Origin of the sequence: Mycobacterium bulgaricum, from assembly GCF_041287165.2 — a bacterium.
In the GTDB taxonomy this organism is placed as follows: Bacteria; Actinomycetota; Actinomycetes; order Mycobacteriales; family Mycobacteriaceae; genus Mycobacterium; species Mycobacterium bulgaricum.
Genome location: NZ_JBGGKV020000017.1, coordinates 1 through 57,019, shown reverse-complemented (window position 1 = coordinate 57,019; position 57,019 = coordinate 1). Strand labels below are relative to the sequence as shown.

The window sequence follows — 57,019 nt, the reverse complement described above, 5'->3', positions numbered from 1 at the left end:
TCGGTACAGGGCACTGGTATGTCAATCCCGGATCGCATCACGTAAATAGTTACGCTGAGCTAGGCTCGACATCTGATGATTCCGAAGCAGACGGTCAACATGACCGATGTCGCCCGGCACTCGGGGGTGTCGATCGCCTCGGTGTCTCGGGCCCTGCGCGGCGAACCCGGGGTCTCCCCGACGACACGCGACCGGATCATGACCGCCGCTCGGGAGCTGTCCTATGTCGTCTCACCGGAGGCGTCCCGACTCGCGGGCGGAGCCACCGGCCGCGTCGGCGTCGTGGTTCCGCGGATCGATGCGTGGTTCTACTCCACGGTCCTGGCCGGTATCGCCGACGAATTCGACACCGTCGGCACGGATCTGGTGTTGTGCACACTGCCGGATTCGGCTGCGCGACACCGGTTCTTCGAGGCACTTCCGTTGCGCCGCAAGGTCGATGCCGTGGTGGTGGTCTCGCTGCCGCTGTCCGCGCGCGAACGTACCCGCATCGATCAGCTCGGCGTGCCGAGTGTTTTCGTCGGAGGCCATCACCCCGGCGGCAACCGGTCGTGGATCGGCATAGACGACGAGCTCGCCGCCCGTCAGGCCGTCGGCCACCTCATCCACATCGGGCACCGCGACATCGCGATGATCCAGGCGGCCGACGACACCGACATTCCCTGGGCGACCGATCAAGCGCGGATCAGCGGCTTCCACCGGCAGATCCGCGAGGCCGGACTCGGCGATCCCACCGTGGTGACAGTGAAGTGGAGCATCGAGGGCGGATCGCGTGGCATGGAGATGCTACTGAGCGGACCGCGGCTGCCCACTGCGGTGTTCTGCCACTCCGACGAGATCGCCCTTGGCGCACTTCGCACTCTTCGGCGCGCCGGAGTCTCTGTCCCACAGCAGATCTCGATCATCGGCGTGGACGACCACCCTTCTGCCGACCTGAACGACCTGACGACTGTCGCACAGCCGGTGCGCGATCAAGGTCAGATCGCCGCGCGTGAAGTTCTTCGCCACCTGGTCGGCGAAGCCGCACCGGTGAGCGCCCCGAACACCGACGCGCTGACGACCCTGCCCACCCGCCTGGTGATTCGCGGGTCTACCGCCTCGCCGCACTGACACCGCTGCCCCACCCGACCTGTGAGGTGTGACACACTCAGACCGTAGGTGAATGTGCTGCAGGTGGCCCTCTTCGGAGACCACAACTTCCTTACACGAAGGCAAACTTCATAGACGAGGACGTGATGAAACGAAATCAGTTCGCCCGCGGGCGACGACGTCGCGCAATCGCGCTGGCCAGTGCGCCTCTGGTCGCCGCGTCGCTGTTGTCCGGTTGCGGTAGCGAGAGTGGACCTCCGACGCTGACCTGGTACATCCTTCCCGACAACGGCGGCTCCGTCGCACGCGCCGAGCAGTGCGCGGAGGCTTCCGACGGCGCCTATCAGGTACGCATCGAATCACTTCCGAGCACCGCCACCGCCCAGCGCGAGCAGATGGTCCGCCGCCTCGCCGCGGGCGACTCGTCGATCGATCTGGTCAGCATGGACGTGGTCTTCACCGCCGAATTCGCCAACGCAGGGTTCCTGCGCCCCTACACCGACGAGGAGTCCCGCCGCCTCACGGCCGGGATGCTCCCGGCGCCCATCGAGACGGGGATGTGGGAAGACACGCTCTACGGCGCGCCCTACAAATCCAACGCCCAGCTGCTCTGGTACCGCAAGTCGGCTGCCGCCGCGGCCGGGGTCGACCCCGCCTCGCCGACGTTCACGTGGGACGAGATGCTCAAAGCTGCTGTGGGCCAACAGAAGAAGATCGCCGTGCAGGCGCAGCGCTACGAGGGCTACACGGTGCTGATCAACGCACTCGTACTCTCGGCGGGCGGCGCGCTGCTGGAGGACGTCGAGGCCGGCCGCAACGCCAAGCCGTCGCTGGCCACCCCGCCCGGAGAGAAGGCCGCCGAGATCGTCGGCAACCTGGGCCGGTCCCCCGCGGCTCCCACCGACATGTCCAACGCGTCGGAGGAGCAGGCCCGCGCCAACTTCCAGTCCGAGCAGGGCATGTTCATGGTCAACTGGCCGTACGTGCTGGCCGCGGCCCGTAGCGCGGCCGAGGAGGGCACGCTCCCGCAGGAGGTGGTGGACGACATCGGCTGGGCCCGCTACCCCAGGGTGTCCGCCGATCGTCCCAGCGCGCCGCCACTGGGTGGGGCGAACCTCGGCATCGGCGCCTACACCAAGTATCCGGACCAGGCGATCGCGCTCGTCGAGTGCATCAACGCCGAACCGAAAGCCACGCAGTACATGCTCGACGAGAGCGAACCGTCGCCCTACGCCGCCTCCTACGACGACCCCGAGATCAGGGAGACCTACGAGAACGCCGACCTGATCCGCGAATCCATCGGCGACGGCGGCCCGCGGCCACCCACGCCCTTCTACACCGACATCTCGGGCGCGATTCAGCAGACGTGGCATCCGCCCGCCTCGGTGAATGCCGAAACACCGGAAAGGACAGACCAGTTCATGGCTGACGTGCTGGCGGGGAGGCGGCTGCTGTGACCGCGATCGCCGACGCTCCCATCCAGAAGGATCCCGGTAAACCCTCGGTCAGCGAGCGCGCCAAGGGCGAACGCAGGCTCGGGCTCTACCTCACCCTGCCGTCGTACGTGGTGATGCTTCTCGTCACCGCCTACCCGCTCGGCTACGCACTGGTGTTGTCGCTGTACAACTTCCGACTCACCGATCCGGAAGGGCGCAGCTTCGTCGGGCTGAGCAACTACGGTGTCATCCTGACCGACCCGATCTGGTGGAACGACTTCGTCACCACCTTGGCGATCACCGTCGTCACGGTGGCGATCGAATTGGTGCTCGGCTTCTGGTTCGCATTCGTGATGCTGCGCATCGTCCGCGGCCGCGGCCCACTGCGGACCGCCATCCTGATCCCCTACGGCATCGTCACCGTCGTCTCGGCATTCATCTGGCGATACGCGTTCGCGATCGACTCAGGCTTCGTGAACCAGTGGCTGAATCTCAGTGAGTTCGACTGGTTCGGCGACCGGTGGTCGGCCATCTTCGTCATCTGCCTCTCGGAGATCTGGAAGACGACACCGTTCATCTCGTTGCTGCTCCTCGCCGGACTGGTCCAGGTTCCCGAGGACATGCAGGAGGCAGCCAAGGTCGACGGCGCCACCGCCTGGCAACGGCTGTGGAAGGTCACGCTGCCGAACATGAAGGCCGCGATCATGGTCGCCCTGCTGTTCCGCACGCTCGACGCGTGGCGCATCTTCGACAACCCGTATGTGATGACGGCGGGCGCGAACAACACCGAGACGATCTCGTTCCTGGCCTACCGGCAGAACGTGACACTGGTCAATCTCGGTATGGGATCGGCGGTCTCGGTGCTGTTGTTCCTCTCCGTCGTCGCCATCGCCTGGGTATTCATCAAGGTCTTCAAAACCGACCTCTCGCAAGTCAGGGGTGACCAGTGACCAAGAGCACGAAATGGTGGACCATCGCCGGGATCGTGATCGTCATCTACAGCTTCGTGCCGATGCTGTGGATGATCAGCCTGGCGTTCAAACCGCCGTCGGACATCGTGTCGGGCCAGCCGTCGTTTTTGCCGAGCACCTTCACCCTCGACAACTTCGCCCAGATCTTCAGCCAGCCGCTGTTCACCAGGGCGCTAATCAACTCCATCGGCATCGCGATCATCGCCACGATCATCTCGGTGATCATCGCGATGTTCGCCGCGTACGCCATTGCGCGCCTTGAGTTCCCGGGCAAGAAGCTGCTGTTGTCACTGGCGCTGGGCATCGCGATGTTCCCGCAGGCTGCGCTGGTGGGCCCGCTGTTCGACATGTGGCGCGGGCTCGGCATCTACGACACATGGCTCGGCCTGATCATCCCGTACCTGACCTTCGCTCTGCCGCTGTCGATCTGGACGATGTCGGCGTTCTTCCGTCAGATCCCGTGGGAGATGGAGCATGCCGCGCAGGTGGACGGCGCCACGCAGTGGCAGGCGTTCCGCAAGGTGATCGTCCCGCTCGCCGCACCAGGGGTGTTCACGACCGCGATCCTGACGTTCTTCTTCTGCTGGAACGACTTTCTGTTCGCGATCTCGCTGACCTCGACCGACAGCGCACGTACGGTGCCCGCCGCGCTGGCGTTCTTCCAGGGTGCGTCGTACTTCGAGTCGCCGGTCCCCTACATCATGGCCGCGTCGGTGATCGTGACGATCCCCGTCGTCATCTTGGTCCTCATCTTCCAGCGGCGCATCGTCGCCGGTCTGACCTCCGGAGCAGTGAAGGGATAACCCCATGGCAGCAATCACCATGAGCAACATCGTCAAGAAGTACGGCGACGGTTACCCGGCCGTCAACGACGTCAGCCTCGACATCGCCGACGGCGAGTTCATGATCCTCGTCGGACCGTCGGGCTGCGGTAAGTCGACGCTGCTGCGGATGATCGTCGGCCTCGAGGACATCACCTCCGGCGACATGGTCATTGGCGACAAGCGGGTCAACGACAAGGCGCCGCGCGACCGCAACCTCGCGATGGTGTTCCAGAACTACGCCCTGTACCCCCACCTGTCGGTGTTCGAGAACATCGCCTTTCCGCTCCGGCTGTCGGGCAAGCTCTCCGACGAGGAGATCCGCACGAGGGTCAACGAGGCCGCCAAGACACTGGAGCTCGGCGAGCACCTCGACCGCAAGCCGGCCAACCTGTCCGGTGGTCAGCGCCAGCGGGTGGCCATGGGCCGTGCGATCGTGCGCGAGGCCGACGCGTTCCTGTTCGACGAGCCGCTGTCCAACCTGGATGCCAAGCTGCGCGGCCAGATGCGCACCGAAATCCTGCGCCTGCAGCGCAAACTCGGGGTGACGACGGTATACGTCACCCACGACCAGACCGAGGCGATGACGCTCGGTGACCGCGTCGCTGTGCTGAAAAAGGGTGTGCTGCAACAGGTCGCGAGCCCACGTGAGCTCTATGACCAGCCGGTGAACCTGTTCGTCGCCGGCTTTATCGGCTCTCCGCCGATGAATTTCGTGCCTGCCCAGGTGCGCGGCGACCAGATCGAGTTGCCGTTCGTGAAGGTCCCGCTGCGCGACGAATGGCGCGGCGCCGTGGAGGACGGAAAGATCTACATCGCGGGTATCCGCCCCGGCGCCTTCGAGGACGCCGAGTTCGTCGATCAGGAGAAGCGTTCGCGCGGAGTGACTTTCGATGTCACCATCGACGTCACCGAATGGCTGGGCAACGAGCAGTATGCGTTCGTGCCCTTCGAGGCATCCTCGGAGATCGCGGGCCAGCTCGCCGAGCTCGCCAATGACCTCGACAGCGAGCAACTGCGTACACAGATCTGTGTGGAGCTCGACCCACTCAGCCGCGTTCGGTCCGGCGACAAGGCCACCCTGTGGCTGGATGCCGAGCGGCTGCATCTGTTCGACCCGCACTCGGGTGACAACCTGACCCGTGCCGCGACGTCGCAGGGGCGCCATGCGGCTGCCGCCGGCTAGCTGACGCTCACCCGGCATCGTCAGGTCAACCATGGCCGCTCCGGAGTTGCGGCTACGGGCTCCGTGCCCGGGGCTTCTGGTGCTGCCGTGGGATCGGCCGCTCGCCGAATGGGCAGCACCTGAGGTCCGGCTGCGCGACATGCCGGTGGGCCCGAGTAGGCATCTGGTGCGGTTCGTCGAATCCGACGGCGAGCTGTGGGCACTCAAGGAGCTGCCACCGCGTATCGCCGCGCGCGAATACGACGCACTGAGTCGGCTGGAGGAATTGAGCCTCAACGCGGTCCGGCCCGCGGGCCTGGTGAACCAGCCCGACTTCGACACCGCAATTCTGCTGACGCGTTACCTGGTGGGATCGTGGCAGTACCGACGGCTGTTCATGCGGCTACCACCCGATGCGCCGAAGCATCGCGCACGGCTGTTCGACGCGATGGCCACGCTGCTCGTGGAACTACACCGGCACGGAGTGTTCTGGGGCGACTGCTCGCTGGCCAATACCCTCTTCTCGCGGGACGGCCAGGTGCTGCAGGCGTTCCTCGTCGACGCGGAGACCAGTGAGATCCACCCCGGCCTTTCCGACGGGCAGCGCACCCACGACATCGACATCACGGTGGAGAACGTCGCCGCGGGGTTGCTCGATCTCGCGGCCAAACTCGAAAGACCGGATCTGGAACCAGGTTTCATCGATGAAGCACTCGGCATTCGCAGACGCTACGAGGGGCTCTGGGAACTGCTGCATTCGAAGCCCACGTTCGGGTTCGCCGACCGCTACCGCGTCGAAGGAACCATCCGCAAGCTGAACGAACTGGGCTTCGCCGTCGATGAGGTCTCGCTGCAGCCGGTTCGTGCCGGCGCGGACGAGTTGCGCCTGCACGTCGCGGTCGGCGACCGTCGCTACCACGCGACGCAGCTACGCACGCTGACCGGCCTCGACGTGGGTGAGGGTCAGGCCCGCATCCTGCTCGGTGATCTACACGCCTATCGAGCACAGTTGTGCCGCGAGGCCGGACACGATGTCGACGACAGAACCGCCGCCCAGCTCTGGGTGATGGAAGTCGCCACTCCGACGATGCACCGCGCGCACGCTGCGGTGGGTGCGACGGGAACACCGATCCAGGCGTATTGCGACCTGTTGGAGGTGCGGTGGCTGCTGTCCGAGCATGCCGGCCACGACGTCGGCACCGACCGCGCGCTCCAGGCGTTGTCCCGCAATGTCGTTCCGTCGGAATCAGCTGCTCAGCTGGTGGTCGTCGAGGACCCGACCGAGCCGTTCTCGGTGCTCGATGACGTCGAATGATCAGCGCTGTACGGCTCGCAGCGCCTCGTCACGGGTCCGGCACAGCGTCATTTCCGAATCCAGGCCGACGAGCATCAACGGTCTGCGCGTCGCATTGCCCTCGGCGACCACGGCGAAGCCGGCGCCTACGTCCTCTCGCGCTTTGATCAGGATGGTCATTCCGACCGAGGCGAGGAAAGTGACTCCGGTGAGGTCGATGACGAGCGCCTGCGGCGATCCGGCCAACGCGTCGTCGACCGCGGCACTCACCTCGTCCGCCGTCGCCGCGTCGATGACGTCGAACACCGACAGGATGACCGCCCCGTCGACGATGTCCTTGCGGACAGTGACCTCGCTGCGCGCGGGCGCAAACGTGGAGTTATCGATTTCGTCAGCCATGTTCGTGCCTCACTAGCGGTCGTGAACCCACTTCTGGACTCATCTCAGCACACCCGCGCGGTTCTTTGCCGGTTCGCCACGGGCGGCCGGCGTGGTCGCCCCCGACAGGCACCCCTTCGCTGGAAGACATCATGGTCACGGCGATGACGGTCACGCTGAGCACCATGCCGCTCGCCGGACGCCTTCGCAGGCAGATCGAAGATGAACGCCGCGGGCGCGACAAGGCCGATTTCCGCGAATTCGGTCCCAGATGACTCTGGTGCCCGCTGACATGGTTTGATTGGCAAATCGGATCCGCAGGTGCGGAATGCTACCCGAAGGAGCACCCGGTGCCCGCCATCCGGATCAGGGACGCAGCGATCCTGCTCGGCGTCAGCGATGACACCGTGCGACGCTGGATCGACAGTGGCAGCCTCGCCGCCTCCAGAGACGACTCCGGGCGGATGGTGGTCGACGGCAAGACGCTCGCCGAGTTCGCCCGTGACCACGCGACACCGCCGCCTGACCCGCTGGGCGGGGGCAGTTCGGCCCGCAACCGGCTGGTGGGTCTGGTCACCCAGGTGACCGCCGACAAGGTGATGAGCGAAGTGCAGATGCAGTGCGGCCCGTTCACCGTGGTGTCGCTGATGAGCACCGCGTCGGCCCGCCAGCTCGGGCTCGAACCGGGCGTCGTCGCCGTCGCTGTGGTCAAGGCGACGACGGTCATCATCGAAACGCCGGCAGGCCAGTCATGAAGCGCATCGCCGCGGCCATGGGCATCGCCTCGTTGATAGCGGGCTGCTCACCGTCTCAATCAGAGTCGAGCACCGCCGCCGGTGACCTGACGGTGTTCGCCGCAGCCTCACTGAAGTCCACATTCACCGAACTCGGCGCCCGATTCGAGGACGACAACCCCGGCACGACCGTGACCTTCAACTTCGCGGGATCCTCTGACCTCGTTGCCCAGCTCTCTCAGGGCGCTCCGGCTGACGTGTTCGCCTCCGCCGACAGTGCCAACATGACCAGAGCGATCGACGCCGGCCTCGTGTCCGGGGCCCCCGTCGCCTTCGCCACGAATACCCTGACGATCGTGACACCACCCGGAAACCCCGCGCGCATAGCGTCTTTCGCCGATCTGGCCCGGCCGGGCACCCAGGTGGTGGTCTGCGCACCGCAGGTTCCGTGTGGTTCGGCGACCGAGAAGGTCGAGGAAGTCACCGGTGTGACGCTGGCGCCGGTGAGCGAGGAATCCGCCGTCACCGATGTCCTCGGCAAAGTCACCTCGGGTCAAGCCGATGCCGGCCTGGTCTACGTCACCGACGCGGCCGGTGCGGGCGACAAGGTCACGACGGTCCCGTTCCCCGAATCGGTCTCGGCGGTCAACACCTACCCGATCACCGCGCTGAACGCGTCGGCCGACCCCGCGGCCGCGCAGAAGTTCATCGAGCTGGTCACGGGTCCGCGAGGTCGAGACGTACTGTCGGCAGCGGGCTTCGCCGCGCCGTGACCCGGGCGGCCGGACGGATCCAGGTCGGGATACCGGCCTGGATCTACGCACCTGCCGCGGTGGGCGCATTGTTCGTGATCACTCCGCTGATCGCGATCCTGCTCAGCATCGACTGGGCCCGTTTCATCCCGCTGATCACCTCCGAATCATCCCGTGCGGCACTGCTTCTGAGTCTGCAGACGGCGGCGGCCAGCACCGCGGTATGCGTGCTGCTCGGCGTGCCGATGGCCCTGGTGCTCGCGCGCGGGGATTTTCCCGGCCGATCGGTGCTGCGCGCCCTGGTCCTCCTTCCGCTGGTACTGCCACCGGTGGTCGGCGGCATCGCCCTGCTGTACACGTTCGGCAGGCAGGGACTGCTCGGGCATCAACTCGATGTTCTCGGGGTCCGGATCGCGTTCTCCACGACCGCGGTGGTGCTCGCGCAATCCTTTGTGTCGCTGCCCTTCCTGGTGGTGAGCCTGGAAGGTGCGTTGCGTTCCGCCGGGGCCGGATACGAGCACATCGCAGCGACTCTGGGCGCCCGACCGACGACCGTGATGCGAACCATCACGCTGCCGCTGGTACTGCCGGGCCTCATCTCGGGCGCAGTGCTCGCGTTCGCGCGGTCGCTCGGCGAGTTCGGTGCCACGCTGACGTTCGCGGGGTCCTTGGAAGGCGTCACCCGAACCCTGCCGCTGGAAATCTATCTACAGCGCGAAAGCGACGCGGATGCAGCCGTTGCACTGTCGTTGTTGCTGATCGTGGTTGCGGCGCTGGTCGTCGTCGCATCGGCGACCAGACGCCTGGCGGGACCGTTGTGAGCACCGTCCGTGTCCGGGCCAGGCTCGCTGAGCGCGCCGTCGACCTCGACGTCAGCGTCGGCGACGGCGAGGTGCTTGCCGTGCTGGGACCGAACGGCGCCGGAAAGTCCACCCTGTTGTCGATCGTGGCCGGTCTGCTGCGCCCCGACGAAGGGCGGGTCGAACTCGGCGACACGGTCGCCACCGACACCTTCTCGGGGACGTTCGTTCCTGCGCACGCCCGCGGGGTGGCGATGCTGAGCCAGCAGGCGATGTTGTTCCCCCACATGTCCGTCACGGCGAACGTCGGCTATGCGCCGCGATGTAAAGGCCAGTCGCGCAGCGACTCCCGCGCCACCGCGCGCCGGTGGCTGGATGCTGTCGATGCAACCCACCTCGCCGACCGCAGACCCGCCCAGCTGTCGGGCGGGCAGGCCCAGCGGGTAGCCGTGGCCCGCGCGCTGGCGGCCGAGCCGCGTGTGCTGCTGCTCGACGAGCCCATGGCAGCACTCGATGTCACCGCCGCTCCCGCATTGCGGCGCCTGCTGCGCGACGTCTTGCGCGGCCAGGGCCGCACGGCGATCATCGTCACCCACGACGTGCTGGACGCGCTGGCCATCGCCGACACCGTGGTCGTCATCGACGGCGGCCGGGTCGTCGAACGCGGCCCGGCGCGGGACGTGTTGACGGCGCCGCGCAGCGCCTTCGCCGCCCGTATCGCGGGGGTCAATCTCATCCCGGGCGTCGCGACCGCGCCCGGCGTCATCCGGACTGCCTGGGGCGCCGACATCTTCGGCACGGGTGACCTCGCGCCGGGTGCGCAGGCGATCGCGGTGTTTCCCCCGAGCGCGGTGGCCGTGCATCTGGACACACCGCACGGCAGCCCGCGCAATGTCATTCCTGTGACCATCGGTGAGCTCGACATGCGCGGCGCCGTGGTGCGCGTCCGCGGCACCGATCAACCTGACGGCGGCACGGGGCTCGCGGCCGACGTCACACCCGCCGCCGTCGCCGATCTCGATCTCGCGCCGGGCCGCCCGGTTCATTTCGTCGTCAAGGCGCAGGAGGTGGGGCTCCATGCGGCGCTGCCTCCGCCCGGTGCTGCCGGGCCTCACAATTGGCCGTCGTGACGCAGCGTTGGGTAAATTCTCGGCAAACGCCGGCCGGTGTCCCCACCCGGAGGCGCGGAATGCGGTGGTCAAAAGGCGGTGAAGGTGTCCGGCGGGTTGCATCCAGCGGCGGCAGCGGCCCCCAACGCGCGCCGTGACGACCTCGACGGTCTCCGCGGTCTGGCGATCGCACTGGTCGCGGTGTTCCACATCTGGTTCGGCCGGGTCTCGGGCGGCGTCGACGTCTTCCTCGTGCTGTCGGGATATTTCTTCGGGGCGATGGTCCTCAATCGCGTGCTGACGCCCGGCGCGGCACTGTCGCCGCTGCCGCTGCTGCTGCGGCTGGTCCGGCGGCTGCTGCCCGCCATGGTCGTCGTGCTCGGGGCGGCCGCGCTGCTGACCGTCGCGCTGCAGCCCGAGACGCGTTGGGAGTCGTTCGCCGATCAGAGCCTGGCGAGCCTCGGCTATTACCAGAACTGGTACCTGGCCGGGACCGCGTCCGATTACACGCGCGCCGGGGAGGCTGTCAGCCCGCTGCAGCACCTGTGGTCGATGTCCGTGCAGGGCCAGTTCTATGTCGCGCTGTTAGGCGTTGTCACCGTGCTCACACTGGTCTTGCGGCCCGTGCTGGGCGGCCGGTTGAGGGTCGCCCTCGGTGTGGTGCTGGGCGCGCTGACGGTTGCGTCGTTCTGGTACGCCATCGTCGCGCACGGACAGGATCAGGCCGCGGCCTACTACGACAGCTTCGCCAGGGCATGGGAGCCGCTGGCCGGTGTGCTCGCCGCGCTGACACTCTCGCGTGTGCGGCTCCCCGCCTGGCTGGCCACGGTAGCCGCTGTGACCGGTCTCGCGGCCATCCTGTCCTGCGGTGCGCTCATCGACGGGGCGCGGTTGTTCCCCGGGCCGTGGGCGCTGGTGCCTGTCGCGGCGACGATCCTGCTCATCGCATCGCCGCTGCGACTGCTTGCCGCGCGTCCGCTCGTGGCCCTGGGCGGCCTCGCCTACTCGCTGTACCTCTGGCACTGGCCGGTGCTGATCTTCTGGCTGGTGCACACCGGCGCTCCGCGGGTCGGCATCCTCGACGGATTCGGCGTCCTCGCAGCCTCGCTGCTGCTCGCCTATCTCACCCACCGCTTCGTCGAGAATCCGCTGCGCCACGCACGTCTGCCCCTCGGAGCGCCACGACGGCCGGGGCGGGTCCGGATTCCGGTGTCCATGCCGAGGTTCGCGCTGGGGTCGGCGGTCGTACTGCTCGCGGTGTCGCTGGCGGTGACGTCCTTCAGCTGGCGCGAACACGTCGTGCTGCAACGTGCCAAGGGCCACGAGCTGGCATTGCTGCCCGCCGGCGACTATCCGGGGGCCCGCGCTCTGACGAGCGGCGTCCGGGTGCCGCAACTACCGATGCGTCCGACCGTGCTCGAAGCCAGGGACGACATCCCGGCCACGACCAAAGACGGATGCATCAGCGACTTCGTCACCGCGGAACTCATCAACTGCGTCTACGGCGACGTCGACGCCGAGCGCACCATCGCGTTGGCCGGAGGGTCGCACGCCGAGCACTGGATCACCGCGCTCGACATGCTCGGCCTCGCACACGGATTCCGGGTCGTCACGTACCTGAAGATGGGATGTCCGCTGACCACGGAGATGGTGCCGACCATCGCGCTTTCGGACAATCCCTATCCGCAGTGCCATGAGTGGAATCAGGAGGCGATGGCCAAGCTGGTCGCCGACCGCCCCGATTTCGTGTTCACCACGACCACCCGGCCCAACCTCGACGGCCCGGGCGACGTGGTGCCCGACGGTTATCTGGGGATCTGGGACACGTTGTCCAGCAACGAGATCAGCGTGCTCGGCATGCGCGATACCCCGTGGCTGGTCCAGAACGGATGGCTCGCCGATCCGGCCGACTGCCTGTCGCGCGGTGGGGATGCCGTCAGCTGTGGGGTGCAGCGGTCATGGGCGCTGTCCGAGACCAACCCGACGCTGGACGCGGCGGCGGGGTACCGACTGCTGTATCCGCTCGACCTCTCGGATGCGGTCTGCGATGCCACGGACTGCCGGGTGACCGAGGGAAACGTCCTCGTCTACCACGACTCGCACCACCTGTCCGCCACCTACATGCGCACACTGGCAGATGAGCTCGGTCGTCAGATCGCCGCCGCGACGGGATGGTGGTGACGCTCAGCGGCCTCGGGCGCAGGGTCACCAACGCCCGCGGTGGACCACCTCGTCGAAAGGCCTGCGATCGGGCTTGCTGATCGGCTTCAACGGCCGGTCGGCCGGATAGCCGACGCCGAGCAGATAGGCCACGAAATGGTCGGCGGGCACGCCGAGGATCTCGCACGCCCTGTCCTGCTCGCCGACCGACGAGTGCGCGGTCCCGATGCCGAGATCGGCGGCAGTGATCGCCATCGCCATGGTCGCCTGCCCGAGGTCGTACTGATCGACGACCTTGCGACGCTCGTCGGGCGGCTCGGGGGCGACGATCGCGATGGCGGCGGGGGCTGAGGCGATGTGCTTTGCGCCCGCCCAGACCGTCGAGAGTTCCTGCAGCTGAACAGGATCGGTGACGATCACGAAATCCCACGGCTGCCGGTTCTTCGCCGACGGCGACCGCCAGCCCGCCTCGACGATCCGCAGCAGATCGTCGTCGGCAACTCCCTCGGGCTTGTAGGTCCGGATGTTGCGGCGCGCGCGAACGGCATCCCAGGTTTCCATGTGCTCGTTTCCTTTCACATCGTTCGAGGCGTCCGAGGTCGGTACCAGGTACCAGGCGTGGCGTCAGAGACCGCCACCGGACTGTGACATCGGCCCCGTCACTCGGGGACGCCGGTGTCGAACACCGCCATCAGCTGCGCCAGTGTGCGGTAATACCCGACGAGCGTGGTCAGCTCGATGATGGCCTCGGTGCCGAGGATGTCGGCATATCGGGCGTACTCCGCCGAGCCCACCGGTCCACCGCCCAGCAGGGCCGTGCACAGATCGGCGGCGGTCTGTTCGAGCGGATCCGACGTGCGAAAAGCCCCGCGCGACAACTGGTCCAGCTCGTCGTCGGTGAAACCGATGCCGCGCGCGACCCGCGAATGTGCCCACCACTCGTAATCCGATCTCATTGCGGCACCGACAAGCAGGATGCCGATTTCACGGACCCGGGCCGTCAGGCTCGTGCGATAGCGGATCGCGGCACCCAACTGCTGCAGGATGTCGCCGACCCCCGGTGCGTGGAGCATGATCCCGAACGGCCCGGTGAGGGAGCCGTCCGCTGCGACCACCGGAAAATGCTGGGTGCCTTTGAGCCTGTCGCCACCGGTGATCCCGTCGTAGACGACGCGCTGTGCGTCGGTGAGCTCACCGGGTTTCAGTGATGGGATCCGTTGGCTCACTGCGGCCCCGGAGGATACGGGTATGGCATGTAGGGGTACCGCGGCCGGCGCTCGACGCGGCGGCCGAACACCAACCAGCTCAACGCGAATCCGAGGAAGCCGCCGATCAGAGCCTGCCCGTAGCGGTCTTTGATCATGGGCAGCAGGAACTCCAGTGGGTTCAAGCCTGCCTCGGCGGGCGCCGGCGTGAAGGCGGGCGCGGCGCCGTTGGCCGCTGCCGGTGCAGGCGCACCCCCCGACCCCGCGGCCGGCTGCGCCAGCAGACCGGAGATGTTGGTGACGAACTGACCGATCAGCCGGTTGCTCACATCGGCGATGGCGCCGCGGCCGAATTGCGCCATGCGGCCGCTGATGTCGAGGTCGGTGTCGATCAGCACGCGGGTGCGCGTCTGTGTCACGGCTTCGAGCCGGGCGTGGATCTGCGCGTTGGCCGCGGCCTGTCCCTTGGGATCTTTGCCCGCCGCGGCGATCACCGCGCTATATGTCGCATCGTCCTTCTGCGTGAACCGGGCGGTCCCTCGGAAATGAGCTCCGATGGGGCCGACCTTGATCTTGACGTTGCCCAGGTAGTTGTCGCCTTCGATGCCGTCGAGGGCGGCCCCCGGCATGCAGGGCATGATCCGTTCCAGATCGGTGAGCAGGTTCCAGGTCTGGTCCAGATCCGCGTCGATCTCGAACTGGTTCTTCAACTGCATGGCCATGAGCGGGGCCTTCCTCTCCGAGAGTGCGGTCAGCCCGCGAATCCTTCGATGACCTCGTCCTCGCCGCAGTCGAAGAACGCCATGATGCGGCACGGACACGCCTCGCCGCCTTCGATCTTCCACGGGAAGGCGCCGATGATCGCACGCTGGTTCAGCACGGTCTTGAGGTCGCCGCCGACGTTCTCGGCGTGGATGCAGCCGTCCTGGAACGCGAGGTGATGCATCGGGAAGATGTCGGACTTGATCTCACGACCCGACAGATGGTGGGTGTATTCGTACTCGCCGCCGAAGAACTCGGTGTAGGTCATGCCGACGTGCTCCTCGAACTTCTTCAGCAGATCGGGACGCATGTTGCGGATGGTTGTGTTCATCGGGTGGTCGCCGGAGCCGGCATCGATTCCCCACCAACGGATTTCCATCTCCGCCATCCAGCGGGCCAGCCGCACACTGCCGCCGGGGTGCATCGTGAAGTACCGCACCAGGTCCTGCTTGGGCATGCCCTGGTAGTAGTCGATGAACCCGGTGTGGATGATCAGGATGTCACCCTTTTTGACCTCGACCTTGGACGTGATGTGCTCGGGCTCGATGAGTTCCCAGTCGGTGACCGCGTCGGACACGTCGACGATGACGCCGGGATGGATCAGGTAGTCCAGGGGCAGCGAGGCCATGTCGAGGCCGCCGTCGGTGCCGTGCATCGGGCCGTCGAGATGCGTGCCGGAATGCAGGGAGGCCTCGATGCGCTGCGAGACGATCTGATTGGTCTGTAGGTTCTGGGTGTAGTACATCTTGTTGCCCGGATACCCCACCCAACCCGGAGTGTGGAGGCCCCACGGGTGGGTCAGATCGACAATGCGCATGGGTTCTTCTCCGCTCCGGCTAACTCAACAGTATTGAACTAGATTCTATGTCACTGAAATTGATTTGACCAGACGGCGGAGGAGGTCGGGTCGGATCGGTACGGCGACAATGGAATCCGGGATACGAAGAGCATCGTCGACGGCCGAGGCGATCGCGGCGGCCACTGCCGTCGTACCACCCTCGCCGGCCCCTTTGACGCCCAGAGGATTGATCGGACTGGGAGCATCCTCGGTCACCAGCGTCTCGACGTCGGGTACCTCGAGCACCGTCGGAATCAGGTAGTCCATGAACGTGGTGCACTGCGGAGTGCCGTCCTCGCCGTACAGGAACTCCTCATAGACCGCGCCACCGATGCCCTGCGCCACCCCGCCGGCTATCTGCCCTTCGACGAGAGTCGGATTCAGCGCACGTCCCACGTCGTAGCCGACGATGAAGCGCTCGATGCGGAGGTTGCCCGTTCCCGGGTCGATGGACACCAGAGCGGCGTGCAGCCCGTAGGGGTAGGTCATGTGATCGGATCGGAACCAGCCGTCCGCAGACAGACCCGGATCCTCCTTCATCTCGCCGGCGCCGACGGGTTCGAGCAACCGTGCCACCTCCCCCAGGGTCAAGGTGCGCGACGGATCGGCCACGACGGCCACCGCACCATCGCGGATCGCCACCTCCTCGGTGCTGACCTTGAACTGGTGCGCACCTACCCGAAGAGCCTTCTCCGCCAGCGCATCCGCGGCATGCTTGGCCGCCGAGCCCGCCATCACGGCCAACCTCGTCGCGAAGGCGCCCCGCCCATATTCGAACTGATCGGTGCGGCCGCGCACCACTCGGATCGAATCATGCGGGATCTGCAGTCGCTCGGCGACGACCTGCGCCAACACGGTGTCGACGCCCTGCCCGACCGACGACGCCCCGCAGCTGATCGTGACTTTCCCGCTCCCGTCGACCGATACCCGCGCACCCTCGAACGGGCCGATGCCACTCTTCTCGACGAAGAACCCGAACCCGAATCCGACGAGTTCGCCTGCGGCGCGCCGGTTCTCGACCTCGACACGTATCTTTGCGAAGTCGTACCGCTCGGACACCTTGGTCAGCAGCAGCTCGTAGTTACCGGAGTCGTGGACCAGATGTGTGCCCATCGCCTGGATCGGCCGCTCGTAGGGCATCTTCTCGACCGGGATGAAATTGGTGCGGCGGATGTCCGAGGGGTCGAGATGAAGCTCCCTGGCGATCTTGTCGACGAGCCGTTCCCGAGCGAAGGTCCCCTCGTAGCGGCCCGGTGACCGGTAGGTGCCCGCCGGGGTCTTGTTGGTGAGGCGCACATGCGCCGTCGCCCGGAAGTGTGGGATCACGTAGGGCCCCGGCAACATGGAGGCGGTCAGCGAGGCCACCGTCGCACCGTGCGTGCGCACGTAGGCGCCCTGGTCGAGGATGAAGTCGGCGTCGAGGGCCTCGATCCACCCATCCGAGACTCGCACGAGCGCTCGCAACCGATGATGTTGGCCGCGTGAGTGATTCGTGGCCACCAGGTGCTCCTGGCGATCCTCGATCCACTTCACGGGGCGTCTCAGGCGCATCGCGGCGATGGTGACGAGAACGTCCTCCGGGTAGAGCTCGCCGCGCGGGCCGAATCCACCGCCCACATGGGTCTCGCGGACCAGCACCTGATGCGGAGGGAGGCCCGCGATGGCGGCGATCGCCTCGCGGTTCCAGAACGGGACCTTGGCGGCCCCGTCGACCACCAGCAGCTGCTCGGTCTCGTCGAACCGGGCCACCAGCCCGCGACACTCCATCGGCACGCCAGTGTGGCGCCCGATCCGGGCGTCCATCTCGACGATGCGGTGCGTACCGGTGGCGACCAGTTGCTCGGCCGAGGCGAAGGCGGAGTCGACGTCGCCGTACTCCTCGACGAAACACGTTGCCTCGGAGTCCTGTGCAGGGAGCTCTTCTCCCGTTCCGGCCGCCCAGGTGGCCTGCTCGCCGTCGACCCATCCGATGGGGTCGAGGTCGGCGTCGGTCCGGGCATCGAGCGCCTCGATCTCGATCTCGACGAGTTCCGCGGCGTCCTCTGCGAGGTAGGCCGATGTGGCGAACACGACCGCGACCGGCTCCCCCACGTAACGCACGAAGCGCCGGGCGAGCACCGGCTGGCGGTAGGGCAGCAATTCATCGCGGGGGGTGAGCCGGAACGCGATGGCGGGCAGGGTGGCGATGTCGTCGTAGGCCCATGCCGCCACGACCCCGTCGAGCAGCAGTGCCGCCGACACGTCCACCGACACCACCCGCCCGTGGGCGATGGGCGACCGGACCACCCGCATGTGCAGTTCGCCGGCGTGTGTCGTGTCCGCGGCGAATCGGCCCGCTCCGCGGAGCAGCACCGGGTCTTCGATGCGCCTGGCGCGGGCACCGATCATGTCGTGATCTCGGCAGGGGTCGATCCGGGTTCCGGTTCGTCGCCACGCATGACGCGCTGGGCGCACAGCGTGGACTTGAGGATGTTCTGGTAACCGGTGCAGCGGCACAGGTTGGAGGACAGCATCTCGCGCAGCTCGTCCTCCTCGGCGTCGGGATGCTCCTCGAGGTAGCCCGCGATCAAGGTCAGGAACCCGGGTGTGCAGAAACCGCACTGCAATCCGTGGTTGTCCCAGAAGGCCTGCTGCACGGGATGCAGCGTGGTGTCGTCGGGGGCTAGGCCCTCCACGGTGCGGATGGACGCCCCTTCGGCCTGGACCGCGAACATCAGGCAGGCCCGGATCGGCTGACCGTCCAGCAGGACGGTGCAGGCCCCGCACACGCCGTGTTCGCAACCCAGATGCGTTCCGGTCAGCCCGCAGTCGTCGCGCAGCGCATCGGCCAACGTGCGCCGCGGTTCGACATCGATGTCGTAACGGTCGCCGTTGACATAGAGGCGAAGTGAGGTCATCGGGGAATCTCCTGCCGGTGGACGAAATCCGAGGGATGTGGGGCCGGTGAGATGTCGCGGCCCTCACGGATCGCCGAGCGGATCCGGTGGGGCGTCGCCGGAAGGTGGAACACCCCGACGCCGAGCGGGCTCAGCGCATCGCTGATGGCGTTGGCGATCGCGGCGGGCGCCCCGATGGTCCCGCCCTCGCCGACGCCCTTGGCGCCGGTGAGCGACGCGGGCGACATGGTGTAGATGTGGGCGATCTCGATGTCGGGCACCTCGGCGACGGTCGGAGGCAGGAAGTCCATCAGCGATGTGGTCACGAGGACGCCCCGGTCGTCGTAGATGAGTTCCTCGAACAACGCATTTGCGATTCCCTGCACGACACCGCCGTGGATCTGGCCGTCGACGATCGCCGGGTTGATCAGCTTCCCCGCGTCCTCGGCGACGAGGAATCGGGTGATCTCCACCCGTCCGGTCAGCGGGTCCACCTCGACTTCTGCGACATGGCACGCGTTGGCAAACGTTCCCGACGGGTCATAGGTCCCTACGCTCTCCAGCGCAGGTTCGCCCTTGTCCGGGATCAGGTGGCTGGAATGGTATGTGTCGCGGGCGATCACCGCGAGGTCGACGGCTTCATCCCCGCCCTGCAGCCTGGCCTTGCCGCCGTCGAGGACGATGTCGTCGGGCAGCCCGCCGAGCCGGTCGGCGGCCAGGCCGCGGATCCGCTCGGCAAGATCCTTGGCGGCCAGCAGGGACGCGCCACCCGCGATGACCATCGCCCGGCTGGCGTAGCTGCCCCATCCGTACGGGGTGGCGTCGGTGTCGCTGGAGATCACCCGGACCTGGTCGGGACGCATGCCGAGCTCGTCGCAGACCACCTGCGCCAGTGTCGTTTTCAGACCCTGCCCATGGGGCGAGGCCCCGATGCGCAGCGTCAGTCCGCCCGACGGGTCCATCGTGAGGACGACGCGTTCGAAGCCTGGTGTGATGACGGGGGCCTGCGTCGTGGGCTCGAGCGCGAACGGACGCGACCGTGCCGCGAAGGCCGGGGTGCCGTAGCCGGTGCGCTCTGCGAAGCAAGAGAATCCGATGCCGAGGTAACGCCCCTGCTTGAGGGCCTCGGCCTGGCGCACCGCAAAGCCGTCCAGGTCGGCGAGTTGGGCTGCCGCCGAGAGTGTTTCGCGGTGCGATGCCAGATCGAGCACCAAGCCTGTCGGCGCACGGTGCGGGAATTCCGAGACGAGGTTCCTGTCGCGGATCGCGACCTTGTCCAGCCCGAGCTGGTCGGCGGCACGGTCCATGAGCCGTTCCATCGCCAACACCTGCATGGGTCTGGACACGCCGCGATACGGGGCTATCGGGCACTTGTTCGTGGCGACCGCCCGCGAGCGGACGTCGTACTCCGACACCTTGTAGGGCCCGGGAAGCTCGGCGAGCGCCATCAGCGGCTCCACCGCCCACGTGACCGGATAACAGCAGTATGCGCCGACGTCGCAGATCAAATCTCCACGCAGAGCCAGCAATTCACCCTCGGCCGTGAAGGCGCCTTCGATGTCGTAGACCTGCTCGCGGCTGTGCCAGGCGGCCATGAAGTTCTCTTCCCTGGTCTCTATCCAGGCAAGGTCGCGACGCAGGTGACGGGACGCCCAGACGAGTGCGACGTCCTCTCTGGCCAGCGTCATCTTCGCCCCGAAGCCGCCGCCGACGTCGGGCGCCACGACGCGCAGGCGGTCCTCGGCGATCCCTAGGCAATCGGCGATGCCGGTGCGGGTGACGTGAGGCATCTGCAACGTGGCGTGCAAGGTGGTGCGTCCGCTGGTCCGGTCATACGCGGCGTGGGCGGCCCTGGCCTCCAGAGGCATCGCGCTCTGACGTCCCGAGCTGACCCGCACCGAGACGATCGCATCGGCCGACGCGAAGGCGTCCTGCGCCCCCGGGGTCGTGATGCGGCCGTCGACCATCGTGTTGGGCGCGTTCTGGTGGTCGGCGGGGACGCAGTCGTGCACGAGCGGCGAGCCGTCGGACAGCGCCGACACGGCGGAGAGAACCGCGGGCAGCGGTTCGATCTCGACGTCGACGAGCTCGGCGGCGTCCTCCGCGGCGGCCTCGGTGTCGGCGACCACGAACGCGATCGGATCGCCGACGAACCGCACCACGCCGGTCGCGAGAATGGGCGTGCCCACCTCGACGAAGTCGGGCCGGTGCAGTGCCGCGCGGATGGGTTGCACGGCCTCCAGATCACTCGCGGTGAACACGGTGACACCCGCCGGCGCGCTGACGGACACGATCCGTCCGGATGCCACCGTGCTGCGGATGAACCGCACGTGCGAACACGCCGCATTGCGGGAGGCGATGTCGGCGACGTAATTGCCCCAGCCCCGGACGATGGCGGGGTCTTCGAGCCGGGGCAGCGCGCGCCCGGTCCAGGTGGTGGGTTCACTCGGTGCGACGGACATCAGGCCCCGACCGTCGTCGCCCTGCCCAGTGCCCGCGGAAGGAGGGCACGCACGAGGTCCCGGCGGTACGCCGAGTCACCGTGGGTGTCGGTGGGCGGGTCGACCTCGTCGGCGGCCGCCTCGGCAGCGGCCACCAGCAGGTCGTCGGACAGCTCCTCGCCCACCAGGGCCTGCTCGGCGGCCGCACTACGGAACGGCACCTCGCTGACACCACCGAGGCTGACCCGCGCCTCACGGACGGTGCCGTCCACGACGCTGATCGCGGCGGTGGTGGTGACGATGCCGAAATCTCCTGCGCGTCTAGCGAATTCCGCTATGCCCGCGTGCCAGGTGTCGTCGAGCGCAGGCAAGGAGACCCTCAGCAGGATCTCGTCGGGCTCCAGCGCGGTCGTGAAGATGGATCGGAAGAAGTCCGCTCCGGCGATCGTCCTCTCGCCGCGGGCCTGGCTCACCGCGGTCATCTCGGCGTCGAGCAACGATGCGACCAGACACCACTCCGACGCCGCATCGCAGTGGGCGATCGAGCCGCCGAAGGTGCCGCGGGTCCGGATCGGTAGATGCCCCACGTAGGCAGCCGCTTTTCGCAGCAGGGAACCCAGGGGCCCCGGCACCGAGTTGTTCTGCACCTGGATGTGTCGGGTCCTGGTTCCGATGACGACGCGGTCGCTAACGGTCTGGATACCGGTCAGCCCCGGGATGCGGTTGATGTCGACGAGTTGCGCCGGGCTCGCGAGGCGGAAGTTCATCATCGGAACGAGACTCTGGCCGCCCGCCAGCACCTTGCTGTCGTCGGGGTCGGCGGCCAGCAGGGCCAGCGCTTCCGGCAGGGTGGCGGGTGCGTGGTAGTCGAAGGACCGCGGTTTCACCAGGCATCTCCTCCATAGGTCAAGGCGTAGACATCGGTACGCCGGTCCTCACGCGGCCGTATCCGTTCGCCGCGTACACGCGAGGCGCGCACCGCGTCCAGATCGACCTCGATCAGTGCGCAATCGGCGGCCGTGCGCGACAGCGGACCGGCCAGCAGTTCACCGTAGGCGTCGCAGGCCACCGATCCCCCGAGCGTCGCGGGGCCGCCCCGTGCCGCACCGGCGACCTGCGACACCGCGACGACGGCCACCTGATCCAGGTTGGCTTGTGCGAGAACAGAATCGACGTGCCGGGTGCTGCCGGTGGCAGGCACCGTGCGGTCGAAACCGCCGACCCACGCAGCGGGCGCGAGGACCAGCTCGGCGCCGCGCAGCGACATGGCCCGCAGCACCTCGACGAACCTCAGGTCGTAGCAGATGCAGACACCGATCCGGCCGACGGCCGTGTCAGCGACCGGAAGGCCGAGATCCCCTGGTGCATATGCGGTTTTCTCCAGGTCGAACAGATGCAGTTTGCGGTAGTGCAGCACGGGCCCAGAGCCATCGACGACTACAACAGTGTTGAACAGATCGTCGCCGGCCAGCTCACAGAACCCGTAGGCCACCAGGGAATCGAACTCGCGCGCCACAGCGATGAATTCGGCGGCGGTGGGTCCGTCGACGGGTTCGGCGACCTCGCGGGCGAGACCGGGGTCGACCACATATCCGCTGATCGCGAGTTCAGGGAGAACGACCAGATCGGCGCCGGCCGTGAACGCGGCGCGGGTTCGGTTCAGTGCGGTCTCGCGGTTCAGGTCGACAGCACCGACAGAGACGTCGATCTGTTCCAGGGCGACGGTGAGCGTCGGTTCACCGCGCCCAGACCGCGTCCGTTCGTCCGTCACTCCACGAGCGTAACATTCAATACAGTCGAAAGCATTAAGTGGAGTTGAAAGACCGCATCAGCTCTCGTCGACGTTCACCCACACCGCGACGGCACGTTCGTCGCCGGTGTTGGCGATGCGGTGCGGGCGCTCCGAGGAGTAGGCGATCACGTCGCCGGGCTCCAGCACATGACTCTGCCCGTCGAGCTCGATGGTCAGCTGCCCGGAGATCAGCACACCGAACTCCCGGCCGTCGTGATGGGTGGCAGAAGGGCCGCTGGCGCCGCCCAGTTCGTATTCGTTGACCGCCAGCTCCAGACCCGCGGCGGCGTCGTTGTGTGCCACGCGGCGGGTGGTGCCCTCCCCCATTCGCACCACCGTCTGCTCGGCGAGCCTGGTCACCGGCGAACCGTCCGCACCGTCCTTGTGCGCGAACAGGTCGTACATGTGGACGCCGAGGGCCGACGCGACCGCCACCAGTGTGCCCACCGAGGCGGTCGACACACCCCGCTCCAGCATGCTCAGCATCGACACGCTCACCCCGGTGCGTTCCGCGACATCTCGGAGCGTCAGCTGCTGCCGGAGTCGCATGGCCCGGATCCGGGCGCCCACGAGCATCATGGTCTGTTCAGCCGCATCGGAATCGCGGTCGGGCGCCCCGGCGGTGGCCGCGGGTGTGTCGCCGTTGCGCTTGGGCGTCTTTCCCGGTGCCCGATTCTTGTCCGTCTTCGCTGTTTTCCCCACTCCTGTGGTCGCCGCGGCGGTGCGCCTACCGGCAGGTGCAGCAGTTCGCGAACGCGTCATGAGGGCTCTCCGATGGGCTTGTTGGGCGGAAAACTGTTTCAGCGTACGTGAACCACCCCGACTTGCATGCCATTCGATCGGGTGACACCCACCTGAAATCGTTGCCGATCGGGAGCCCCGCCATCGAAATACGCCGGCAGCAACGCACTGCCGGTCGATTTCGAGGACCAACCCGCCTCTCGGCTACCGCAAAACGCACAAACCGCACCTCCGCTGTCGCTCGGCGTCTCAGGCGCCGTAGGGGCCGAACGCCTCGACTTCGGCCAGCGCCGACAACCGCTGCCGGTACAGCAGACTCGCGGCGTCAGGCACCTTGATGTGGAGCTCTTCGCGCAACGAGTCCGGAAGCTTCTCGGGTCGTTGACTCTCCACGATGGTCCTGTCCTGCTTCATGATCGTCGTCGTGAAATCGCCGAACGTGCTGTCGGGTGCGTCCAGCGAATGGTTGCGCACGATGAACACGAAGAGTTCGGTCGTCGTCTCGGTGCGCGGCAGGGTGAACTGCGTGATGATCGTCTCGCGACCCGTCCCGATCTCGATCTTCTTCAGATGGATCGTGAAGGGCACCACCAACGTGTATTCGTAGCGGACCTTCTGGCTGCCGCCGGCACCGTAGAGGTCGCTGGGCTCTTCCTGTTCCAGCCAGTAATGCAGTCCGTTGTCTAGATTTTCGACCGTGTACGGGGCGATCTCGGCAGTGTCCTCGGTTCCGAGCAGCCCCTCGTGGACATAGGGGAAATGGGAGAAGTCCATGAAGTTCTCCACCGCACGAGCGGCGGAGGTGTTCCACACCGCGCGATAAGAGATGAAGGACTTCCACCCGGGCAGGCCGTAGATGTCGTTCGGGAACAGGGGTATCTCGTCACGCGGCTCCTCCATCGCCACCCAGACGAGACCGTATTTCTCGCGTACCCGGTAGGCCTGTGCCTTGGCAGACGACGGGATCGACGAGTCGACGGGGCGTGACGGGATCCGCACACACGCACCTGTGCGGTCGTATCGCCATCCGTGGTACGGGCACACGAGATTGCCGTTGCGCACCCAACCGAGGGACAGGGCCGCCCCTCGGTGGATGCAGAGGTCGCGGAAAGCGGCCACACCGAACTCATCGCGGAAGGCGACGACATAGTCGTCGAGCACCTCGAATCGCTTCGGTTGGTCGGTCACATCCTCGACGGTGGCGATGGGATGCCAGAAGGCGGCGAGTGCCTGCTGTGCCATGGGTTGAGCTCCGTTCAGCGGGAAAGGTCTGTGGGAAAGGGATCTGCGGGGTGGCCGGGCCTGCGTATCAGCCGCCAGTCCCCGCCGTCGATCAATCCACGGCGAAACAGCGCGAATCGCGGAACCACCCGCATCTCTCTCACCTCCCTGCACCACCGGTCTCAGCCTGCAGTGCTCCGGATCCGGAGAGCGCGAAGCCGGCAGCCCCCCGAGTTTCAGTGTGGTTACAGACAATCCGTCAGCGCGGGCCGAAAACACCGCGGAATTCAATTTCCTTGAATTTTAAGCGAGTGTGATCTACACCGCAACAGATCCGCCGAAACGAAGTTCGTCCAACGAACGGATCAGCCCGTACTCCTCGGGCGCGGGTCGCGCGGGTCCGTACCTGTCGAGCAGTACCGCGGGTAGGCCCGCGTTGAGTGCCCCCTCGATGTCGTTGAGCAGGGAGTCGCCGACCATGAGGCAACGTGCGGGGACTACTGACAATGCACGACAGGCGAATTCGAAGGCACGCCGGTCTGGTTTCGCGCCCGGGAGTTCCGACGAGGCGAACATGGGCAGCCCGAACCCGGCCAGGAAGGTCGCCTCGACCTTACGCCGCTGGTCCCTTGCGTCGCCGTTGGTCAGCAGACCCACGCGCAGGCCCGCGTGCACGGCGCGCCGAACCGCGCCCTCGGCATCAGGAAACGCCCGCCACGCACCGCGGTAGAGACGCCAGTACGCCTCGAACATGCCGTCGGCGTCCTCGTCGCTCAACTCCACGGGTCGCAGGATCTCGCGCACCCGGGCGCGACGCTGCTGGGTCTTGCTGAGTTCCCCCCGCTGATATCTGTCGTAGTAGTGCCGCTCGTGAAGCTGCCAGGCGGTGGCGAGTTCGTCGGCAGCCATGGTGAGGCCCGCCTGGACGGCCCAGGCCCGAAGCGCATCCTTGGCGGCGCCGCGGTGATCGAGCAGGGTGTCGTCGAGATCGAACAGCACCGCCTCGCACCCGACGGCGCGCGCGGTCACCTCTTCGACGCCAACGCGAGAAACGGCGTGATGGCGTCGGGGTCCTGCAGGGCCTCCTTGCTGACGGCCTTCTCCGGGTCCTTGCCCGCGAGGATCTTCTTCACCGGGACCTCGCACTTCTTGCCGCTGAGCGTCTTGGGAACGGCCGCGATCTCGATGAACTTGTCAGGGACGTGGCGTGGCGACAACTCCCGACGCAAAGCCGAACGCAATGCGGGTTCGAGAGCGGACAGTTCGGCGTCCTCGGTGAGAACGACGAAGCAGAGCAGTTCGCCTTCCGATTCGTCGCCCAGTTCGGTCGTGTCGATGACCAACGCCTCGACGACCTCGGCGAATCCCTCGACGACGGCGTAGAAGTCGGCGGTACCCATCCGGACGCCGCCTCGGTTCAACGTCGAATCCGAACGCCCCTGAATGACGAATGAACCCCGGTCGGTGGCGATCACCCAGTCGCCGTGGCGCCAGATCCCCGGGTAATCCTCGAAGTAGGCTGCGCGCAGGCGGGTGCCGTCGGGGTCGTTCCAGAACTTCACCGGCATGGACGGCATCGGCTGCGTCAGCACCAACTCCCCCACCTCGCCGTGAAGGTCGCGACCGTCCTCGTCGAATGAGTGCACGTCGGCGCCGAGGGCGGCGCAGGACAGTTCTCCGAGCCAGACGGGGACAGTGGGCGCAGCACCGAGAAACGCCGTGCACACGTCCGTGCCGCCGGAGATCGAGCAGATCTGGACGTGTCCTCCGACGTGCTCACCGATCCAGCGAAAACCGTTGACCGACAGCGGCGAACCCGTCGACCCCAAAGCGCGCATCGCGGACAGGTCGTAGGTGGCGCCCGGGCTGATTCCGGCATCCATGCAGGCATGGACGTAGGGCGCAGAGACCCCGAACAGCCGGACGCGGTGCTTTTCTGCCAGGGACCAGAGCGCGCCCAGGTCCGGATGGCCAGGGCTGCCGTCGAAGAGCACGACCGTCGCACCCACCAGCAGTCCACCCACGAGGAAGTTCCACATCATCCAGCCGGTGGTGGTGAACCAGAAGAACCGATCGCCCGGTCCGAGGTCGCTCTGCAGCCGCAATGCCTTCATGTGCTCCAGCACGATGCCGCCGTGCCCCTGCACGATCCCCTTGGGCAGGCCGGTGGTGCCCGACGAGTACAGGACCCAGAGCGGGTGGTCGAACGGCACCGGGTCGAATTCCAGCGTGCCCGTGCCGGAGACGAAGTCGGCCCAGCTGGTTGCACCGGGCAGTTCGGCCGCGGCGTCGAGGTACGGAACGAAGACCGTCGTCCGCACGGTCGGCAGCTGATCTTTCAATGCGGTGAGCCGCTCCCGGATGTCGAAGCTCTTACCCCCGTAGCAATAGCCGTCCACGGCCAGGAGCACACTCGGCTCGATCTGGACGAACCGGTCGAGTACCGCACGGGGTCCGAAGTCGGGTGAGCATGACGACCAGATCGCGCCCAGCGACGCGGCGGCCAGGAACATCACCAGTGTCTCGATGCTGTTGGGCGCCAGGGCGGCGACCGTGTCACCCCGGCCGACGCCGACCGCGATCAGGCCGGCGCGCGCCCGCCCGACCAGATCGCGGAGTTCGCCATAGCTGACGGAGCGTTCCAGGCCGTCCTCGCGGGCGAACTCGATGGCGGTGTCGTGATCATGTCTGCCGGGACCATCGGACAGTGCGTGCTCGGCATAGTTGAGCGTCGCCCCGGGAAACCACTGCGCGCCGGGCATCTCGGTACTGCCGAGGGTGCTCTGCGGAGGGTCGTGGAACATGACCTCCAGGAACCCGGCCGCTGCCGACCAGAAGCCCGCCGGGTCCCGCACGGACCAGGCGTGCAGGGCCGCGTAATCGACCTCATCGGCGATCTGAGTGTCGCGGCACATCGTGGCCCATCGCGCGAACCGGACGATGGCGGTGTCGTGGACATCACCGGGATCCGGGCGCCACAGCACCGTCGGCGCGGAACCCGGGGTGCTGGACGAGTCCATCGAGCGTTCTCCTTCGCGGCCGCAGCAGTGTCAAGTAAGTGGAACGGAACAGGATTCAATTTAAATGAACGGCCCGCGGTCCGGTAGCACGCCTCCCCGGAGAGGTCCGGACCACGGGTTGACAGATGCCGCGGGAGATGACAACCGCCGATTCCCGCAACCCGTCGGTGCGCGCGTCGACGGGGCCTCGTTCGGTCAACGCCGCCTTGGGATTTGGAGCGTCCTTCTGGCGTGGCCGACTCCGGAGGACTGAAGGCGGACGGGCAGGTTCAGCAGTCCTAGAAAATGTTTGATTGCGTTGAAATCAATGTTAGGCTTACATTGTGGCTGAACAGCGGAGGACGACTGCGGGAATGAGGGTCATTTCCCGCGACGAATGGGGACCCGACCAAGGGTTGCTCACGGGCGGCACGTGGCGCGAAATCGTCGGCCCTCGATCGGGTGCCGAGTGCCGCGGCCTCTACGACCTGCAGTTCGTCGACGACGGCGCCTCGCAGTCGCTCTGCCACTCCTCCGAGGCGGCCTACTACGTCGTTGGGGGCGCCGGCTCGGTCGTCCACGGAACGAGCGGAAGCCCGCAACGCCTTCTTCCCGGGTCGATGGTGCATGTTCGCCCCGGCACGCCCTATTACGTGGAGGCGTCGGCGGGAACACGCATCGTCGGCGGTCCCTGCCCCGTGCAGTCGTCGATCACCGGCGCTCCCGTCTCGCCCGCCGCCGCCACCGACACCTGGCCGGACATCGCCGTGCACCATCGCGACAACCCGGGTCTGCTGGTGCCTTTCATCTCCCAGGACGCGCGCCTGGTGATCTGGCTGGGCATCGGCGCCGTCGCCGCCAACATGAACTACGTCGTCCTTCAACCGGGCGAACGCAACAGAGAACACGTACACGCCTACTCCGAGGACACGATCCACATTCTCGAGGGCCGCGGCACGGCCGAGAACGTGACCACCGGCGAGAGGCTGCAATTCGGTCCGGGCGACACGATCCATATCGAGATCGGTTTCTGGCACGCGGTGGCGGCCGACCGAGGCGAGCGTGTGGTCAGCGTCGGAGGTCCCTGTCCCGCGGACGTCGACATGCTCCGTGCTGCCGGTGTCGACGTCGAAGAGATCGAATTGCCCCCGGGGACTTCGCTTCCGAGCGCCGGCGGCGTCTTTCGGCGCTGACCGCCGTGCGTGAGGTGCTCGACGACCTGACACGGCGGTGGGAGGCCGGCGAATCGGTCGGGATCGGCACCGTCGTCGCGACGTTCAGGTCGGCACCGCGTCCGCCGGGCGCCTCGATGCTCGTGGGGCCCGACGGCACCGCTGTCGGCTCGGTGTCGGGCGGTTGTGTCGAAGGTGCGGTGTACGACACGGCCCGTGACGTCGTCGCCTCGGGCGAGCCTGTCCTCGAGCGTTATGGCGTGTCCGACGACGACGCGTTCGCCGTCGGGCTGACGTGCGGGGGCATCCTCGACGTCTTCGTCGAGAAGGTGAATCGCGACTGCTTCCCCGAACTCGGCGAGCTCGCGGCCCTGGTGAGGGCCGATACTCCGGTGGCTCTGGCAACCGTGATCGCGCACCCCGAGCGCGCCCGCGTGGGTCGTCGGCTTATCCTGCCCACCGGTGCCGCGGCGATCGGCTCGCTGGGTTCCCGCCACGTCGACGACGCGGTGGCGGCCGACGCCGCAGGGCTGCTCGCGGCGGGTCGCAATGCGACGCTGACGTACGGTCCGGACGGCGAGCGCCGGGGTGAGGGCATGCAAATCTTCGTCTGGTCGTTCGCGCCCAAACCCCGGCTGCTCGTTTTCGGCGCAATCGATTTCGCTGCGGCGGTCGCGCGGGTGGGTAGCTTCTTGGGCTACCGCGTCACCGTGTGCGACGCCAGACCGGTGTTCGCGACCAGGGCCCGGTTCCCGGAAGCCGACGAGGTCGTCGTCGACTGGCCGCATCGCTACCTGGCCACGGAGCACCGTGTCGGACGCATCGACCCGCGCACGGTGATCACCGTCCTCACCCACGATCCGAAGTTCGACGTGCCCCTTCTCGACGTCGCATTACGCCTCCCCGACGTCGAGTACGTCGGAGCGATGGGCTCACGGCGGACCCACGACGACAGGCTCGTCCGGCTTCGCGAGGCCGGCCTCGGCGACGACGAACTCGCGCGGCTGTCGAGCCCGATCGGCCTCGACCTGGGAGCGCGCACGCCTGAGGAAACGGCGATCAGTATCGCGGCTCAGATCATCGCGGCCAGATGGGGAGGCACCGGTCATCCGCTCACCGACACGCGTGGGCCGATTCACCGTCCCGTGGATGCACGGTAAACGGCTTCGGCCCAGAAGATCTCGTCTGCGCGGCGGCGTCGTATGGTGTGGCGGCCGAACGCGAGCCAGCTGAGCACGAAGCCGATCAATGCCCCGGCAACAGCCTGCCCGTAACGCTCTTTGAGCACCGGACCGACACGAGGCTGAACGTCGATGTCCGCGCCGTCCGCCGCCGCGGCTTCGGGCACCGAACTGGTGGCGGTGGATGCGGGTGGGGCGAGCAGAGGCGCGATGTCGACCACGAACTGAGCGAGCAGGCGGTTACCGGCGTCGGCGAACGCGCCGCGACCGAACTGTGCTGTGCGCCCGTTGATGTCGAGGTCGGTGTCGATCAGAACCCGGGTTCGCGCCGGGGTGATGGCTTCCACCCAGGCGTGGATCGTCGCGTCGGCCTGCCCGTCGATCCCCCGGCTCGACGCTGCGATGACCGCATGCCGCGTGGCATCGTCTTTGTGGGTGAACCACATCGAGCCCTGGAAGCACGCGGTGACCGGACCCACCTTGATGCTGAGACCACCGACATACTCGTCACCGTCGACCCTGTCGAACGTCCCACCCGGCACGTGAGGGGCGATCCGTTCGACGTCGGTCAGCAGAGCCCACACCTGTTCGGGATCTGCGTCGATGACGAACTCGTGCTTCAACTGCATGGCCATGGCACCATCTTCCCCCGGGGACGGTGCCGGGGCCTCAGTGCGAGACGCCGAAGAAGAGCTCTTCGAGCGCGCCCTCTTCGAGCAGCGCGCCCGCGGCGACGGCCGGACCGAGTGTGCCGTCGGACATGAAGTGCACCTTGTCCACGGCCGGCAGGCAGATCCGCGGGTGTTCCTCGATGATCCACAACACACCTGTGCCCCTGTCGCGCAGGCGCTGGATGTCCGCGATGCGCTCGCGCACGATCAGAGGCGCCAGCCCGGTCGTGGGCTCGTCGAGCATCAGTAGCGACGGTGAACTGACCAGAGCACACGCGATCGCGAGCATCTGTCGTTCTCCGCCCGACAGCGTGGCAGCCGCCTGCTTGATGCGTTCGTTGAGACGGGGGAACTGTGTCAGAACCTCTTTCGTGATCGTCCGGGCTTCGGCGAGGCTTCCCCGGCACGAGACCTGGAGGTTCTCCTGCACCGAGAGCTCGGGAAACACGTTGCCCTGCTGGGGCACATAGCCGATCCCCAGTTCGGCGATGTGGTTCTGGGGAACAGTCGCGAGGTCTTTGCCGTCGAATCTCAGCGATCCACCCTGCACCGGCAGGGAGCGCGCGATGCACTTCATGAGCGAGGACTTACCCGCGCCGTTGGGCCCCACGACGGCGACGATCTCGCCGGCGGCAACGGTGAGGGTCGCATCGCGCACGACGGTCAACGGACCATAGCCGGTGCTCAACCCGTCAGTCTCAAGCAACATCGGATTCCTCTTCTCCGCCAAGGTAGATCCGCTTCACGTTCGGGTCGTTGCCGACCTGCTCCGGGGTGCCCGAAGCGATGACGGCACCGTGCTCGAGCACGTGCACCCTGGCCGCCAGCTCCAGCACGAAGCTCAGGTTGTGATCGATGACCAGGACGCCGATTCCGCGTCCCGCGATTCCGCGAATGATGCCGGACAGGGTGTCGATCTGGTTGACCGTCATCGCGGCGGCGGGCTCGTCGAGAAGCAGCATGCGCGGCGCAAGCGCGAGCTGCCGCAGGATCTCGACCAATTTGGCATCGCCGGGTGACAGGTCGCTCATCGCGCGATCGCCCAGGTGCGCCGCATCGGCTTGCGCGAGTTGGGCCCACGCCGCCTCGTTGGCCACCTGCCGCTTCCGTCGGTCCTTGCGCCAGTTGAGGAACGGCGACCACGGGTGGTCGAGCTCGGTGCCGGCCAGCGCCAAGGCGACGTTCTCGACGACGGTCATCGAGCTGAACCCGACCGGCGTCTGGAACGTCCGGACCAGCCCGGCGCGGGCCACCTTGTAGGCCGGCAGCCCGGTCAGGTCCTGCCCGTCGAAGACGACCTTGCCGGTGTACGGCGTCCCGAAGCCCGAGATGACGTTGAACAGCGTGGTCTTCCCGGCGCCGTTCGGTCCGATCAGCGCGGTGATCTCGGCGCTCGAGATCGTGATGGTGACATCCTGCAGCGCGCGGACGCCACCGAATGTCTTGTTCACATTGATCACCTCGAGGTCAGGCATTTCGGTCATGCGCGCTCCCGGTGAGAATCGGAGTGGAGGCAGTCGCCGTGTCGCCGACTCCCTGTGCCGGTTTCGGCGTTGGCCGGGTGTAACGCCGTCGCAGCCGGGCGAATGTTCCACCCTCGCTGAGCAATCCGTCCGGACGCCAGCGCAAGACGATGATCAGCAGCAGGCCGACGAGCATCGGGTGCGCCGCGGCATGCAGGTTGGCCAGCTCCGGCGGGACGTGGACCAACCTCACCATCTCGCTCACGCCGGTGAGCAGCAGGGCGCCGACGATCGGCCCGAACCGGCTGCCGAGACCACCGATCACCAGCCCGGCCCACAGCGTGAACGTCAGATGCGAGCTGAACACCGACGGCACCAGTGCACCGAGCATCCAGGCATACGCGGGCCCGACGAACAAACCGCACATCAGCCCGACCGTCGCGTAGGTGGACAGCCGGAGGGTCTTGATCTTCTTGCCCATGGCCATCGCCAGCGGTTCGTTGTCACGGGCCGCGCGGAGCGTCGCCCCGTAGGTGGACGTGGCGATCCGCGAGCAGACCAGCCAGACCACCGCGGTGAGCAGAACCGTCATCGCAAGACGCACATAGGGATAGCCGTCGATGGTGAACTGGAACTCGAAAGGCTTCACGATGGTGGTGAGACCGAAAGTGCCGCCGGTGATGTCACGCTGGATGACGATGATCTGGCGCAGAATCTCGGCGAACGCGAAGGTGGTGATGAGGAAGTACTCACCGCGCAGTCGCAACGCCGGCCACCCGATCACGATCGCCACCAGTCCGGTGATCAGTCCCGCGCCGAGCATGCCGACCGGCCAGGGCAGACCGAGGCCGGGCATCAGTGCGTCGGGTGCGGTGGTCAGCAGGACATAGGAGTACGCCCCGACACCGATGAGTCCCGCGATACCCAGGTCCCACATGCCGCCCCAGGCGGCCTCGAGGTTGAGCAGCTGTGCCGCCATTGCGAAGACGAAGGCCAGCGTGGCGATCGTCACGAGGAATTCGATGGAGATCATGCTGCGGCCTCCTTACGCGACTGGAACGAGAAGAGACCCTGCGGCCGGATCAGCAGGACGCCGATCAGGATGGCGAACGCGACGATCGGGCGGTAGGCGGTATCGATCACCAGCGCGCTCATGTCCATCACGATTCCGAGAACGAGCGCTGCTGCGATGACTCCGAGGATGTTGCCCGTGCCGCCCAGCACGGCGGCGGCCAGCACGAGAAGGATGTAGCCCCAACCGGATTCGGTGGACACCGAGCCCAGGATGCCGGTCATGATTCCCGCGACCGCGGCGAGTCCGCCGGAGATGGCCCACACCGTCGTGCTCACCCGCCCGATGGCCACACCGCGGATCTGGGCAAGTTCGCGGTTGGAGGCCACCGCGCGGATGTCGCGGCCGACCCCGGTCCGCCCCAACAGCAGCCACAGCCCGCCGATGACGACGACCGCGACGAGCAGCATGACGATCTCGCCGGGCGCGACGTTGAAAGGTCCGATGTGGCGGGCCGCGCCCAGTTCGACGGAGAAGACACGCAGATCGGTGCCGAAGACCGCGATCATCGTGCCGTAGGTCACGAATGCCAGGCCGACAGACGTGAAGAGCAGAACGTTGCCGCCGCGGTGCTTGACCGGATCGAAGAGCAGCTTGCCCGAGATCACCGCCAGGACAGAGGTGATGCCGACGGCGAACGCGATGCCGGCAACGAGGCCGAGCATCTCGCCGAGCGCGACGGCCAGGAGTGCGCCGAGGGCCATGAACTGCCCGTGCGCGATATGCAGGAATCGCTCGGTGTTACGTAGCAGCGCGAACCCCGACGTCGCGACTGCCAGCATGCTGCCGGTCAGTAACCCGAATAGCAGGTTGTCCAACGATTTACCTTTCCATCGGAGAGACGGGGCCGGGGCGGTGGTGAGGTGGGGTACCGCCCCGGCACCCGGGTCATTCTGGGCGCAGTGCAGGGTCGACCTCGACCTGCTCACCCGGCGTCCAGACCCCGTCCTTGACCGTGAGTACCGCCAGGATCGGCGACTGCAGATTGCCGAACTCGTTCATGTCGAGCGTGCTGGACGCCCCGTCGAAGTCGATGTCCTCGCCGTTGGCGAGCGCTTCTTTGCCTTCGGCGAAGGAGTACACCTTCTTGCCGGGTGCGGTGGCGACATCGATGATCTTGCCTGCGACGTCGGCGCCGTTGCTGCTCTTGGCCGCCTCCATCGCAAGGGCGAACAGGATGTACTGGTCGTAGTTGTTCGCGTCGTACATGCCCGGTTCGGGATCTCCGCCGGTCGCCGCGCGGAAACGCTCCGCATAGGACTTGTAGGCCGGGCTCTCGACGTCGAAGGCGATCAGGGCCGCCGTCAGCTGACCGGCGTTCGGCAACGCGGCCACCTCGTCTGTGATCAGGTCGGGCGACACGTAGATGGGGATGTCGTAACCGCGCCTGGCGATTTCGCGCAGGATCGGAATCCCTGCCTCGACACCGGCCGCGAGGTAGAGCGCCTCCGGCTGCGATTCGAGGGCCTTGGCCACCTCGCTGTTGTAGGAGGATGCGCCCGGCTCGATGGTGACCGAGTTGACCGTTCCCCCCGCCTTCTCGAACGCTTCGGTAGCGACCTCGGCAGGACCGGACGCGCCCTCGGTGTTCTGCACGATCATCGCGAGCTTCTTCACGCCGGCGTCGCGCGCCACCTGGGCGACGATGATGCCGGCGTCGCTGTCGGATGCAGTCACACGGAAGGAGAACTTGCCTCCCCGCTCGTCGAGGAACGTTGTCCCACAGGACGAGCAGATATTGGGCAGTTGCCTCTGCTGGACCTGGTCGAAGAGTGCGACCTGGCCGTCGGACTCCAGACTGCCCATCACCGCCGCCTTGTCGACGGTCGTCAGTTTGGAGAAGCCCGCGACCGCACCGTCGACGGTGGACCGGTTGTCCTCGGTGACCAGTACGACGTTGCGGTCCATGATGCCGCCGGCGTCATTGATCTCGTCGACGGCGATCTTGGAGGCGGCGATGGCCGGCGGGGTGAACGGCGCGTAGTCTCCGGTGACCCCGATCAGCTGACCGAAGACGATGTCACCCGTGGAGGATTGCGTACCGCGATCGCCGCCCTCGGCGCACGAGGTGAGGACCAACCCGAGCGCGGCCCCGGCTGCAACGATGCGACAGCAAGATTTCAACTTCACTTCATGACCTCCGACACTGGTCCTATTCACGGCTGGTGGTGAACCGCAGCCATCTGCGATGTGGCCGAGCGTACAATGTGATTGAAACTCTCGCAGGGTAACGAGTTACGACTGCATTGACGCACTGCTGGACAGAGGCCTAGAAAGTTCAAACCAATTGAAAGAATAGGTGAGTGTGATCCAGATCGCAAGAGTGGCGCGCGGCGCGTACTGTCCGGCGTTCTGATGGCTCTCAGCTGCTGAAATGCTGCCGGTCCTGCGCCTCTACACGAGTACGGCGTTGATTCGCGACAGTCGCGGATACCGGCTCGACCGGCTGACGCCGCGTCTTCATCTCCGCTGAAACACGGTGGACAACCATCAAGGGCCGCGGACGGTGCGTCGCCGCCGGGGACTCGCCAGGGGCGAATCCGGCGTCCGCTCAATGACGGCCCCGACCCGCCACAACGGTGTGCAGAGAAGCTTTTTGTCTCACGTTGGTTGGCGCACTTGCTATTTGACCTTCGCCGCGCGCTGCATGTGACGGCGCACCCGCGCCGTGTCCAGGCGTGATGTATAAGCTACAGTGAAACTGGGCCGACAAAGTTCAGCGTGAATCAACTGCGGGGGAAAATGGTGAGAGTCCCTGATGAGGGCTCTTTTCTCGATGTCCATACAGCGTCCGAGGTGACGAATCGGAGGCTGGGCGCCGAGATCCGGCGCATCCGGATGGACCGGGGTTTGACGCTCGTCGATATCGCGGCGGACACCGGACTGAGCGCGTCCATGTTGTCGATGCTGGAGCGCGGCAAGACAGGCGTGTCCATCGGATCGCTGGTGGCGGTGGCGTCTGCCCTCGGCGTCGCGGTCGGTGATCTTTTCCAGCCGTCCAAGGCTCCCGAACTGTTCCTGGTTCGCTTCGCCGAACAGCAGGAGATCACCATCGGGCCCGGCGTGACCCGCCGCCTGATCCAGCGCAGCCGGACGCATGGGCTCGAGGTCGCATCCTTGCGGCTGGCTGCCGGCGCACACACGGGTACGGATCTGGTTCGCCACGACGGCCAGGAGATCGTGGTGGTCCAATCCGGAACGCTCACCGTGCAGATCGGAAGCACGCGAAACGAACTGGGTGCAGGCGACTCGATCCGCCTCGACGCGGACCGTCCGCACCGTTTCGCCAACGATGGCGACGAGGTGTCAGAGGCCCTCCTCGTGGTCCGTGTGTCGACGTCGGCACAGCGCGGCCACTGATCTCAAAACTTCTGCACTGCATGCTTTTCGGCAAGGAAGGGTAGCCCGGTGTCTCAGACGGCGCGTGGGGTGATTTCTCGTTCGAAGGCTCAACCTGTCGAGGTGGTCGTCGACACCGACAACCGCAAGCGCTACCCCCTCGATGAATTCGTCTCCGAACGCATCGCCCCGGTGGTCCTGTGAGCGCTCGCGCGAAGGACGGACAACCCTGACCGTCGACCGCAGGCACGCGGCGCTCCTCAGCACTCCCCTGCTGCTGGTCGGAGTGGCGCTCGCGGCGTTCAACCTCCGGCCCGCTGTGACGAGCATCGGCGCGGTGCTCGGCGAGGTGCAGGGCGACCTCGGGGCGACGCTGGTGTGGGCGAGTCTCCTGACCGCCATCCCCGCACTCTGTTTCGGGCTCGCTGCGATCGCTGCGCCATGGCTGCACCGCCGACTTGGTCTGGCCCGAGCCATCGGTCTGGCATTGGCGGTTCTCACGTGTGGTTTGGTGCTGCGAGTCATCGCCGGCCCATGGGTGGTTATGGGTGGCACGTTCGTTGCGACCTCAGGTATCGCGATCGGCAATGTGCTGATCCCGGTCGTGGTCAAGCAGTCGTTCCCGAATGCGGTCGGACGCGTGACAGGGATGTACACCTCCGCACTCGCCGCCGGGGGCGGGTTGGGTGCGGCGATCACGCCGGTGCTCGAACCCGCTCTCGGGGGCTGGCGGGGCGCTGTCGGCGCGTGGGCGGCGTTGTCCGCGGCTGCCCTCGCGCTGTGGGTGGCCGGAGTCCGGCACGGCTCCGGCGGTCCGGCGGCTGTCGACGTCCCCCGGCGTTCCCCGCTGCGCAGCCCGGTCGCCTGGACGGTCACGGGATTCTTTGCGATGCAATCCTGTTCGGCGTACACCCTGATGGGCTGGCTCGCCGAGTTCTTCGTCTCCCATGGCGTCGCCCGCACCGAAGCCGGGCTCATGCTGGCGCTGATGAATGTGATGGGAATCCCGCTGAACCTGATCATTCCGCTTATAGCTCTGCGGCGCGCATCCCAGTCCGGCTGGATTCTCACCGTGACCGCATCGTCGATGGTGGCTGTCGTCGGGGTGGCAGTCGCCCCGACGGCCGCGCCGTGGCTGTGGACGGTCCTTTTCGGAATCGGCACGGCCACCCTGCCGATTGCGCTGGGTGTCATCGCACTTCGTACCCGTAGCCCTTCGGAGACTGCCGCGCTCTCGGCGATGGCGCAGGGCTTCGGTTATCTCATCGCCGCTGTCGGTCCGTTGGGATTCGGAATTCTCCACGCGGTTTCCGGGAGTTGGGGGGTGCCCATCGCCGTGCTGGGGGCGGTCACCATTGCGCAAGGGGTGCTGGGATGGCGTGCCGGGCGTCCCCGATTCGTCTAGAACGAATCACGAAGCCCCGGCACTGGAGCCGGGGCTTCGCACCTTCGGAGCATGCGGGGTACTCCGAGGTTCTAGGACGAGGAGTCGGCCGAGTCCTCGTCGGTGCTCGCGGTGTCCTCGGTGGAATCGGACTTCGTCGACTGCCTCGACTCCGTGGACCCGGTCGCTTCGGAATCGGTTTCCGGGGTCAACGCGGCCGTGCCGTCCTCGTCGGTCGCACCGGTCAACTGCTGGGAGACCGATTCCAGAACCGAGGTGATCGTGCTCGTCGTCGGCTGCACCTCGGCCTGGTCGCCCTCCTCGACGCCGGCGGCATCGCTGATCTGGTCACTGAGGCTGGAGGGAGCCTCCTGGTCAGCCTTGGTGGTGGCGTCAACCTCAGCCTCCTCCTGCAGCGTCGCGGTGGTGGCCAGATCGACGTCTTCCACCTCGTCGGCTTCGGGCGTCACGATGTCCCGAATGCTCTCGGGCACATCGGGTCCGGCCAGGCGCGCAGCCACGTTCGCCGGGTCGTTACGGCTGTAGGCCCTGTCAATGGCGGCTCTCAGTTCGGCCTCGCGCGGCGCCAGGCTCGGGTTGGCCTGCACGAGTGGCAGCGGTTCGGTCGGCACCAGGTACCGAACGGTGGTGCCCCCCAACGAGTTCTCGGTCACCGTGGTGTTCTCCTTCGGTACCTCTGAGATGTTCGAGAACATCATCGGTACGTGGACGAGCGTCGAACCCAGCAGCGCGTTCTGAATCGCCGTGAAGCTGAACCGGTCCGGGAAGTCGGCCATCCCGTCGTACTCCCCGGTGATCTCGACTGTGTCGTAGACGGTCTCGGGCGGTTGCCGGTAGGTGTAGTCGTACTCCTCGTTGTATTCCTCGGTGTCGTCGATGATCTCCTGACGACTCGAGTCCGCCACCACCACGAAGTTGATTTCATCGGCGGCGGGATCCTGCTCGCCATCGGTCTGCCACGCGCGCAGTGTCTCTGTGACGACCAGGGATCCGGCCGACAGCCCGACCACCGTGACCTCTTCTCCGTCGAGCAGGTTGCCGTCGGCGTCACGCTCGAGTTGGGCGAGCGCATCGTCGATCTGGGCATTAAGGTTGGCGCGGCCGATCTCGATGGACTGGCCCAGCGTCATGTCGTCTGCGCCGGTGTACGGCCTCGCCTCTGCGGGCCAGTTCACCGAGACGCGCTGGTCGTAGTCCTGAAGCGCTCCGCCGAGCAACTGTGACATCACCACGTCGTGTAAGGCAGGCGTGCCGATACCACCGATGACGATCGCAGTAGAGACGGCCCCACTCTGCGTGGCTCCCGTCATGGCAAGCAGTGCGGAAGCAGCTGCTGCGCCGCACGCAATCCCTGTAGTACGCATTCCTTGTTTCGTGACTCGCATCCGAATCATCCCCCAAAAATGATGTTCTTTATCGAATTTCAGCGCGTAACCGGCGCGAATGTAGGATGTGCCGCAGCAAAATCGACAAAACTTCTAATTCTCATCAACGCGATGCCAGCAAAGGATCGCTCGATTATCCGCAAACCCCGTCGCCTACGCGTTCGCCTCGGCAGCACGGCAGTTTCTCCGTCATTGCTTTGCGGGGCTTAGTTGCCGAACATGCTGTGAGTAAAGATTTTTCGGTGACTGCCGAGGCTGACGAGCAGTGCAGCAAGGCTTCTGAGGGCAGTTCGCGACTCACGATTCGCCAGCCGTATTGGAGGCAGCGTCGATCGCGGACAGAGACCGACCGCACTGCGATCGGCACAGCACCGAACGCGGTCAGGCGGGACGGATCAGATCAGACGACGACGGGCTCGTCGTGGCGCCGCAATCGTTTCGCAGCAACCGCCGCCGCGCCGAGCGTGAGGACGCCGACAGACAGTGCAACGGGCCAGAGCAACGCCTGGGCCACCGCGACTCGACGTTGGATGCGCAATCCGCGCCCGACCGCAGTGCGGGTTTTTCCGGCAACACTCACTGTGTCACGTCCTTTCAGACGGTTGTGTGGGTCTCATCGTGCTTTCGTCGTTGTCGATCTGGGTTTCGCTGTCGGCCTCCGAACCTCCGAAGGACACATCGACCTGTTGAAAGCTCTTGGCGCGCTGCGCTTCTGCCTGCCCTGCGTACGCCTTGCGGTCGGCCGCGGTGAGGTCGACGTTGTCGGTGAACGGAGTGAGCAGCGCCCTGGGATGGAGGCGGTCGACCCGTACGACGTTGATCTCCGCGCACAACATCAGTGCGGTGGATACCAGGTAAAGGAACGCAAGGAGGCCCAAGACGATGGCGAACACGCTGTTGGTGACGCTTGCCGACGCGACGACGTGGGAGACATAGGTGGCACCGAACCACTGCAGCCCCTGCCACACCACGGCGGCGAGCACCGCTCCCGGCATCACCTGCGCCCACGTCAGGGGGCGCACCGTGGTGACCCGGAAGGCCACCGCGCACACCGCGGTGTTCAGCAGCACGGAGCACACGACGACCCCCGCTGTGCCGACGACCCCCAGGTTCGCCCAGTTCCTGCCCAGCCCCGTCAGCAGGGTTGTCGCCACGAGTGCAGATCCCAGAACAACCAGCAACAGCAAGCTGTGCACCCGCGATTTGATCGGGTCGCGGCGATCGAACCTGGGAACCGACCACAACGTGTTCATGGCGTTCTGCAGGGCCTGACCGACGCCGAGGCCACCGTAGAGCGCTCCGAGGATTCCGATGACGACCGCCGTCGTGCCGCCGCTGAGAGACTCGGGCCGACTCAGTTGGTCCCCGATCAAAGGAAACTGACTGATGGCGGAATCGACGATCTCAGCACGCCATTCCGGCCGGTTCCACAGCAGCACCCCGAGCGTCGTGGTCAGAAGTAACAGCAGCGGGAACAGCGAGACGAAGGCGTAGTAGGTGAGCAGCGCGGCCAGGTAGCCACCCTGGTCGTCGAGGTATTTGTAGACGACTGCGATGACGAAGCCCGCGAACCGGCTGCGTTGCTGCAGGCGATCCAGCCACTCCACCATCGTGACCTCCCGCGTTTCTGGCAGCCCTGCGCCACCGCGCGTAGGGAGTACCCCGTCACCTGCGGATTCACGCGACTGCGCGCACTGACGCACGGATCTGGTGCGCACCCCGATTTCAGTGGCGGCGGAAATTCGCGTTTGGATTTGACGAAGCGGGCAATACCTCGGTGACCAGCGTCCCCCTACGCAGTGGATTGGAAAGACCATGATTGTTCTCGGCATCATTCTCTTGCTGATCGGTTACTTCACCAGCCTGTCGATTCTGTACACGATCGGCGGGATTCTCATCGTCGTCGGTGTCGTGCTGTGGATCCTGGGCGCGGTCGGACGTCCGGTGGGCGGGCGAAAAGTCTGGTTCTAGCGCCCGAATACAGTTCACCGAATGGCGAGGCCGCGCTTGCGGCCTCGCCATTCGGCATTCTGCGATGAATTCGGAACGTGCACTCCCGACGTGGCTACAGCAGCCGCAGGACCCGGAAGCCGTGCAACGAGGGCAATTCGCTCAGCCAGTCACCGCGGGCAATCGCCGCGGATATCCACCGGGGCAACCCGCCTGGCCGGCGCGCCTGGCACGTCATCTTACGCAGGGCGAAACAATCAGGTCAGAAAGGGTTTTCGCGGAGATAACACCGGTCGCCATCGCGCCCTTTGGCTTGCTTTCCCCGCAGAGCGACGTATTGTCGGAGACAGGCCATATTGTGTGACCCAGCCCGTGACGAACAACCTGGTGAAAGCCATCGACACGGACAGTTACCTGCCGCGGCAAGCGCATGTCGAGAATCTGGCGTGATTGTTATTGGTCCGTATGCCAATCTCTTGCCGGCGGCCCATGATGTGACGCGAGTGAGCACAGCCCCTTTCGTAGATTGCCTCGTCAGGAAAGCGCGAGCGACCTCGACACTTACGCGTCACGGCACTTCAGAGAGCCGTGATTTCAATGCAGACCCTCCAAGAACGAACTCAGACCCCTCCCCAGCCCCTTCCAGAGCGAACGCCTCGTACCCGTCCCGCGCGTGCGCGAGACGGGTACGACGACGTCCTCGACATGTTTCGTGAACTGGCGCTGTACGACAGCGGATCGACGGCCTTCCAGAGGCAACGCGACATCATCATCGAGCGATGCCTCCCTCTGGCCGATCACATCGCGCGCCGCTTCCGCGGCCGCGGCGAGGCGCACGAAGACCTCGTGCAGGTCGCTCGAGTCGGACTTCTCAATGCCGTCAATCGATTCGATGTCGACACCGCCAACGATTTCCTGGCTTTCGCGGTGCCAACGATGATGGGCGAGGTTCGCCGCTACTTCCGTGACCACGGCTGGTCACTGAAAGTCCCTCGCCGTCTCAAAGAACTCAACGTGCGACTCAATTCGGCCCGAGCCGAGCTCACTCAATTGCTCAACCGGGCGCCCACCCCCACGGAGCTCGCGGCACACCTCGGGATCGACCGTGAGGAAGTCGTCGAGGGACTCGTCGCCGCCAATGCCTATTCGACCCGGTCGACCGAACAAGCGACCCAATTCGGAGGCGAGGGCGAAGGACTCACCCTTCAGGACACATTCGGCGATCTCGACGACAACATCCAGCGCGTCGTCGACGTGGAGACGGTCTATCCCCTACTGGCCGGCCTGCCCGAACGTGATCGCCTCGTGTTGAAACTGCGGTTCTTCGACGACAAGACCCAGTCCCAGATCGCCGAGGAGATCGGTGTCTCGCAGATGCACGTATCGCGCCTGCTCTCGCGGGCGCTCGCGACGCTGCGAGAACAGGTCAACGCGTGACCGGCGGCCGTCCCGACATCTGAGGTTTCTCCGATGCCGGGCCGGGGTAAACAGCGCCATCAGGTTCAGAACGAGCCGGCCAACCCACCGATATCGATGTTTGGGAGCGCTCGTTGTCGTCTGAACTGCGCGTTGACTATGCCGATGTTCCGGTCATGATCCGCGAACTGAAACAGTTGAAAGTCGGCTCGATCGAACACCGCCGTCTGCACGAAGCGATCATCGAGCGCACGCTGCCGCTGGCCCACCACACGGCCCGCCGATTCCGCGGACGCGGCCAGGCACATGAAGATCTCGTCCAGGTCGCAAGCGTGGGTCTGCTCAACGCGGTCAGCCGGTTCGACCCGGACAGCGGTTCAGAATTCCTCGCGTACGCGGTGCCCACCATCATGGGAGGAGTGCGGCGCCATTTCAGAGACTATGGGTGGGCGGTCAAAGTCCCGCGCCGCCTCAAGGATCTGAACCAGCAGCTGGGGCGGGCACGTTCGGAGCTGAGCCAGCAGATCGGCCGAGCGCCGACTGCGAGCGAGATCGCGACGCACCTCGGAATCGATCGCGAGGAAGTGGTACAGGCGACGATAGCCAGCGCCAACTATTCGACCATGTCGACCGACGCCGCCGTCGGTCCTGACGGCGAATTCCTGACGTTGCGAGAAACATTGGGCCAGCCAGATCACCGCTTGGACCAGATCGTCGACGTGGAGACAATCCGTCCGTTGATCGAGAAGCTACCGGCGCGTGAACAGGCGGTACTCAAAATGCGCTTCTTCGACGAGCTCACCCAGACCCAGATCGCCGACCGCATCGGCTATTCCCAGATGCATGTCTCCCGGTTGCTGGCCAAAGCCCTGAAAACGCTGCGCAGCCAGGCGCTCGACGACGGGCCTGTCAACCCCATTCGACTCCGGGGCGAACGCGTGGCCTAGGGTCGCCGAAAGTTCGGCGTTACAGCCTGATTTCGCGTCACAACTCGGTCACGTTTTGCCGGTCCGGGCGAGGGTACGCAGCGGCAACAAGGGTCGCACGCGCCCCGCGAGAACTCATCCACCCGAAGGAGGGCGTCCTGTTGCGTGTCGCATCCGTGCCTGCTTCCCACGTCTACGTGCGTCACCTCTCCGACCCACGCGGACGCGATGGCGTGTCGCGGCTCCCGGATCCGGCGCCCGCCGACGGTCGAACCGTTCCCGGCGGGTGGTGGCCACCGATGATGCTCGAGCCGGGATGGGTGAGCGACAACCACGCCCTGTTCGACGTTTTCCACGTTCATTTCGGTTTCGACGCGATCGACGCCGACGTCCTGACCGCGGTCATGCAGGAACTCAAGTCCCAGCACAAGCCGCTCGTCTACACCGTGCATGACCTTCGCAACCCCCACCACCGGGATCCCGAGGCGCACATCCTGCAGCAGGACGTGCTCATCGCGGCTGCAGACACGCTCATCACGCTGACACCCGGTGCCGCGCAGGAGATTCGGCGTCGCTGGGACAAGGACGCGACGGTGCTACCCCACCCCCATGTCCTGGGCCGCCAACACATCGAGGCTCGTCGCCCGCCCACCGACCGATTCGTCGTCGGTGTCCACGTCAAGAGCCTGCGCGCCAACATGGACCCGGTACCGGTCCTGGAATCGCTGACCGAGATCACCGCGAAACTACCCGGCGCCGAACTGTCGATCGACATTCACGACGAGGTCTTCTCTCCCGACAGTCACTGGTTCTCACCGAAAATCGGCGATACGGTACGGGACTTCGCCCGGCACGACCACGTGCGGGTCACCGAGCATCCGTATTTTTCGGATGACGAGCTCTGGGACTATCTGTCCTCGCTGTCGGCCTCGGTGCTGCCCTACCGGTTCGGCACCCACTCCGGATGGTTGGAGGCGTGCTACGACCTCGGTACCGCGGTCATCGCCCCCACCTGCGGTTTCTACAACCAGCAGCGTCCCTGCCACCAATTCACGTTCACCGAACACGAATTCGACGAGACATCGTTGCGCGTGGCGGTCGAGAGCCTCCACGCCGAATGGCTCAGCGGAGTGGACCCTCCACGCTCGACGTGGCACCAGCGGCGAACGGAACGGCAGATGCTCGCCGCCGCGCACCGGCACATCTACGAGCGGGTGTCTGCATGACCGAGAGCCTGCGCATCGCGTTGATCGCCTCCTCGCGGTTCCCCATCCGCCAGCCCTTCGCCGGCGGGCTGGAGGCCCACGTATGGCACCTCGCGAGGGCCCTCGCACAGCAGGGCCACGCCGTGTCCCTGTTCGCCGCGCCGGGATCGGACGTCGATTTCGATTGCTCCTCGCTGTCGGTGTGCCCGTTGCACCTGTCGTCGACGGCGCAAGCGGACATTTCCATGCCCGCAGCGGACTTCATGGCTGAACACCACGCATACCTGACACTGATGCTGCAACTCGGTGGTGCCGACGCGCACACCTTCGATGTCGTACACAATCACAGCCTGCACTACCTGCCGGTCGCGATGGCGTCGACGCTGTCGACTCCGATGCTGACCACCGTCCACACGCCGCCCACGCCCTGGCTGGAGTCGGCGATCCAGGCTTCACGTGGGCAGGGGACGCGGTTTGCCGCGGTGTCGCAGCACACCGCGGGGGCGTGGGTGCACAGCGGACAGCGGTTCACGGTGGTGCCCAACGGAATCGACGCCCGGGGCTGGCCACTGGGGGCGGGCGGCGACGGCGTCGTGTGGTTCGGACGAATCACCCCGGAAAAGGCCCCCCATCTCGCGATCGAAGCCGCCCGCGCCGCAGCGCGCCCCATCACGCTGGCGGGCCCGATCGCCGATCGGCGCTATTACGCCGAGCGTGTTCAGCCCCACCTCGGCGCCGATGTCCACTACGCCGGGCATCTCACCCAGCACGATCTGGCACGGCTGGTCGGGTCCGCGGCGGTCGCGCTGGTCACCCCGGTGTGGGATGAACCGTACGGGCTGGTGGTTGCCGAGGCTATGTGTTGCGGCACACCGGTTGTCGCCTTCGATCGGGGCGGCATACCCGAGCTGGTCTCGGAGCGTTCGGGCTGCCTCGTCGCGCCCGACGACGTCGACGCGCTCGCCGCCGCCATTCCCGTGGCGGAACGACTGTCTCGCCGGCAGGTACGCGAGCATGCCGTGCGGCGTTGCTCGTCGGCCGCCATGGTCGAGGCCTACCTGTCCATCTATCGGCAGATGATCTCCGCCAGGAATGACGACATCGATGATCGGCTACTACATTCACCACCACGGCTACGGACATCTGGCGCGAGCCGTCAGCATCAGCGCACATCTGCAACGGCCTGTCACGGCGCTGACATCCCGGACCGTCCCTCAGTCCCATCCGTTCGCGGAGATCATCAAGCTGCCTCGTGACGACGATGCCCTCGTCGTGTCCGAGCCCACCGCCCACGGCGCGCTGCACTGGGCTCCACACCACGACCCCGGGTACAGCGCCCGCATGCAGGCTCTCGCCCGGTGGGTCGCCGACGCCCAGCCGGAGGCCTGCGTCGTCGACGTATCCGTGGAAGTCGCAATGTTTCTGCGGCTGTTGGGTGTTCCCGTCATCGTCGTCGCGCTCCCCGGCGAGCGGACGGATTCCGCGCATGTTCTCGTCCACCGGGTCGCCGACCACATCCTGGCCGCATGGCCGGGGGCACTGAACTCGCCGCATTGGCTGCTGCCCCACGCCGGCAAAACGAGTTACGTCGGAGGGGTCAGCCGTTTCGAAGGCCGTACGCGACCGCCGAAGCGACATGACTCCGACGAGGGGCGGGTACTCGTGCTCGGCGGTGCCGGCGGGGGGTTCGGCGATCAGACGACGCACCTGCCGGACGCCACCTGGCAGGTCCTCGGAGGCGAGACGGGTCCGTGGGTCGAGGACCCGTGGAGAGAAATCTGCGCAGCCGACGTCGTCGTCAGCCACGCGGGGCAGAACAGCATCGCCGACCTTGCCGCGGCGGGCAGGCCCGCGGTGGTGATCCCGCAGCCGCGGCCGTTCGGCGAGCAGCAGGCCACCGCCGAAGTGTTGAGCCGACACGGGCTTGCGGTCACGTCCGCCGGGTGGCCGTCGCCGGAGGATTGGCCGCAAATGCTGCACCGCGCCAGAAGCATCGACACCACGCAGTGGGGACGGTGGCAGGTCCAGGGCGCAGCGGCGCGTGCTGCGGACGCAATCGAGGCCACGGCGGCGCGCTGTCGCATGGCGACGTCGTGAGAACCGCGGTGGTGACGGTCGTGCACGGCAGGCACGACCATCTGCGCCGGCAGATCCGCGGTTTGCGGCGGGGTGTCGCGGCGCCGGATGCGCATGTCGTCGTCGCTCTGGGTGATCCCGACGTCCGCGACGTGGTCCGTTCTGAGAAGTCGGCGACAGTGGTCCTCGACTGTCCTTCGGGCCCGCGGCTGCCGCTGGCAGCAGCGCGCAACCGCGGCGCCGAAGCCGCCCTGGACGACGGCGCCGAACTACTCGTTTTCCTGGACGTGGACTGCATACCGTCCACGGCGTTGCTGCAGCGCTATCGCACCGTGGCAGGTCAGGTCGACCATCGTGACGCGCTGTTGTGCGGCCCTGTCACCTATTTGCCGCCGGCCGGCGAGTCCGGATACGACTTGACCGCGCTGGATGACTGCGTCGACCCGCACCCCGCGCGGCCCTGGCCGCCCGAAACCGCCACCGTAACCAGTGACGACTACTCGCTATTCTGGTCTCTGTCGTTCGCTCTGAGAAGGGTCACCTGGGAGGCGATCGGGGGCTTCTGTGAGGAGTACGAGGGTTACGGCGGTGAAGACACCGATTTCGGGCGCACGGCGGCTGCGTGCGGCGTGCCGATGCGATGGGTGGGCGGCGCCCACGCATTCCATCAACACCATCAGGTCAGCGACCCGCCCGTACAGCACCTTGAGGACATCGTGCGCAATTGCGTTGTCTTTCACCGGCGTTGGAGCCAATGGCCGATGGAGGGGTGGCTGACGGCATTCGAGTCGAAAGGGCTCATCGAGCGTGACGATGACGGCACTCCCCGCCTACTCCACCGACGCCCGTCCGCGCAACCGTTGCGCTGATCGCGACCTTAACGCTGCGTCGCGGCGTAAACGTGTGCGACAATTAGCCGCCACCGAGCGTCCTTTTCAGCTCGGCGGCAAAGCCCACTTCGGGTTGTCGTTCAGCATTCAGCGCCAACACGACTGCGCGACCGTCGTGACAGCGACGCCCAACCTGAAGGAATCTGATGACGACCCCTACCCGAACGATCGACGTCCTACTCGTCGAAGACGACGCCGGCGACGAGCTCATCACCCGAGAAGCGTTCGAACAGAACAAGATTGCGAACACTCTGCACGTAGCGAGGGACGGCCAGGAGGGCCTGGATTTCCTCTACCGCCGCGGTGAGCACGAGACGGCGCCTCGTCCCGACCTGGTCCTGCTCGACCTGAACCTTCCGAAGTACGACGGCAGGCAACTTCTCGAGCAAATCAAGTCCGACCCGGAATTGTGCGACATCCCGGTCGTCGTGTTGACGACGTCGTCGGCCGAGGAAGACATCTTGCGCAGCTACAAGCTGCACGCCAATGCCTACGTGACCAAGCCCGTGGATCTCGACCAGTTCATGAGCGCCGTCCGCCAGATCGACGAATTCTTCGTCCAGGTGGTTCGACTGCCGGGTCGCTAGGAACAACGAAATCCGTCGTCCCGGTCTCGACGGTTGACGCGCACGTAAGCCGCGCTCACTGGGGCTGATACCGAATGGCCAGTTATATGGGCTAAATGGAAAACTTTGCCGAGCCGTTCACAAGCTACGAAATCCGTACTATTCTGGACCACGGTTGAGCTACCAGCCCGCGGAGACCTGTCTACGGCTGGCACCTCCGCAGTAAGCCTTTAGCGTGAGGATGTAGCTATCAGATCTGAGCAGATCTTCCGGCCGAGAATCGCCTCGACCGACGATCAACAACGTTGCGGCAGTGCGGTATTCGATGTCAGGCACTGCTCCTCCCACCGTGTCGCGGTCGCAGTGATCGGCGAGGTCGACGCCGTTAACGGCAGAGAGCTCGGCCGCTATGTGGAGCGCCACACCGGCATCTCCCGGCAGCTGGTACTCGATCTGCGGGCCGTCGACTTCTTCGGAAGCTTCGGCTTCACCGCGCTGTACTACATCAGTGTGCACTGTTCTCGCAACGACGTGGACTGGGCCATCGTCGGAAGCCCGGCGGTGCGACGGTTGCTCTCGATCTGTGACCCCGAGGGCGAGTTGCCCCTGGTCGACGACCTGGCGACGGCACTGGGCCGCCTCGACCGACTCGCCCAACGCCGCCACCAATTCGTGTGGAGTTCCAGGACCGGCTGGCGCGCGGGCTGATCCCCTGACCACCTGCGGCGTGGTTTGACCGTGCGAGCTCTGGGGCAACTGTAGGGCCATGACGCACGCGAAAGTTCTTCTGATGTCAGCTCTGGCCGCGACCGCAGTTCTGAGCGGCTGCTCCCAGGTCACCAATGATGGCGGTGACACCACGTGCGCGGACTTCCAGTCGGCAGAGGAGAAGGAGCAGAACGAAGCAATCACCAAGATGCTGACCGACGAGGGTAAGAACGAGCCAAGCAACGCCGAGCTCACGGGTACACGGCTGTCCATCACCGCGTTCTGCCAAACCGTCGGCAAGCAGGACAGCACGATCAAGGAAGCCCCGCATCTCTGAGCTTCGTTCCATGACCTGAGTCACACCGGGATAGATCCATAATGCGAAACGGGTAATAGTCACTCACCTCGACAATGGAGACGGAAGGAATTCCCGTGGGCGACAGCGGACCTGAGAACGCCATCGGCGGCGTGGTGGAAGATGTGAAGGGCAAGGCCAAGGAAGTCATCGGCATCGTCACCGACAATGACGGGCTCCGCGAAGAGGGTCGAGCTCAGCAGGACAAGGCAGAAGCCGAACGCGACGTGGCGAAGAAGGAAGCCGAGGCCGAGGCGGCCCGCGCCGCCGCCAGCGCCGCAGAAGCACGCCAGGAAAGTGCCGAAACCGCCAAGTAAGATCTCGCCGGATCGGGCCTCACCTCTGACGGGGTGGGGCCCGATTTGCGTATTGATGTCTGCTGCGGCTCCCCCTGTTTGACCGCATCGCGGCCGGGAATCCTGCGGTGCGCGCGCGTAGCCCCGCGCTCGTTTCAACGTTTTTACGACAACACCCGAAAACAGAGGTAACCGCCGTGGTTGAAACCTTCGTCCAGTCCACCGATGACGTGGTCGAGTTCCTTCGAGGACAGCACAATCTGATCAAGGACATGTTCGACGACGTGCTGCACGCATCCGGTTCCAAGGCCCGGGAGGAAGCATTCGTCAGTCTCCGACAACTGCTGGCCGTTCACGAGACGGCCGAGGAAATGGTCGTTCACCCTCGGGCCCGGAGGGACATCGAGGGCGGTGACACCATCGTCGACACCCGGCTGCGCGAGGAGCACGAGGCCAAGGAGTTGTTGTCCGCGCTCGAGAAGATGGACATCGATTCACAGGAATTCCTCGATGCCCTGACCGTGTTCAGGTCCGCGGTGGTCGATCACGCGGAACGGGAAGAGACCGAGGAGTTCAATCGCCTCCAGCGCGACCTCGACCCGGCCGATCTCAAGCGGATGGTGGCCGCGGTGCAAGCCGCGCAGGCCATCGCCCCGACGCGCCCCCACCCTGGTGTCGAATCGGCCGCCCTCAACTTCGCCGTCGGTCCGTTCGCGTCAATGCTCGACCGCGCGCGTGACGCAATTTTTGCAGCCCTGCGCTGAACCCGTCGCAGACGAATGCCCCCTTGGTGATCCAAGGGGGCATTCGTCTGCGGGCGTCTGTTGTCAGGCGTCAGTTCCCGCCCTGTCGGCCTGCCGCTTCTCCTTCTCGTTGTCCGCCAAGTCGTCGAGCTTGTCGGCTCGCATTCGACGGCTCGCGGCCTCACCACGTTTGGCCGCGGCATCTTCCATCTTCGATCGCGCCTCATCAGCGGCGGCCTGCTCCTCGGCGCGGATCGCTTCTCGCTCGTTCTTCCTGGCCTTCTCGACGGCTTCGGCCTGCTTGTTGGCCGCCACATCGGCGTCACGCTTCGCCGCCGCGGTGCGCTTCTGAGCCGATTCGGCTGCATTGCGGGTGCGCTGCTGCGCCGACTCGCGCGCGGCTTGTTCTTCCTTCTGCCGCGTCTCGCGAGCCTCCTGGAGCTCTGAGGTGGCCTCGGCACGGGTGGACCTCAGCTGTGCATCGGCCTTTTCGCGTTTGGTCTCGGCGGCCGCATCCAGCCTGGCGGCCCGCGACAACGCGTCACTGCGCTCTACGAGCGCGGCACCACTGCTCTGCAGGTTCGCATCGCCCAGCGCCCCGCCCACGACTGCGTCCACGGTGCCCAGCGACCGCTCGTAGAACAACCGCGCGGGGGTCTCCGAGTCGAGTCGCGTCATAACCGTGTCCGCGACCACCTGGAAGGGGAAGCGTGCGATCCGGTACTGCAGCCGCAGGAGTGCTACTGGCACTTTGATGATGTTCATTGTCCGTTCCTGTGTCTTGTTGGCGTTCAGGGCAAGTCGGCTTGGGCCGAGATCTCGTCGGCGTGCCTACGGAGACGCTCCGCTTCGTCTTTGGCATTGTTGGTGACCTTGACCGCGGTGTCGTGTTCGGCGGTGGCCTCGACCAGATCCTCCTGCGCGGCCTCCTTTTCGGCCTCTTCGCGGGCCTTGGCCTCCGTAACGTCGCGCTGCGCCTCGACTTGAGCCGTGGTTGCCGCGGCGGCGACCTCCTGCCGCTTCTGCTGTTCGGCGATTCGCTTTTCGTCCTGTTGTTGCGCTTGAATCGCGTTCTTTGCCGCTGCCGCGTCGGTGTCGACCTCGGTGCGCGCACGCGCAGTTTCGGCCTTGGCCTCGGTGAGCTCCTCGCGGGTCTCGTCTATTTCGGCCTCGGCGACGGCTTCGGTGATGTTGGCTTCCTTGCGCTCGCGCGCCTGGGCCTGTTCGAGCTGCCCTTCCTTGGTCAGCGAATCGTTGCCGATCACCGCCCCCGCAACTTCTTTCGCCTTGCCCTTGACCGAATCGAGCAAGCCCTCCCGGGCTTGGTCGGCCTTGTCGCTACTCATGGGAACTCCTTTGACGAGTTTGATGGCCGCTCGGCGGCGGCCTCTTTGCGGTTGTCCTCGGCCGGCGCAGCGCGCCGACCGAGGACCGAGAGGCGCGGGTCCTGCCCTACGCCTGTGGGTGTCGATTGTTGCTGGGTGGGCGATTCCTCCTCCGCGTTCTCACGTCCACTCGGGTTTTATTCGCCTTCTGCCGAACGGATCTCGGCCTCTGCGGTTGCCTGGATGAGTGCGAGCAGCTCCGGGTCGAGCCCGGGCGAGAATTCTTCTCGCCGCTCCGGCGAGATGGTCAGCGGGAATCCCTCGGGCATGACGGCGGTACTGAGTTCTGTTCCGTCGTCGGACGGAGACGCGCCGCGGTACAGCTTGTCCGCCTGACTCTTGTCATCGGCGCTGAAGGTGAACTGGATGCTCTGCAGACCCTGATCGAGAAGCTTCTTCACCTCGGGGAACTGCTCGGCATTGGTCTTCGGGATCGGCAGCACCGAACCCCAGTTCACGCCAAGGCTCTCGAGGGCTTTCGCGAACGCGTTCTCGTGGGCCTGATCGCGGACGATCAGGTAGGCGATCGTGGACCGCGCGGCCTTGTTGTCGGTCATCTCGTAGATCCGGCACTTCTGAAGTCGGCCAGTGGATTCCAGCATCAGGTTATAGAGCAGATCGAGAACGAGGTTGCCGCTGTTGTAGACATACGAACCGGACCAGGGATTGCCGGCCGCGTCGACGGGCAGAGCGCCTTGCGCGCCGACGAGATAGTGATGGATGTTGCTGGTGTCCAGAGCAATTTTCAGCGGGGTGGCACCCTTCGCGCCGGGCTGGTCGACGGGGTCGGTGCGTTTCCCGTTGTATCGCGGTGACCCGTCCAGCAACCGAGAGATCGTCGTTCCGATCAGCTCGACATGGCTGATCTCTTCGGTACCAACGCCTTGAAGGAGGTCCCGGTACGGTTGCGCACTGGCGTCGCCGCGAAAGTTGATGCTCTGGAACAGATATTGCATCATGGTGCGCATCTCGCCGAACTGTCCGCCCAGGCCCTCTTGAAGCGCGTTGGCCGCAGCGGGGTCCGGCTCATCCACGACGATCTCGTTGATGAGTTGTTGAGTGTGCAGGTACATGTTTCTCCCTCAGGAATACGGGTGTGCCGTGCGGTCGACGCGCGGCTATCGGGTGTGAGTTGTCGCGGCGGTCGTGCCGGGTCCGGCGACCTCGCGGCGACGGCGACCGAGCGCCACCCCCAGCGCGATCATCACGATCGCGAGACCGAGGTGCAGCCAGTTGTCGGCGTCGTTGACCGGCACGAAGTTCGCTGGGCTGCGGTGGTCGATCAGCAGCCCGTAGACGAACAGGACCAGGTAGACGGCGCCACCGCCGATCAGATACCAGCGCGCGCTGTCGAATGCACGTGCCAGGACAACCCCTGCCACACCGAACGCCAGGTGCACCAGGTTGTGCAGAACAGAGACGTTGAAGATGCCGAGAAGGGCGGCTTCGGAGTGATGCCCGGCGAACGTCAGCTGGTCATAGTGCGCCGTGATGCCGGGGACGAACCCCAGAATGCCGACGAGCAGGAAGACAGCGCCGACTGCGAGCGCGGCTTTTTGAACCGCCGCAGGATATTTCGACATGGTGGTACGCCGGGTGGCTGGGTGGGATGCAGACATCTAACTCTTCCATCGAGGGTTCACCGACGGTGCTCCACGGTCTGGAAGCGAAGGCGATCCTGACGTACCCCGCGCGCATCCGGACAAACGCTTTCTCGTGCGTCACCGACAGGCCGCGGCGGTCGGCACCGTTTCACGGGCGGGTTCATCCGAACGTCAGCGGGTAGCCGACCACGACCAGACACCGGACGTGGGGACTACATGACAATGCTCAGTGGAAGCGACCTCGCTGCGCGAATGGCCGACCTGGCCAGGACTGCGTCTGCAGCGAGATCGGCAGCCGACATCTTGGACTCGGTCACTGCGGCTGCGGTCGAACTGATCCCTGGCGTGGATACGGCCGGGATTCTGCTGATTCGCGGTAGCGGCCACGAGTCCGTCGCCGATACCACCGAGATACCTCGGCAGCTGGACGCGCTGCAGATGACGCTGAACGAGGGCCCGTGCATGCAGGCGGCGCTCGCCGACACCGAGATCGTGACCGACGATTTCAGGTCGGAGACGCGGTGGGCCCGATATTCGCCGGCTGTGGTGGACATCGGTGTGCTCAGCGGTTTGTCCTTCAAGATGTTCACAGGTGAGCGGACAGCGGGCGCACTCAATCTCTTCGGATTTCGGCCGCGAACGTGGAATGACAACGACATCGCCATCGGCGGTGTGCTGGCCGCGCACGCCACCGCGGCGATTCTGGCTTACCAGCAGGGCGAGCAACTCAGAGCCGCGCTGCTGACCCGGGATCAGATCGCTCAGGCGAAAGGCATTGTCATGGAGCGCTACAACGTCGATGACATACGCGCCTTCGAAATGCTGCGCCAACTCTCCCAGGAGACCAACACCAAGCTTTTCGAGGTGGCCCGCAAGGTGATCGACACTCGCTAGGTCATCCGCCGTCGTCGTGGACACGGGGGGTGGCTCTGCGGCCGGCGGGGGAATCGTCGACCCGAACCTCGGCAACCGAACGCCGCCGGAAACGTCGATCACATCGGCATTCGGACGTCAGCAATCGGACACCCGGTGTTCAGCCGAACACGAGGAGGTGCTGCCAAGCTGACGTGATGCTTGAACACATTCAGGGCGCCGACCGGCGCACCTTGGGTCGAGACCGCGGCACCGAAGGCCGCCGGACGATCGATCTCGCGCAGGGGATCCTGATCGGGCAGCGCCGCTGCTCGCCGAATGCGGCGTTCGCCGAACTGCTGGCGGTGTCGCGGCGGCACGACATCACGCTCACCGCCGCTGCCGAAACCCTCGTCGATCTGGCTGTCCATGTAGACGACGATCCCCGCCCTACGACCATGGAGGCTGTGATCGCCGAGTTCGAGTGGGGCGAGCTTTTCGGCAGCGCTGCTCGCGCGGATGCGAATCAGTGTTTCGATGAGAGACGAGCATCCCGCCCGCAGATTGGGGACTTCGTCGGGCGGACTGTTCCGGGGGCCACGGAACAGCCCTGACGTCCTGCTCAGGGACGGTGGCCCTGAGTTTCGCTGCACGGATCACCTGGTTCGGAATACGATCCGTACACGCTTGCGTTAGTTAAGCGCGACCGCAGTTAGCTTCGTAGACCAAAGTAAAGGACCGAGAATGGCATCAGTTCGTCTTCGTCGCATCGCGTCAGTGATCGGCGGTGGTGCTGTCATTGCGATGATCGGCTTCACCGCGGGATGTAGCACCGACAGCGAAACCCCCGAAGAGTCGAGCACGACGACCACCACCACGACCACGACCACCCCGCCGCCGCTGAGCCCCACCGAGAAGGCCCCCACGCCTGACGGGCCGGGCATCTTCACTCCCCCGGTGACTGCACCTCAGCCGACGGTCAACCCGGGCCGCGACGACTACGGTCAGTGACCGAGGCGTGCCCGGACATGGCCCGGGCACGCTCTGAGTTGCTGTGGGAATGACGAATTTGGCTGCCCTGCGCCCGCTTGCCACCGTGCTTCTCATCGGAGCCGTGGCAGCGGGCGTTGGTCTGTCGGTCACCGACCACCACCCCGACGACAAACTCATCGACGGTCCCTACGCGTCGCTGTTGGACGCATCCACCGATCTCGGGCCGGCGCAGGAGCAGAGCATCGAGATCACCGCCAGCCTGACGGACCCGTCTCGGCCGACGGCTCTGATGGACTGGGCGCGCGGTCAGTCTCTGTCGGTGCGGTGGCGGCCGGGAGACGACTGGGCGGTGGTGGAGGGGCGGCCCGATGCCGTCGAGCGGGCGTTCGATGTCTCCGTGCGCGACTACCGGGGCAGGAAGGGACAGCTCTTCTATGCCTCACCACACCAGCCTTCGGTACCCGAACATCTGCGCGCCGAGGTGTCCGAAATGGGCCGGATCCTCAGCTACACACCCCACCACATGTCGCGACCCGATCACATTCCCCTCGATGTGCCCGACCGCGGGTTGGGGCCTTCTGCGCTGCTGAACTCCTACAACGCCGATGATCTCGCGCGGGCGGGGTTCACCGGCAAGGGTGTCACCATCGTGATCTTCGCCTTCGACGGATTTCACCAGTCGGACCTCGACACGTTCACGACGACGTTCGCCCTCCCGCCGCTGGTCCCGGAGGTGGTCGGTGGGGTTCCGGACGAGGTGCGTGGCGAGTTGTCGATGGATTTGCAAGTGGCACATGCCATTGCGCCCGGTGCGCGCAAGGTCGTCGTCAACGCTCTGCAGACCGTCGGCAGTGACGGCGGCTACCGCAAGATCGGCGAGATGCTCGAAGAGACCGACCGCCAGTTCCCGGGAGCGGTATGGAGCTTCTCGATCGGTTGGGGCTGCGACAAACTCATCACCGCCGCCGACCTGGCCCCGGTCCGGGCCGCGCTGCGCACCGCGCAGTCGCACGGGACCACGGCCTACAACGCCAGCGGCGACCTCGCCGGCATGGAATGCCGTGGAGGACAAGACTGGTCGTCGCCTCCGAGCGATCAGGACATCGGACTGGACTCGATCGCATCCTTGCCCGAGATGACGAGCGTCGGGGGCACGACGCTGTCAACAGACGCCGACGGGAGGTGGGTGTCCGAACAGACGTGGTTCGACGTGCCCCTGTCTCAGGGCACGGGAGGAGGCACCTCGGCGTTGTTCGACATGCCGGCCTGGCAGCAGGTCGCGGCGGCCGGGGTGACACCCGAACGGCACAACGGCAAGCGTATGACCCCGGACGTTGCCGCGGTTGCGGACCCGTTCACCGGCGTGAAGTTCGTACTCAACGATCAGGTGCTCGTCGGAGGTGGCACGTCGCAATCGGCGCCCATCTGGGCCGGCTTGACCGCGGTGATGAACCAGTACCTGTTGGACAACGGCGGAGCGCTCATCGGCGACATCAACCCGCTGCTGTACCGCATCGCCCAGGGTGCACCACGACCCGCCTATCGCGATGTCACGTTGGGCGGCAATGCAATCGACAATGCCGGCCCGGGCTATGACCTGGTGACCGGATTGGGTACGCCCGATGTCGACAATCTGGTGCGCAACATCGAGTTGGCTCAGAAGGTGCAGGCCTGATGAGCGCTTGCGCGAAGAAGCGATGGCACTGATGAGCGCTTGCGCGAAGAAGCGATGGCACTGATGAGCGCTTGCGCGAAGAAGCGATGGCACTGATGAGCGCTTGC

Annotated in this window: 58 protein-coding genes; 31 read left to right on the top strand and 27 right to left on the bottom strand. The window is 66.0% G+C overall.

The window, feature by feature from the left end; genetic code table 11:
- Positions 1-75 precede the first annotated feature (75 nt).
- The 6 genes from ACAG24_RS27390 (at position 76) to ACAG24_RS27365 (ending at position 6,797) form a co-directional block, all read left to right on the top strand.
- Positions 76-1,110: a LacI family DNA-binding transcriptional regulator gene (locus tag ACAG24_RS27390; protein WP_370475872.1), complete on the top strand. Its 1,035-nt coding sequence runs from the start codon at positions 76-78 to the stop codon at positions 1,108-1,110.
- Between the two features lie 125 nt (positions 1,111-1,235).
- A complete protein-coding gene (locus ACAG24_RS27385; protein ID WP_370475871.1) occupies positions 1,236-2,546 on the top strand; it encodes an extracellular solute-binding protein in 1,311 nt (436 codons plus the stop codon).
- Entirely contained in the window at positions 2,543-3,475 is a 933-nt protein-coding gene (locus ACAG24_RS27380; RefSeq protein WP_370475870.1) for a carbohydrate ABC transporter permease, read from the top strand. Before ACAG24_RS27385 ends, ACAG24_RS27380 begins: the two co-directional genes overlap by 4 nt.
- Positions 3,472-4,299, top strand: coding sequence for a carbohydrate ABC transporter permease (locus tag ACAG24_RS27375; RefSeq protein ID WP_370475869.1), 828 nt, complete (start codon positions 3,472-3,474; stop codon positions 4,297-4,299). Before ACAG24_RS27380 ends, ACAG24_RS27375 begins: the two co-directional genes overlap by 4 nt.
- 4 nt (positions 4,300-4,303) lie before the next feature.
- Positions 4,304-5,503, top strand: a complete 1,200-nt coding sequence (locus ACAG24_RS27370; RefSeq protein WP_370475868.1) for an ABC transporter ATP-binding protein — start codon at positions 4,304-4,306, stop codon at positions 5,501-5,503.
- Positions 5,504-5,534: 31 nt separating this feature from the next.
- A complete protein-coding gene (locus ACAG24_RS27365; RefSeq protein ID WP_370475867.1) occupies positions 5,535-6,797 on the top strand; it encodes a DUF4032 domain-containing protein in 1,263 nt (420 codons plus the stop codon).
- On the opposite strand, the gene ACAG24_RS27360 is transcribed toward ACAG24_RS27365, so the two are convergent.
- Positions 6,798-7,175: an STAS domain-containing protein gene (locus ACAG24_RS27360; protein WP_370475866.1), complete on the bottom strand. Its 378-nt coding sequence runs from the start codon at positions 7,173-7,175 to the stop codon at positions 6,798-6,800. It lies immediately after the preceding gene.
- 329 nt (positions 7,176-7,504) lie between these two features.
- Here ACAG24_RS27360 and ACAG24_RS27355 point away from each other — a divergent pair, with 329 nt between their 5' ends.
- The 5 genes from ACAG24_RS27355 (at position 7,505) to ACAG24_RS27335 (ending at position 12,730) form a co-directional block, all read left to right on the top strand.
- Positions 7,505-7,909 (top strand): TOBE domain-containing protein, encoded by a 405-nt coding sequence (locus ACAG24_RS27355; RefSeq protein ID WP_370475865.1) that lies wholly within the window; start codon positions 7,505-7,507, stop codon positions 7,907-7,909.
- Complete coding sequence (gene modA, locus ACAG24_RS27350) at positions 7,906-8,661, top strand: molybdate ABC transporter substrate-binding protein (protein WP_370475864.1); 756 nt, start codon at positions 7,906-7,908, stop codon at positions 8,659-8,661. Before ACAG24_RS27355 ends, modA begins: the two co-directional genes overlap by 4 nt.
- Entirely contained in the window at positions 8,658-9,461 is an 804-nt protein-coding gene (locus ACAG24_RS27345; RefSeq protein ID WP_370475863.1) for an ABC transporter permease, read from the top strand. Before modA ends, ACAG24_RS27345 begins: the two co-directional genes overlap by 4 nt.
- Positions 9,458-10,570 (top strand): sulfate/molybdate ABC transporter ATP-binding protein, encoded by a 1,113-nt coding sequence (locus ACAG24_RS27340; RefSeq protein ID WP_370475862.1) that lies wholly within the window; start codon positions 9,458-9,460, stop codon positions 10,568-10,570. The genes ACAG24_RS27345 and ACAG24_RS27340 overlap by 4 nt, the downstream gene beginning before the upstream one ends.
- Before the next feature lie 78 nt (positions 10,571-10,648).
- Positions 10,649-12,730 carry an acyltransferase family protein gene (locus ACAG24_RS27335; protein ID WP_370475883.1) on the top strand — a complete coding sequence of 694 codons (2,082 nt, stop codon included), beginning with the start codon at positions 10,649-10,651 and terminating at the stop codon, positions 12,728-12,730.
- Between the two features lie 24 nt (positions 12,731-12,754).
- Here the strand turns inward: ACAG24_RS27335 and ACAG24_RS27330 are convergent, their stop codons facing one another.
- The 13 genes from ACAG24_RS27330 to ACAG24_RS27270 form a co-directional block, all read right to left on the bottom strand.
- On the bottom strand, positions 12,755-13,270 hold the full coding sequence (locus ACAG24_RS27330; protein WP_370475861.1) for a nitroreductase family protein: 516 nt from the start codon (positions 13,268-13,270) through the stop codon (positions 12,755-12,757).
- A 98-nt stretch (positions 13,271-13,368) separates the two neighbouring features.
- The gene (locus ACAG24_RS27325) at positions 13,369-13,935 is read right to left on the bottom strand and encodes a carboxymuconolactone decarboxylase family protein (RefSeq protein ID WP_370475860.1); all 567 of its coding nucleotides are present in this window, start codon (positions 13,933-13,935) and stop codon (positions 13,369-13,371) included.
- Entirely contained in the window at positions 13,932-14,636 is a 705-nt protein-coding gene (locus tag ACAG24_RS27320) for an SRPBCC family protein (protein ID WP_370475859.1), read from the bottom strand. Before ACAG24_RS27320 ends, ACAG24_RS27325 begins: the two co-directional genes overlap by 4 nt.
- A 29-nt stretch (positions 14,637-14,665) precedes the next feature.
- Complete coding sequence (locus tag ACAG24_RS27315) at positions 14,666-15,493, bottom strand: cyclase family protein (protein WP_370475858.1); 828 nt, start codon at positions 15,491-15,493, stop codon at positions 14,666-14,668.
- 45 nt (positions 15,494-15,538) lie between these two features.
- Complete coding sequence (locus tag ACAG24_RS27310; RefSeq protein WP_370475857.1) at positions 15,539-17,902, bottom strand: xanthine dehydrogenase family protein molybdopterin-binding subunit; 2,364 nt, start codon at positions 17,900-17,902, stop codon at positions 15,539-15,541.
- Entirely contained in the window at positions 17,899-18,411 is a 513-nt protein-coding gene (locus ACAG24_RS27305; protein ID WP_370475856.1) for a (2Fe-2S)-binding protein, read from the bottom strand. The genes ACAG24_RS27310 and ACAG24_RS27305 overlap by 4 nt, the downstream gene beginning before the upstream one ends.
- Positions 18,408-20,852, bottom strand: a complete 2,445-nt coding sequence (locus tag ACAG24_RS27300) for a xanthine dehydrogenase family protein molybdopterin-binding subunit (RefSeq protein ID WP_370475855.1) — start codon at positions 20,850-20,852, stop codon at positions 18,408-18,410. The genes ACAG24_RS27305 and ACAG24_RS27300 overlap by 4 nt, the downstream gene beginning before the upstream one ends.
- The gene (locus ACAG24_RS27295) at positions 20,852-21,718 is read right to left on the bottom strand and encodes an FAD binding domain-containing protein (protein ID WP_370475854.1); all 867 of its coding nucleotides are present in this window, start codon (positions 21,716-21,718) and stop codon (positions 20,852-20,854) included. Before ACAG24_RS27295 ends, ACAG24_RS27300 begins: the two co-directional genes overlap by 1 nt.
- The gene (locus tag ACAG24_RS27290) at positions 21,715-22,602 is read right to left on the bottom strand and encodes a nitrilase-related carbon-nitrogen hydrolase (protein ID WP_370475853.1); all 888 of its coding nucleotides are present in this window, start codon (positions 22,600-22,602) and stop codon (positions 21,715-21,717) included. The genes ACAG24_RS27295 and ACAG24_RS27290 overlap by 4 nt, the downstream gene beginning before the upstream one ends.
- Positions 22,603-22,659: 57 nt before the next feature.
- The gene (locus ACAG24_RS27285) at positions 22,660-23,385 is read right to left on the bottom strand and encodes a cupin domain-containing protein (protein ID WP_370475852.1); all 726 of its coding nucleotides are present in this window, start codon (positions 23,383-23,385) and stop codon (positions 22,660-22,662) included.
- 228 nt (positions 23,386-23,613) lie between these two features.
- Complete coding sequence (locus tag ACAG24_RS27280) at positions 23,614-24,606, bottom strand: aromatic ring-hydroxylating dioxygenase subunit alpha (RefSeq protein ID WP_370475851.1); 993 nt, start codon at positions 24,604-24,606, stop codon at positions 23,614-23,616.
- Between the two features lie 297 nt (positions 24,607-24,903).
- A complete protein-coding gene (locus tag ACAG24_RS27275) occupies positions 24,904-25,614 on the bottom strand; it encodes an HAD family hydrolase (protein ID WP_370475850.1) in 711 nt (236 codons plus the stop codon).
- Positions 25,611-27,605, bottom strand: a complete 1,995-nt coding sequence (locus tag ACAG24_RS27270) for an acetoacetate--CoA ligase (protein ID WP_370475849.1) — start codon at positions 27,603-27,605, stop codon at positions 25,611-25,613. Before ACAG24_RS27270 ends, ACAG24_RS27275 begins: the two co-directional genes overlap by 4 nt.
- Positions 27,606-27,958: 353 nt before the next feature.
- On the opposite strand from ACAG24_RS27270, the gene ACAG24_RS27265 reads away from it, so the two are divergent.
- Positions 27,959-28,777 (top strand): cupin domain-containing protein, encoded by an 819-nt coding sequence (locus ACAG24_RS27265; RefSeq protein ID WP_370475848.1) that lies wholly within the window; start codon positions 27,959-27,961, stop codon positions 28,775-28,777.
- Between the two features lie 5 nt (positions 28,778-28,782).
- Positions 28,783-29,916, top strand: a complete 1,134-nt coding sequence (locus ACAG24_RS27260) for an XdhC family protein (RefSeq protein WP_370475847.1) — start codon at positions 28,783-28,785, stop codon at positions 29,914-29,916.
- On the opposite strand, the gene ACAG24_RS27255 is transcribed toward ACAG24_RS27260, so the two are convergent.
- The 6 genes from ACAG24_RS27255 to ACAG24_RS27230 all read right to left on the bottom strand — a co-directional run bounded on the left by ACAG24_RS27255 (position 29,892) and on the right by ACAG24_RS27230 (position 35,273).
- Positions 29,892-30,572 carry an SRPBCC family protein gene (locus ACAG24_RS27255; RefSeq protein WP_370475846.1) on the bottom strand — a complete coding sequence of 227 codons (681 nt, stop codon included), beginning with the start codon at positions 30,570-30,572 and terminating at the stop codon, positions 29,892-29,894. The two genes, ACAG24_RS27260 and ACAG24_RS27255, sit on opposite strands and share 25 nt — an antisense overlap.
- Before the next feature lie 34 nt (positions 30,573-30,606).
- Positions 30,607-31,317, bottom strand: coding sequence for an ABC transporter ATP-binding protein (locus tag ACAG24_RS27250; RefSeq protein WP_370475845.1), 711 nt, complete (start codon positions 31,315-31,317; stop codon positions 30,607-30,609).
- Positions 31,307-32,092 (bottom strand): ABC transporter ATP-binding protein, encoded by a 786-nt coding sequence (locus ACAG24_RS27245; RefSeq protein WP_370475844.1) that lies wholly within the window; start codon positions 32,090-32,092, stop codon positions 31,307-31,309. The genes ACAG24_RS27250 and ACAG24_RS27245 overlap by 11 nt, the downstream gene beginning before the upstream one ends.
- On the bottom strand, positions 32,076-33,104 hold the full coding sequence (locus tag ACAG24_RS27240) for a branched-chain amino acid ABC transporter permease (RefSeq protein WP_370475843.1): 1,029 nt from the start codon (positions 33,102-33,104) through the stop codon (positions 32,076-32,078). Before ACAG24_RS27240 ends, ACAG24_RS27245 begins: the two co-directional genes overlap by 17 nt.
- On the bottom strand, positions 33,101-33,961 hold the full coding sequence (locus ACAG24_RS27235) for a branched-chain amino acid ABC transporter permease (protein WP_370475842.1): 861 nt from the start codon (positions 33,959-33,961) through the stop codon (positions 33,101-33,103). The genes ACAG24_RS27240 and ACAG24_RS27235 overlap by 4 nt, the downstream gene beginning before the upstream one ends.
- Before the next feature lie 70 nt (positions 33,962-34,031).
- Positions 34,032-35,273: an ABC transporter substrate-binding protein gene (locus tag ACAG24_RS27230; protein WP_370475841.1), complete on the bottom strand. Its 1,242-nt coding sequence runs from the start codon at positions 35,271-35,273 to the stop codon at positions 34,032-34,034.
- Positions 35,274-35,939: 666 nt separating this feature from the next.
- Here ACAG24_RS27230 and ACAG24_RS27225 point away from each other — a divergent pair.
- Both ACAG24_RS27225 and ACAG24_RS27220 read left to right on the top strand, forming a co-directional pair.
- A complete protein-coding gene (locus ACAG24_RS27225) occupies positions 35,940-36,503 on the top strand; it encodes a helix-turn-helix domain-containing protein (protein WP_370475840.1) in 564 nt (187 codons plus the stop codon).
- A 142-nt stretch (positions 36,504-36,645) separates the two neighbouring features.
- The gene (locus ACAG24_RS27220; RefSeq protein WP_370475838.1) at positions 36,646-37,887 is read left to right on the top strand and encodes an MFS transporter; all 1,242 of its coding nucleotides are present in this window, start codon (positions 36,646-36,648) and stop codon (positions 37,885-37,887) included.
- Between the two features lie 71 nt (positions 37,888-37,958).
- Here ACAG24_RS27220 and ACAG24_RS27215 read toward each other — a convergent pair whose 3' ends face one another.
- The 3 genes from ACAG24_RS27215 to ACAG24_RS27205 form a co-directional block, all read right to left on the bottom strand.
- Complete coding sequence (locus ACAG24_RS27215) at positions 37,959-39,197, bottom strand: PE-PPE domain-containing protein (RefSeq protein ID WP_370475837.1); 1,239 nt, start codon at positions 39,195-39,197, stop codon at positions 37,959-37,961.
- A 475-nt stretch (positions 39,198-39,672) separates the two neighbouring features.
- Positions 39,673-39,852 carry a hypothetical protein gene (locus ACAG24_RS27210; protein WP_370475836.1) on the bottom strand — a complete coding sequence of 60 codons (180 nt, stop codon included), beginning with the start codon at positions 39,850-39,852 and terminating at the stop codon, positions 39,673-39,675.
- A 4-nt stretch (positions 39,853-39,856) separates the two neighbouring features.
- The gene (locus ACAG24_RS27205) at positions 39,857-40,882 is read right to left on the bottom strand and encodes a YihY/virulence factor BrkB family protein (protein WP_370475835.1); all 1,026 of its coding nucleotides are present in this window, start codon (positions 40,880-40,882) and stop codon (positions 39,857-39,859) included.
- 205 nt (positions 40,883-41,087) lie between these two features.
- Here ACAG24_RS27205 and ACAG24_RS27200 point away from each other — a divergent pair, with 205 nt between their 5' ends.
- The 12 genes from ACAG24_RS27200 (at position 41,088) to ACAG24_RS27145 (ending at position 50,424) form a co-directional block, all read left to right on the top strand.
- Positions 41,088-41,243, top strand: coding sequence for a hypothetical protein (locus ACAG24_RS27200; RefSeq protein ID WP_370475834.1), 156 nt, complete (start codon positions 41,088-41,090; stop codon positions 41,241-41,243).
- A gap of 576 nt (positions 41,244-41,819) precedes the next feature.
- Positions 41,820-42,659, top strand: a complete 840-nt coding sequence (locus ACAG24_RS27195) for a SigB/SigF/SigG family RNA polymerase sigma factor (RefSeq protein WP_370475833.1) — start codon at positions 41,820-41,822, stop codon at positions 42,657-42,659.
- Positions 42,660-42,814: 155 nt separating this feature from the next.
- Positions 42,815-43,585, top strand: coding sequence for a SigB/SigF/SigG family RNA polymerase sigma factor (locus tag ACAG24_RS27190; RefSeq protein WP_370475882.1), 771 nt, complete (start codon positions 42,815-42,817; stop codon positions 43,583-43,585).
- 137 nt (positions 43,586-43,722) lie between these two features.
- The gene (locus ACAG24_RS27185) at positions 43,723-44,790 is read left to right on the top strand and encodes a glycosyltransferase family protein (RefSeq protein ID WP_370475881.1); all 1,068 of its coding nucleotides are present in this window, start codon (positions 43,723-43,725) and stop codon (positions 44,788-44,790) included.
- On the top strand, positions 44,787-46,025 hold the full coding sequence (locus tag ACAG24_RS27180; RefSeq protein WP_370475832.1) for a glycosyltransferase family 4 protein: 1,239 nt from the start codon (positions 44,787-44,789) through the stop codon (positions 46,023-46,025). The genes ACAG24_RS27185 and ACAG24_RS27180 overlap by 4 nt, the downstream gene beginning before the upstream one ends.
- Complete coding sequence (locus ACAG24_RS27175) at positions 45,913-46,866, top strand: glycosyltransferase (RefSeq protein WP_370475880.1); 954 nt, start codon at positions 45,913-45,915, stop codon at positions 46,864-46,866. The genes ACAG24_RS27180 and ACAG24_RS27175 overlap by 113 nt, the downstream gene beginning before the upstream one ends.
- Positions 46,863-47,714, top strand: a complete 852-nt coding sequence (locus ACAG24_RS27170) for a glycosyltransferase family 2 protein (RefSeq protein ID WP_370475831.1) — start codon at positions 46,863-46,865, stop codon at positions 47,712-47,714. Before ACAG24_RS27175 ends, ACAG24_RS27170 begins: the two co-directional genes overlap by 4 nt.
- A gap of 167 nt (positions 47,715-47,881) precedes the next feature.
- Positions 47,882-48,322 (top strand): response regulator, encoded by a 441-nt coding sequence (locus tag ACAG24_RS27165; protein WP_270715177.1) that lies wholly within the window; start codon positions 47,882-47,884, stop codon positions 48,320-48,322.
- A 228-nt stretch (positions 48,323-48,550) separates the two neighbouring features.
- Positions 48,551-49,009: an STAS domain-containing protein gene (locus ACAG24_RS27160; protein WP_370475879.1), complete on the top strand. Its 459-nt coding sequence runs from the start codon at positions 48,551-48,553 to the stop codon at positions 49,007-49,009.
- 82 nt (positions 49,010-49,091) lie between these two features.
- Entirely contained in the window at positions 49,092-49,346 is a 255-nt protein-coding gene (locus ACAG24_RS27155; protein ID WP_374150808.1) for a hypothetical protein, read from the top strand.
- A gap of 74 nt (positions 49,347-49,420) precedes the next feature.
- Positions 49,421-49,681, top strand: a complete 261-nt coding sequence (mbp1, locus tag ACAG24_RS27150) for a microaggregate-binding protein 1 (RefSeq protein WP_370475829.1) — start codon at positions 49,421-49,423, stop codon at positions 49,679-49,681.
- 176 nt (positions 49,682-49,857) lie between these two features.
- A complete protein-coding gene (locus ACAG24_RS27145) occupies positions 49,858-50,424 on the top strand; it encodes a hemerythrin domain-containing protein (RefSeq protein WP_370475878.1) in 567 nt (188 codons plus the stop codon).
- A gap of 63 nt (positions 50,425-50,487) precedes the next feature.
- Here ACAG24_RS27145 and ACAG24_RS27140 read toward each other — a convergent pair whose 3' ends face one another.
- From ACAG24_RS27140 to ACAG24_RS27125, 4 genes are all read right to left on the bottom strand, one after another.
- Positions 50,488-51,153, bottom strand: a complete 666-nt coding sequence (locus ACAG24_RS27140; RefSeq protein ID WP_370475828.1) for an IF2 family translation initiation factor — start codon at positions 51,151-51,153, stop codon at positions 50,488-50,490.
- A 41-nt stretch (positions 51,154-51,194) separates the two neighbouring features.
- A complete protein-coding gene (locus ACAG24_RS27135) occupies positions 51,195-51,749 on the bottom strand; it encodes a CsbD family protein (RefSeq protein WP_370475827.1) in 555 nt (184 codons plus the stop codon).
- Between the two features lie 176 nt (positions 51,750-51,925).
- Positions 51,926-52,861 carry a manganese catalase family protein gene (locus ACAG24_RS27130; protein ID WP_370475826.1) on the bottom strand — a complete coding sequence of 312 codons (936 nt, stop codon included), beginning with the start codon at positions 52,859-52,861 and terminating at the stop codon, positions 51,926-51,928.
- A 45-nt stretch (positions 52,862-52,906) separates the two neighbouring features.
- Positions 52,907-53,371, bottom strand: coding sequence for a DUF4383 domain-containing protein (locus tag ACAG24_RS27125; RefSeq protein WP_370475825.1), 465 nt, complete (start codon positions 53,369-53,371; stop codon positions 52,907-52,909).
- Between the two features lie 237 nt (positions 53,372-53,608).
- Between ACAG24_RS27125 and ACAG24_RS27120 the strand changes: the two genes are divergently transcribed.
- From ACAG24_RS27120 to ACAG24_RS27105, 4 genes are all read left to right on the top strand, one after another.
- Complete coding sequence (locus ACAG24_RS27120) at positions 53,609-54,286, top strand: GAF and ANTAR domain-containing protein (RefSeq protein ID WP_370475824.1); 678 nt, start codon at positions 53,609-53,611, stop codon at positions 54,284-54,286.
- Positions 54,287-54,462: 176 nt separating this feature from the next.
- Positions 54,463-54,858, top strand: coding sequence for an ANTAR domain-containing protein (locus ACAG24_RS27115; protein WP_370475823.1), 396 nt, complete (start codon positions 54,463-54,465; stop codon positions 54,856-54,858).
- Positions 54,859-54,988: 130 nt separating this feature from the next.
- Positions 54,989-55,255, top strand: coding sequence for a hypothetical protein (locus ACAG24_RS27110; protein ID WP_370475822.1), 267 nt, complete (start codon positions 54,989-54,991; stop codon positions 55,253-55,255).
- Between the two features lie 49 nt (positions 55,256-55,304).
- Entirely contained in the window at positions 55,305-56,912 is a 1,608-nt protein-coding gene (locus tag ACAG24_RS27105; RefSeq protein ID WP_370475821.1) for a S53 family peptidase, read from the top strand.
- Positions 56,913-57,019 lie beyond the last annotated feature (107 nt).

Bases quoted from the DNA above. Each gene is read 5' to 3' on its own strand.
- ACAG24_RS27390 (WP_370475872.1), top strand. From the start codon at position 76: ATGATTCCGAAGCAGACGGTCAACATGACCGATGTCGCCCGGCACTCG.
- ACAG24_RS27385 (WP_370475871.1), top strand. From the start codon at position 1,236: ATGAAACGAAATCAGTTCGCCCGCGGGCGACGACGTCGCGCAATCGCG.
- ACAG24_RS27370 (WP_370475868.1), top strand. From the start codon at position 4,304: ATGGCAGCAATCACCATGAGCAACATCGTCAAGAAGTACGGCGACGGT.
- ACAG24_RS27365 (WP_370475867.1), top strand. From the start codon at position 5,535: ATGGCCGCTCCGGAGTTGCGGCTACGGGCTCCGTGCCCGGGGCTTCTG.
- ACAG24_RS27360 (WP_370475866.1), bottom strand. From the start codon at position 7,175: ATGGCTGACGAAATCGATAACTCCACGTTTGCGCCCGCGCGCAGCGAG.
- modA (WP_370475864.1), top strand. From the start codon at position 7,906: ATGAAGCGCATCGCCGCGGCCATGGGCATCGCCTCGTTGATAGCGGGC.
- ACAG24_RS27330 (WP_370475861.1), bottom strand. From the start codon at position 13,270: ATGGAAACCTGGGATGCCGTTCGCGCGCGCCGCAACATCCGGACCTAC.
- ACAG24_RS27320 (WP_370475859.1), bottom strand. From the start codon at position 14,636: ATGGCCATGCAGTTGAAGAACCAGTTCGAGATCGACGCGGATCTGGAC.
- ACAG24_RS27315 (WP_370475858.1), bottom strand. From the start codon at position 15,493: ATGCGCATTGTCGATCTGACCCACCCGTGGGGCCTCCACACTCCGGGT.
- ACAG24_RS27310 (WP_370475857.1), bottom strand. From the start codon at position 17,902: ATGATCGGTGCCCGCGCCAGGCGCATCGAAGACCCGGTGCTGCTCCGC.
- ACAG24_RS27305 (WP_370475856.1), bottom strand. From the start codon at position 18,411: ATGACCTCACTTCGCCTCTATGTCAACGGCGACCGTTACGACATCGAT.
- ACAG24_RS27300 (WP_370475855.1), bottom strand. From the start codon at position 20,852: ATGTCCGTCGCACCGAGTGAACCCACCACCTGGACCGGGCGCGCGCTG.
- ACAG24_RS27285 (WP_370475852.1), bottom strand. From the start codon at position 23,385: ATGACGCGTTCGCGAACTGCTGCACCTGCCGGTAGGCGCACCGCCGCG.
- ACAG24_RS27280 (WP_370475851.1), bottom strand. From the start codon at position 24,606: ATGGCACAGCAGGCACTCGCCGCCTTCTGGCATCCCATCGCCACCGTC.
- ACAG24_RS27270 (WP_370475849.1), bottom strand. From the start codon at position 27,605: ATGGACTCGTCCAGCACCCCGGGTTCCGCGCCGACGGTGCTGTGGCGC.
- ACAG24_RS27265 (WP_370475848.1), top strand. From the start codon at position 27,959: ATGAGGGTCATTTCCCGCGACGAATGGGGACCCGACCAAGGGTTGCTC.
- ACAG24_RS27255 (WP_370475846.1), bottom strand. From the start codon at position 30,572: ATGGCCATGCAGTTGAAGCACGAGTTCGTCATCGACGCAGATCCCGAA.
- ACAG24_RS27250 (WP_370475845.1), bottom strand. From the start codon at position 31,317: ATGTTGCTTGAGACTGACGGGTTGAGCACCGGCTATGGTCCGTTGACC.
- ACAG24_RS27245 (WP_370475844.1), bottom strand. From the start codon at position 32,092: ATGACCGAAATGCCTGACCTCGAGGTGATCAATGTGAACAAGACATTC.
- ACAG24_RS27240 (WP_370475843.1), bottom strand. From the start codon at position 33,104: ATGATCTCCATCGAATTCCTCGTGACGATCGCCACGCTGGCCTTCGTC.
- ACAG24_RS27220 (WP_370475838.1), top strand. From the start codon at position 36,646: ATGAATTCGTCTCCGAACGCATCGCCCCGGTGGTCCTGTGAGCGCTCG.
- ACAG24_RS27215 (WP_370475837.1), bottom strand. From the start codon at position 39,197: ATGACGGGAGCCACGCAGAGTGGGGCCGTCTCTACTGCGATCGTCATC.
- ACAG24_RS27205 (WP_370475835.1), bottom strand. From the start codon at position 40,882: ATGGTGGAGTGGCTGGATCGCCTGCAGCAACGCAGCCGGTTCGCGGGC.
- ACAG24_RS27200 (WP_370475834.1), top strand. From the start codon at position 41,088: ATGATTGTTCTCGGCATCATTCTCTTGCTGATCGGTTACTTCACCAGC.
- ACAG24_RS27195 (WP_370475833.1), top strand. From the start codon at position 41,820: ATGCAGACCCTCCAAGAACGAACTCAGACCCCTCCCCAGCCCCTTCCA.
- ACAG24_RS27190 (WP_370475882.1), top strand. From the start codon at position 42,815: ATGATCCGCGAACTGAAACAGTTGAAAGTCGGCTCGATCGAACACCGC.
- ACAG24_RS27180 (WP_370475832.1), top strand. From the start codon at position 44,787: ATGACCGAGAGCCTGCGCATCGCGTTGATCGCCTCCTCGCGGTTCCCC.
- ACAG24_RS27165 (WP_270715177.1), top strand. From the start codon at position 47,882: ATGACGACCCCTACCCGAACGATCGACGTCCTACTCGTCGAAGACGAC.
- ACAG24_RS27155 (WP_374150808.1), top strand. From the start codon at position 49,092: ATGTCAGCTCTGGCCGCGACCGCAGTTCTGAGCGGCTGCTCCCAGGTC.
- mbp1 (WP_370475829.1), top strand. From the start codon at position 49,421: ATGGAGACGGAAGGAATTCCCGTGGGCGACAGCGGACCTGAGAACGCC.
- ACAG24_RS27135 (WP_370475827.1), bottom strand. From the start codon at position 51,749: ATGAGTAGCGACAAGGCCGACCAAGCCCGGGAGGGCTTGCTCGATTCG.
- ACAG24_RS27130 (WP_370475826.1), bottom strand. From the start codon at position 52,861: ATGTACCTGCACACTCAACAACTCATCAACGAGATCGTCGTGGATGAG.
- ACAG24_RS27125 (WP_370475825.1), bottom strand. From the start codon at position 53,371: ATGTCGAAATATCCTGCGGCGGTTCAAAAAGCCGCGCTCGCAGTCGGC.
- ACAG24_RS27120 (WP_370475824.1), top strand. From the start codon at position 53,609: ATGACAATGCTCAGTGGAAGCGACCTCGCTGCGCGAATGGCCGACCTG.
- ACAG24_RS27115 (WP_370475823.1), top strand. From the start codon at position 54,463: ATGCTTGAACACATTCAGGGCGCCGACCGGCGCACCTTGGGTCGAGAC.
- ACAG24_RS27110 (WP_370475822.1), top strand. From the start codon at position 54,989: ATGGCATCAGTTCGTCTTCGTCGCATCGCGTCAGTGATCGGCGGTGGT.
- ACAG24_RS27105 (WP_370475821.1), top strand. From the start codon at position 55,305: ATGACGAATTTGGCTGCCCTGCGCCCGCTTGCCACCGTGCTTCTCATC.